Here is a 55,963-nt window from a genome sequence, read left to right as displayed (position 1 = left end):
CCCCATTTTTTTTTGTTGTGGGGCCGCGGGCCCCTTTGAGTCATTCGCGACCCTCGGAACCACGGCCGCGCCGGTTACCCGCCGCAGACAGGCAGCGGCCTTGGTAAGTGCCTGACCGGGCGAGAAACGGCACGCTTACGGCATGACCTGCGCTCCACCCAGCCCTCCCCCGCAATCCGGCTTCGGGGTGGCGGGCTTACCGAGCCGCCGGCCAAGTGTCGCGAATGACTCATTCGGGACGCCCGAGGTCCCCAATGACCCATTCGCGACCCTCGGAACCACAGCAGCCCCCTCAGCCCACCGAGCTGAAGAACGCCCGGATGTCGCCGATCAACGCGTCCGGTTCCTCCAATGCCGGGAAGTGGCCGCCGCTCGGAAACTCCGTCCAGCGGACGATTTTGTCCGTTCGCTCCGCCAATGCCCGGATCGGCAGGCCGATGTCGTCCGGGAAGACCGCCACCGCCGTCGGGACCGTGTTCGACGGTGGTGGCGCACCCCAGCCGCCCGTCAGGGCCGCGTACAAGCGGGCCGAGGAGTTCGCCGTCTCCGTGAACCAGTAGATCGACACGTCCGCCAAGAGGTCGTCGCGGTCGACGAGGTCCTCTCCCGCGTTCGAGAACGACCGGAACTTCTCCGCTATCCAGGCCAGCTGGCCTGCCGGGGAGTCGTGGAGGCCGTACGCCAGCGTTTGCGGCTTCGTCGCCTGGATCATCGCGTAGCCCGTGCCCTCTCGAGAGAACTTCGCGCCCTTCTCCAGTGAGCGCCTGCCCTTGTCGAGCTCTTCGAGGCCCTCGAGGTCGGCTTCGGTGCGGACCACCGCCGTCGCCAGCATCGTCACGTGGATGCCCAACAGCCGCTCCGGGAACTGCACCGCCAGCTCGCGCGAGATGATCGCGCCCCAGTCGCCGCCGTGGGCTCCGAAACGCCGGTAGCCCAGGCGGGTCATCAGCTCCGCGAACGCGCGCGCGATGCGGTCCGGGCCCCAGTCCGGCTCCGGCGTCGGGCCGGAGAACCCGTAACCCGGGATCGACGGGACCACCACGTGCAGCGCGTCCGCCGGGTCGCCGCCGTACGCCCTCGGGTCCGTCAGCGGGCCGATGACGTCCAGGAACTCGACGATCGATCCCGGCCAGCCGTGCGTGAGCAGCACCGGTGTCGCTTCCGGCTCAGGCGAGGTCACGTGCAGGAAGTGCACGTTCGTGCCGTCGATCGTGGTCGTGAACTGCGGGAACGCGTTGATCCGCTCCTCGTGCGCCCGCCAGTCGAAGCCCGTTCGCCAGTACTCCGCCAGTTCTCGCACGTAGTCGACGGGCGCGCCGAGCCGCCATCCCGTGCCCGTGGGCTGGTCGGGCCAGCGGGTGTTCGCCAGCCGCGTGCGGAGGTCGTCCAGTGCGGCCTGCGGGACGTCGATGCGGAACGGCGTGATTTCCGAAGTCATGTCCCCGACGGTAGAAGCCATCGCGGACAGGACCGGTCCTCGATCAGCCGAGGATTCGCCTCGACCAGCGTCGTCTCAGCGACTCCGGCCGCGGCTCGGGCGCCGCGTTGGCCGGCTGCCGGCGCTCGACGGGGGCGTAGACGGTCCTCGCCACCTCCACCTTCGCCTTCCGCAGCCGCGCGAGGACGTCCGGTGCGTAGCCGCCGGCGGTGGGGCGGTCCGGCACCTGGGTGAGGTCTTCCAGCACCGTCCAGTTGGAGCCCAGCGCGGCCAGCGACCGGTGCTTCGTCGCGTAGTAGTCGGGGTTGATGGACACCGCCACCCCGGAGGCACCGGCCGCCGCCGCCAGCATGTGCACGTGGAACCGGGTGGAGATCCACGTCTGCCGGGGATTCGCGGGCAGGCCGTGCGCCCAGACGTGGGAGAACGGGTAGAACCGGGCACCGGGCAGCTCGCGCTCCAGCAGGGCGAACACCTCGCGGTCGACGCGCGGCACGCCCTCGACGACGCCGATGCGCTCCGGCGGCACCTTCCACGCGCGCAGCATCGAGAGCACCGCGCCCGCCAGCTTGCCGATGCCGACCTCGACGAGATCCGACTGCAGGCACAGCATGACCTCGGGCTGGTCCTCGGCCGTCTCGTAGCGGTGCGGGCCGATGCCCAGGAACGCGTCGTCGATCCCGGGCTGGACGTCCACGAGCGCCGCTGAAGCCTCGTCACGGACCTCGACCACCTCGAAGTGGTCCAGCAGGCTCAGCAGCAGCGGGGTGACGTCGTCGCTGGCCGGCACGAGACCGTGCCCGGTCATCGCAGCCCGGCCGCCCGACCGTTCCACCGCCGCCGCGGCCCCGGAGAAGAGGCCGATCTGCTTGGGCCACAGCTTGTTGATGTAGCCGCCGCCGACGACGTGCACGACGTCAGCCGTCGCGAGCAGCTCGATCCCGCCGTGCAGGCGGGGCATCATGCCCGGGTTGTGCACCGCTTCGCGCACCCAGGACGCCGCCTGCCACGGGTCCTCCGACGGCGCCTCCCAGCACAACCGCCACAGCGTGTCGGTGAACTTGGCCCGGGGGTGGATCCCGTCGAGCAGGACGGCCGCCGGCCCGGGCGAATGCGTGTCCACCCAGACGTCCGCGTCCGGCGCCATCTCGGCCAGCTCGCGGAGCCAGCTCGCCGCGATGAGTTCGTCCCCGTAATTGGGATGCCCCACCGGAGCCACTACGTAGTAAAGAGCACGCTGGGCCGACTTCGTCGACGAAGTCCCACTGTGGGCGACCACCATGCGCGGAATCGTACGGCGTGACGGAATGTAATCCAGGTCACCTTGGCGTTAACCGCGGGCGCCGGGCGAACAGGCGGGGTGGCCAGGCCGGTGGCGGGCACATCGGTACCCTCGTCCACGTGCATGCCACCAGCACGGTTCAGGCCGCGGAATCACCCGTAGCGACGTCGGCGCCGCCGACGTCGGACAGCAAGACGTTCGCGCGTGCCTTCGCCGACATCAAGGCCGGATTCAAGGCCCGCGAGCTGTGGGGACACCTCGGCTGGCAGGACATCAAGCAGCGCTACCGCCGCTCGGTGATCGGGCCGTTCTGGATCACCATCAGCCAGGCCGTCATCGCGCTCGGGCTCGGGCTGCTCTACTCGCAGCTGTTCAACTCGCCGATCCAGGTGTTCCTGCCCTACCTCTCCACCGGCTTCATCCTGTGGGGCTTCATCAGCGGCTGCCTCGCCGAGGGCATGGAGACGTTCATCGCGAACGAGGGGCTGATCAAGCAGCTCCCGGCGCCGCTGAGCGTGTACATGCTGCGCACGGTGTGGCGGCAGACGCTGTTGCTGGCGCACAACATGATCGTCTACGTCGTGGTGCTGGTCATCTTCTTCAGCGCACTCGACGACAAGTACTCGCTGGGTTCGAAGGACGGGCTCTGCCACGACGGCCTGTACTGCCACCCCGGTCTGAGCTGGAACATCCTGCTGGCCATCCCCGGCTTCCTGCTGCTGGCGCTGAACGCGGGCTGGGTGACGCTGCTGCTGGGCATCATCTCGACCCGGTTCCGCGACATCCCGCAGGTGATCAACTCGCTGATCCAGCTGCTGTTCTACGGCACGCCGATCGTCTGGCCGGTCGACCAGCTGATGAACGGCGGGACGCGCGAAGGCATCTCCTGGGTGCTGCCGATCATCCAGGCGAACCCGCTGTACCACTTCATGCAGGTGGTCCGGGCGCCGCTGATCGGCCAGTCGTTCACGCCGGGCAACTGGATCGTGGTCGGCTGCATCACCATCGTCGGCTGGGCGCTCGCGCTCGTCGCGATGCGCAACTACCGTGCCCGCGTCTCCTACTGGGTGTGACAAATGGTCAGCATTGACGTCCGGAACGCCTTCGTCGACTTCCCGATCTTCGACGCGAAGACCCGGTCGATGAAGAAGAAGGTGCTCGGCAAGGTCGGCGGCAAGATCGGCACCGAGACCAAGGTCCCGATCATCGAGGCCCTGCACGACGTGACCCTGAACCTCCGCGAAGGCGACCGGGTCGGTTTGGTCGGGCACAACGGCGCAGGCAAGTCCACGCTGCTGCGGCTGCTCGCCGGGATCTACGAGCCGACCCGCGGGTCCGCCCGGATCGAGGGCAAGATCGCGCCGGTCTTCGACCTCGGCGTCGGCATGGACCCGGAGATCTCCGGCCAGGAGAACATCATCATCCGCGGCCTCTTCCTCGGCATGACGGCCAAGGAGATGGAGAAGCGGGTCGACGACATCGCCGAGTTCACCGAGCTCGGCGACTACCTGCAGATGCCGCTGCGGACGTACTCGACAGGTATGCGCGTGCGGCTCGCCCTGGGTGTCGTGACCTCGATCGACCCGGAGATCCTGATCCTCGACGAAGGCATCGGCGCGGTCGACGCGGCGTTCCTCAACAAGGCCCGCGACCGCCTCAAGGACCTGGTGAAGCGTTCCGGCATCCTGGTGTTCGCCAGCCACGCCGACGAGTTCCTGTTCGAGCTGTGCGACTCGGCCCTCTGGATGGACGAGGGCCACATCAAGCAGCGGGGATCGCTGCGGGACGTCCTCACGGGCTACAAGGGCCGCGACCCCTTCGAGCACATGAGCCAGGAAACGCTGCAGCGCCTCGGCATCGAGCCGGTGGCGACGACGAACGGCGGGGAATGATGGCCAGCGAGACCCGGCAGCTGCCCGACGGCGCGGTCGTCGGCGTGGTCGTCACGCGGCACCGGCGCGAGCTGCTCGCGGACTCGCTGAAGGTCATCGCGGCCCAGACCCGGCCGGTCGACCACCTGGTCGTGGTCGACAACGGGCCGGACGACTCGGCCCGCGAAGTCGTCGAGAACTACCCGCTGCCGTACACGTACCTGCCGTCGCACCGGAACCTCGGCGGCGCCGGCGGGTTCGCGCTGGGCATGCTGCACGCGCTGTCGCTGGGCGCGGACTGGATCTGGCTGGCCGACGACGACGGCCGCCCGGCCGACGAGAACGTGCTCGCCATCCTGCTCGAGGAAGCCGAAAAGCGGGATCTGGCGGAGATTTCGCCGGTGGTGTCGAACATCGACGCGCCGGACAAGCTGGCGTTCCCGCTGCGCCGCGGCCTGACCTGGAAGCGGTCGCAGTCCGAGCTGGGCGTGGACTTCCTGCCGGGCATCGCGTCCCTGATGAACGGCGCGCTCTTCCGCGCGTCCACTTTGGACGTCGTCGGGGTGCCGGACCTGCGCCTGTTCTTCCGCGGCGACGAGGTCGAGCTGCACCGGCGGCTGGCCCGCTCGGGACTGCCGTTCGGCACGTCGCTGAAGACGAAGTACCTGCACCCGGACGGCTCGGACGAGTTCAAGCCCATGCTGGGCGGCAAGTTCCACGCGCAGGACCCGGAGAACGAGGTCAAGCGGTACTACACCTACCGCAACCGCGGCTACCTGCTGTCCCAGCCGGGCATGCGGAAGATCGGCGCGCTGGAGATCGTCCGGTTCGGACTGTACTTCGTCGGCGTGAAGCGGGACCCGAAGGCGTTCCTGCAGTGGCTGAAGCTCGTGCGCCAAGGCCGCGCCGAAAAGTTCTACCGCTACTAGGTTTCACGAAAAAGGGCCCCCGCGGTGCGGGGGCCCTTTTTCGTCCTACTCGCCGATGACCGGCGGCGCGGTCCGCAGGTCGGTGCCGAAGACCTCGTCGGGGTCGCCCTCGACGAGGTACGTCGGGCGCGAGTGCTCGGTGTCCTCGTCGCCTTCGCCCTTCTGGCCACGGGCCAGGCCACCGCCGGGACCCATGCCACCCCGGCCGGCCGCACCGGCGCCGAGGCCACCCATGCCGCGGCTGGCGGCCCCTTCGGCCGCACCGATGCCGCCCGGCCGTGCCGCGCCCGACGCGGCACCCGCGCCCGTGGCGTTGCCCGAGCCCGAGCCGCCGGGACCGAAACCGCCGCCACCACCGCGGCCGCCACCACCGACCTTGGAGTTGTAGGCCTCGTCGCCGCCGAAGTTCATGCCGCCGCCCATGGGCATCGGGCTCATCGGCGGCATGCCGCCGAGCGACGGGTTCTGGTTCGACGATCCCCCACCCGGAACCGAGCTGGGCGTGAAGCTGGACGGCGTGGTGCCGGTGCCCGGCACGAACCCCGCCCCGGTGGTCGAGCCGGGCCCGGAGAAGTGCGCCGCGGCGCCCGAGCCGGGGCCCGTCCCCCCGGGCAGGAAGCCCTGGGCACTGGCCCCCGGCCCCGGGAGGTTCACCGAGCCGGGACCCGGGTTGGTCGCGCCGGACGGGAGGTTGATGCCGTTCTTGTCCCCGCCGCCGTTGGGGTCGCCGCTGCCGTTGCCGGTGCTGAAGCTCGGCGGCGGCGCGAAGGCGGGCTGCTTCGACGCGGCGTCGTAGAGGTTCTTGTCGTAGGTCGCCATGACGCTCGCGGCCTCGTCGTGCGCCGCCTGGCTGTCCTTCTGCTTCTGGATGGACTTGTCGACGTTGTCGGCCAGGTTGAGCGGGTTCGACGTCGCCCAGCCCTTGAACTCGTCGGTCCAGCTGAACGGGATCGGCGCCGGCATGGAGTTCTTCGCCGTGGCGGCCGCCTGGCCCTGCTCGTAGATCGTCTCCGAGGCCAGCTTCGCGTTCTGCGAGTTCGCGTCGGACCACTTGCTCAGGCTGGTGAAGTACTGCTGCGCGTTCTCGGCCGCGCTGCCTTCCCAAGAGCCCTTGGAGGAGTTGACGGCGGTGGTCATCGACTGCGCGAACCGGTCGAAGACCTGGTGGACCTGGTGGTACGCCGTCGAAACCTCGGAGACCTGGTTGACGTCGAGGTTGCTTTGGAGGAACGCCTGGAGCTGGGTGTGATCGGTGCCCTTGTAGTCCGCGTTCGGCGCCTGCAGACCCTGGACGTACTCGACGTCACGGCCTTTGGTGGCGTCCTCGACGTTCTGCTTCGCCATCTGCTGGGACTGGTTCTTCGCCTGGGCGCGAGCCATGTACTCCTGGACCCACCCGAACAGCCAGTTGTCCGGGTCGACGCCCTCTTCGGCCTTCTGCTGCAGGTAGGCGTCCCGGTCGGCGGGCGCCATGTCCTGGAGTTCCTGGGGTGTCTTGTCCGCTTGCTTCGGTGGCGTCTGTCGCGTCGACATCTGGTTCCCCTTACCCCTTGGGCAGCTTCGGCTCTACGGCCTTGGTGGCGACGGCTTCGGCGATCTGGCAAGCCTGGTCGGCCGAGGTGTCCAAGAGCACCTCCACGTCCACCCGCGAGGTGCCGCCGACCGGCAGTCCGAGCGTGCACCCGACAGCGGCTCCGTCCGGCGCTTCCTTCGCACGCCGGCCGTTGATGTCCTTGTCGACCACCCCGCCACCGGTGTCCCTGACCTGGTCGACCGAAGCGTCGTCGCGGACGTTCACCCCGATCGACATGGTGTGGTCGCTCGCCGAGGCGATCGTCTTCTGGTAGCTGCACGACCGGGCGGTGCCGATCTTCTTGCTGTCCGGCGGGTCGAACTGCCCGTAGCTGCTCAGATCGCTCATCTGGAGAAGCGAGCAGGGGTCGGTGATCGACTTCGTGCCCGCACCTCCGGCGACGGACGTCGTCTCCGGAGCGCTCGTCCCGCCGGCCGACGACGTCTGCGCGGGCGAAGCCGTTCCTTCCCGGGTGGTGGTGCACCCGGCCAGCAACACCACTCCGGCCGCGACGGGCAGGACAACACGAACGAGAAGTTTCGTCATACCTCAGGCCTGACCGGTCTGGAGGGCGGAGAACGCCTGGTTTTCGGTTTCGCTGTACAGGCCCGACGCCCGCGCCAGCGCCTCGTCAGCCTGCTGGGCGACCTGCTGGAGCTGGCGGAGCACCGCGGTCGCTGACCCTTCGGCGTCGTTCGCGCTCTTCTGGTCGTGGGTCGCGACGGTCTGCCCGTACGGGTGGCTGCCGAGCTGCGGGGCCTGATCCAGCGCGAAAGTCTGGTACCTGAGCTTGCCGAGATCCTTGACCAGCGCGGTCAGCGCGTCACGGATGGGCTTCACGCCCTCCGGGGTGATCTTGAACCCGCCGCCCTTGGCCGCGTCGACCAGCTTCTGGGTCTCCGCAGTGACGGCCTTCACCGCGGCGTTCATCCCGGCCGAAGAAAGCGGATTGACGATGTCCGACATCGATCCGCCACCGCCGTCGGCAATCAGCATCGCTGTTCCACCCCGAATCGCTTCACCCGTGCGTGTGCACCCGGGAGTCTACTAGCCGGGCACCCTCCGCCACGGCCGTCCACCGATCTTCACCTGGGACGCAGCCCCGGCCCCGGTGGTTCCCGCGGCTCAGAACCGGCCTTCGAGCTGGGCGTACAGCTGCTGGGCCAGGCGCGCGTTGTCGGCCGGGGCGTAGGTGATCCAGCGCTGGCCGTCCGCGGCCGACCGCGAGGACATCAGCCAGCGGCCGGACGGGGTGTCGAACCAGGCCAGGGGCGGGAACGCGCCGCCGCGGGTCTGGGCCGTGAACTGGCCGATGCGCTTCTTCGGCTCCTGGAAGACGCGCTCGATCATCCTCAGCTGCGGACCGCTGCTCCCGCCGCTGTGCGAGCGGGGGCCGGAGACGCCGGCGAACGGGTCGTACACGTCGTCGCGGCGCTGCTGCCGGGGCTGTTCCGCCGGGCGCGTGATGGTGACCGACTGGCCGGGCGCGGCCGGGGTGAGCGGGAGCAGGTCGACGATCGCCGGGACGATGCCGGTCGGGCGGACCTCCTCGAAGACGATCAGGTTGTCCTGCTGCCGGGCGAGCACCGCGAACTGGCCGTCGGTGGCGACGCGGGCGAACAGGTGCCGGTCGCCGAGCTCCGCGGCCGCGTTGATCGTCACGCTGCCGCGGACGAAGGTGACCAGCGCCAGCTCGGCGTCCGGGTCGAGGCGGCCGCGGCTCCACAGCCCGCGGCCGGTCAGGTCGCGGACGACGGCGTCGCGGATCATCGCGCGCTGCTCGACGGTCGTGCCGACGTGCGGGACCTCGAACGGCGTCGGCGCGCGGCCCAGCCCGAGCTGTTCGAGCAGGATGTCCACCGCCGCCAGCGACAGCGAGAACGAGTGCGGCATTCGCTTCCAACCCCCCGCGGATCAGTCCGGCCTTCGCGAAAACCGTAGCTCCGCCCTCAGCGAACCCGCTTGCCGGGGCAAGATCGCCGCTGGTCCGATGGAGGCATGGCTGACCAGAAACCCGCACTCGTGCTGCACCTGGCGACCGGCGGCGAGCCGCTGCTGTTCGCGCTGACCACCGAAGAATCCGGCAAGCTGGCGGGCAGGCTCAGCCAGCTCGTCAAGGCCGGCGCCGTCGAAACGGTGACCACCAAGGACGACTCGACGGTCGCGATCAACTTCGGCCACGTCGCCGCCGCCTACATCGACGACCTCAACCGCAAGAGCAAAGTTTTCGGCCTGCACGCCTGAACCGACGAAGGCCGCCTCACAACACGTGAGACGGCCTTCGCGAAGAGCCTCAGAGCTTGTACAGACGCTTCCAGTTCTCGCGCGAGGTGAGCTCCGGCATGGCGCGCTTGTACTGCTCCTGCACCGCCGCGCCTTCCTTGCGCAGCCGCTGGATGACCCGCGCGCCCTGCTTGGCCAGCGCGAACATCTTCACCCGGTCGTAGGACCGGACGCGGACGCCTTCCTGGCTGGCGTCGGTGACCACGGCCGTGTCGAACAGCGCGATGTGCCACCAGTTCGCCTCGTCGATGGGCACCGCGCCGAGCCCGAACCGGCTGCGGCCGAGCACCCGGTCGAGGACCCGCTTGATCAGCACCAGGCGCTGCATGCTGGGCCGCGGCGCGCTGTTGATGATGCCGATGTCGTTGGACGCGATGCCCGGGACGTCGGTGGCCTTGTGGCGCTTGGTCTCCGGGTAGTTGTCGCGGATGCGGCGGATCTCCTGCATCGCCTCGACACCGCCGTCACGCAGGACCTCGGGGCCCTTCAGGAAGTCCTCGACGGCCTTGATCAGCGTCGCCGACAGGCCGTACTGCATGCCCAGCAGGTAGCGGACCAGCTGCGCGATCAGGACCCGCGAAAGCAGGTTCAGGTTGAACGGCGAGTGCAGCGCGGCGGTGATGATCGAGTTGCGCAGGTTGAAGTACCGGTGCCACTCGTCCCAGTCCTTCATGTGGAAGTCCGCGTGCCACACGCCCGCACCCGGCAGGGTGACGGTCGGGAAGCCGTGCGCGCGGGCCCGGTAGGAGTACTCGGCGTCGTCCCACTGGAAGAAGAACGGCAGCGGGTAGCCGGTGGCCTGGACGACCTCGTAGGGGATCAGGCACGACCACCAGCCGTTGTAGCCGGCGTCGAGGCGGCGCTCCTGGCGGTTCGGCTTCAGCGTCTCCTCGTCCACGCCGAGCAGGTCGGCGGTGGACAGCGAGTGCTCGACCGGCTGGCCGGGCTCGAGCGTGTTGAGCCGGGCGTACTCGGCGCCGACGTGCAGCTGGTTCGGGTGGAACAGGTTCAGCATCTGGCCGCCGACGATGATCGGGTTGGCGGCGCGGTTCGAGAACGCCGTCATCCGGATCACCAGGTCCGGTTCGAGCAGGACGTCGTCGTCCATGAACAGGACGTTCGCGTGCTCGGTGGCGGTGTGCCCGGCGACCTCGAAGAGGCCGCGGGTGAAGCCGCCGGCACCGCCGAGGTTCGGCTGCTTGATGTAGTGGAGCTTGTCGGCGAGGTCCTTGGCGACCTGCTCGAAGCCGTCGCGGGACTCGACGAGGTCGGTGCCCTGGTCGGCGACGTAGATCGCGTCCAGGGTCTCCAGCGAGGAGACGTCCGCGGCGAGGGCCTGCAGGTTCTTCAGGCAGTCGTCGGCGCGGTTCATCGTGCAGATGGTCACCGCGGTCGGGCGGATCTTCTCCGGCGCCTCGACCGTCCAGCGGACCTGCTCGACGCGCAGCGTCTGGCCGCCTTCGGTCTCCAGGTCGAGCCAGAGCGCGCCGCCGTCGTAGAACTTGTCCAGCTTGCCGGTCAGCGCGACCTTCGCCTGCTTGGCGTCGGTGACCTGCTCGGCGGCGACGACGCGGGGCTCGCCCTCGACGTCGGAGGCGCCCATGGAGAGCAGGCCGGTGCCGGTGACGACGGCCTCGACCGAGACTTCGGTCACCGTCGTCCACCGCTGCCAGTAGCTGGCCGGGAACCGGCCGAAGTACGTGTTGCCCGACACCTTGGAGGCGGGCTCGAGGGTGATCGCCGCACGTTCCCGCACGGCCGAGCCCCACTCGAGCTCGGCGTACAGGTCCTTGCTGACGATCGGCGCCGGGCCGGCGTAGAGCCCGCGCTGCGCCGTCAGGCGACCCTGCGGAGTGTGCTCGGTGAACCGCGTCTCGGCGGCCGCGCCGGCTGTCGTGGTCGGCGCCGGGGTGGCTGTCTTACCGGGCATGAGTTCCTCAGTTCTCCTTGGTCGACGGCTCGCGGAACACGACCCACTTGAGCATCACGAAATTGATCACGGTGGCGGTGGCCTGCGACACGGCCCAACCCAGTGTGTGCTGCCACGCGGACTCCGGCAGGACGTGCAGCATGAGCTGGTTCACCCCGACCGCGACGAAGAACGTCACGGTGTAGAGCAGGACGAACGAGCCGATCTGCGCCTTCCCGTCGCGGCGCCCGCCGGCGAAGGTGAACTTCCGGTTCAGGAAGAACGCCGTGGTCGTGCCCACGATGAAAGAGATAGCGCGGGCGATGTCGACCCACGGTGAGGTGGCCATCCCCGCCACCTGCGTCAGGAGTGTGTACGTGCCCAGGTCGACCAGGGCACAGAATCCCCCGATCAGGGCGAAGCGGATGAGCTGGCCCAGCAGTCCCGGAGAGGACGGCTGCGCAGCCGCTATGTCGGCTTGCGGATCGGTCGCCACCACTGCATTACCTCGTTGCCTGAGTCATGGTCACCCGCGCGGGCGCTTGTGCCTTGATTCGCAAAGTGTAGAAGCGGGCACTTCAGGGTCACGTCTCGGGCGTCGTTCGGCGTGGCTACCCTGGTCGGGTGACCCACCTACCCGAGACACAGCGTCGCACGCTCACCGGCTGGGGACGCACCGCACCGACCGTCGCCGACGTCCTGTCCACCCCGGACGTCGAGGTCATCGCGCGGGCCGTCGCCCAGGCGGGTGAACGCGGCGTCATCGCGCGTGGCCTGGGCCGCTCCTACGGCGACCCGGCGCAGAACGCGGGCGGCCTGGTCGTCGACATGACCGCGCTGGACCGGATCCACTCGATCGACCCGGACTCGGGCGTCGTCGACCTGGACGCCGGGGTCAGCCTGGACAAGCTGATGCGCGAGGCGCTGCCGTACGGCCTGTGGGTCCCGGTGCTGCCCGGCACGCGCCAGGTGACGATCGGCGGCGCGATCGCGAACGACATCCACGGCAAGAACCACCACAGCGCGGGCAGCTTCGGCAACCACGTCGTGTCGATGGACCTGCTGACCGCCGACGGCCAGGTGCGCACGCTCACGCCGGAGGGCCAGGACGCGGAGCTGTTCTGGGCGACCGTGGCCGGCATCGGGCTGACCGGGATCGTCGTCCGGGCGAAGGTCCGGATGAAGAAGACCGAGACCGCGTACTTCATCGTGGACGCGGACCGCACGGCGAACCTGGACGAGACGCTCGGCCTGTTCACCGACGGCTCGGACCTGACTTACGACTACTCGATGTCGGTGCCGGACCTGATCTCCTCGGACCACCGGCTCGGCCGGGCGACGTTCTCCCGCGGCTCGCTCGCGAAGCTGGACGAGCTGCCGCCGAAGCTGCGGTCCGCGCCGCTGAAGTTCGACGCGCCGCAGCTGGCGACGCTGCCGGACATCTTCCCGAACGGCCTGGGCAACAAGCTCACGTTCGGGCTGATCAACGAGCTGTGGCAGAAGACGGTGCCGAAGAAGGGCGCCCGGGGCAAGATCCAGAACCTGACGCAGTTCTACCACCCGCTGGACATGCTGAGCGAGTGGAACCGCGCCTACGGCTCCAAGGGTTTCCTGCAGTACCAGTTCTCCGTCCCGTTCGGCGCGGAGGACCAGCTCAAGGCGATCTGCCGGCGGATCGCGACGTCGGGTCACTACTCGTTCCTGAACGTGCTGAAGCGCATGGGCGAGGCCAACCCGGCGCCCATGTCGTGGCCGTCGCCGGGCTGGATGCTCAGCGTGGACTTCCCGGTCAAGCAGGGCTTGAGCCGGTTCTGCCTGGAGCTCGACGAGGCCGTGCTGGCCGCGGGCGGGCGGCTGTACACCGCGAAGGACTCGCGCACGTCGCCCGAGACGTTCGCGAAGATGTACCCGCGGCTCGAAGAATGGCGCAAGGTCCGCGCTTCTGTTGACCCCGAAGGCGTTTTCGCCTCTGACATGAGCCGGAGGCTCGAACTGTGATCGACGCGGTGGGCAACCCCCAGTCCCTGCTCCTGCTCGGCGGCACGTCCGACATCGCCCTGGCGATCGCCGAGAAGTACCTGGCCGAGAAGCCGCTGCGGGTCGTGCTGGCGGCCCGGCCCTCGCCGCGGCTCGACGCGGCCGCGCAGCGCCTGAAGGACAAGGGCGCCGAAGTGTCCACTGTGGACTTCGACGCGAAGGACACGGCGTCGCACCCGGGCGTGCTGGACAAGGCGTTCGAAGGCGGCGACATCGACGTCGCGGTCGTGGCGTTCGGCCTGCTCGGCGACCCGGAGGAGGTCTGGCAGGACCACGCGAAGGCCGTCGAGCTGGCGACCGTGAACTACACGGCCGCGGTGTCGGTGGGCGTGGCGCTGTCGGAGAAGCTCAAGGCGCAGGGCCACGGCACGGTGATCGCGCTGTCGTCGGTGGCGGGCGAGCGAGTCCGCCGGTCCAACTTCGTCTACGGCTCGACCAAGGCCGGCTTCGACGGCTTCTACCTGGGCCTCGGCGAGGCACTGGCGCCGTTCGGGGTGAAGGTGACGGTCGTCCGCCCGGGGCACGTCAAGACGAAGATGACGGCGGGCCTGAAGGACGCTCCGCTGGCGCAGACGGCCGAGCAGGTCGCGGAGATCGCGGTCGGCGCGGCCCGCGCGGGCAAGGACCTCGTGTGGGCGCCGGCGCAGTTCCGGCTGGTGATGTCGGCGCTGCGGCACGTCCCGCGGCCGATCTTCCGCAAGCTCCCGATCTGACGCGCCGGCGCTTCCCTGCCTGGGACCAGACATCCCCCGCCGCTCCCAGGCAGGGCTCCGGCAAAGTCGCGCCCGCCCTCCTTGACCGCTGCGACGCTGGTCGCCGAGACCTGCCACGCTGCCGAAGGTCGCGAATGAGTCATTGGGGACCTCCCACGCCCCGAATGAGTCATTCGCGACACCCGGCCGGCAGCGCACAGCGCCACTTCCACCACGGAGCACCGCGGCAGCGATCGACTTTGCCGGACATCCCCCGCCGCTCCCAGGGGGGCGTCCCCGAGTCCAGTCTACCGGCGGCGGCCGACGGAACTCGCCGGAAAGCCGTTGGCCGAGTGAGCTGTCCACATCGGCCGTTGCCTGTGGACAACTCGGCGCGCGGTGGCTCAGCCGCCGGTGGCGTGGGCGGGCAGCAGGTACAGGTTCTGGCTACCCATCCACGGCGAGTCGATGTGCCAGCTCGCCAACGCCGTCGCCGGTGGTGCGCGGCGGGTCGTCGCCAGGACCAGGTCCGGGCTGAGGGGCGTCACGCTGTGGTCGAAGTTGTGGAAGTTGGCTTCCAGCAGCGCGCGGCCGACTTCGCCGCTGCGGCGCTTCGTCTCCGTGATCGCCGGGTCGACCGCGCCGCGGTCGGAGAACTCGTCGACCAGCTCGCAGTCGCATGCGTAAGCCAGCGCGCCTACCTCGCCCGCCGTCTCCACCTTGCGGCCGTGGGCGATCGCCGCCAGCTCACGGCCGATTTCGCGGTACTCCGTCGTCGACGCGTGGTTGCTCGTGATCGGGGCGAACTGGCGGGGGATGCCCGGCTGCGCGTACACCGCGACACTCGCCGCCAGCGTCATTCCCGCCAGCGTCCACGTTCCGCGCCGCACTCCTTCCGGGACCGCTGACGCGCACGCGGCCAGGAAGATCGTCGCGCCGATGATGCTCGGGGCGTAGTACCAGTGGTAGGGCGGCACGCCGAGCTGACTGTACGCCAGGTAGTGCAACGCACCCGCGATGGCGAGCGCCGCGAACGGTGTCAGGCGGCGGGCGGTCTGCGAGCCACGGCGGTACTGGACGATCCACACCACTCCCGCCAGGCCGGCGAGCAGCAGCGGCAGGAACGACAGCGCCGCCGCGGCCGGGAAGTTGCGCCAGTACAGCAGCGGGCCGTTGGTGAAGCCGAACGGTCCCCACGACTGCTGGCTGATCTTGATGACCAGCGTGTCCGGCACCGCCGAGCCGAGCACCACCCAGCTGAACCCGAACCACGGCAGCGTCACCGCGAGCGCCGCGAACGCCGTCCGCCAGATGCCGTCCCAGAACTCGCGGCGGGCCGCGAACAACACCGCCGCGATCAGCAGCAGGTCGATCCGGACGAGCGCGAGCAGCCCGATCACGACGCCGAGCCGCCCCGGCCGGCGCTCCCCCGCGTAGACCAGCGTCCAGACGACGCCGGTCGCGCCGAGCGCCACCTCCAGCCCGATCGAGGACAGGAGCAGCGGGTTGACCAGCAGCAATGCGAACGTCAGCGGTGCGAACGCCGCCGGCAGGCCGGTGCGCTCGCCCAGGCGGCGCAGGCCCAGCACGAGCAGCACCTGCGCGGCGACGAAGACGATCCCCGCGGCCAGCACGGCGTCGCGGACGACGAACGTGACCGCGGCGAGGGCCAGGACGTTCAGCGGGGACGTCGCCGTGTTCGCCGTCCCCTGCTCGATCAGGCCCCAGTGGGCGTGGAAGGCGAGGTTCTTCGCGTAGGACAGCGTGATGTACGTGTCATCGATGAGATGGCGGCTGACCAGGGCGAACACCACGGCGGAGGCCGCCGCTGCCACCGAGGGGAGGACCCACGAGCGGGCGACGGGCACGGCCGCCGGCAGCGCACCGGCGGCCTCGGGGAGTTCTGCGGAGGCGCTTCGCATCCGAGCCACCGTACCTCGCTCGTGATGCTTCTGTGATCTGAGCGGGGTACGGGTGGCTCAGGACACAGTCCCGGTCAGATGCCGTCGCCGGAACCGGAGTTGCCCGAGTTACCCGGATTGCCCGGATTGCCGTGGTTGCCGCCGCGGAAGCCCGGGCCGTGGCCGTTGAAGCCCTGGTCGCCGTTCGGGCCGTTGTACTGGCGGTGGATGCCCGGCCGGCCGCCGTGGTGGTCGGTCGCCGCCGCGATCCCGCCGACGATGCCGCCGCCGATCAGGACGCCGAGCACGCCGACGCCGACGAGCTGGGTGGCGCGGTGGCCGACGAACCGCCGGAACCCGCCGGGCTGCCGCTGGGCGGCCGGAGGCGGTCCCCAGGCGCCGTAGGCCTGGCCGGGGCCGGGCTGGGACAGCTGCGGAGTGGGTGGCGGCTGCTGGCCGTGGACGGCCGTCTGGTCGGCCGCAGGGGGCACGTCGCCCGGCCCCGCAGGCCCGGCGGTGCCCGGGGCAGGGGGAGCTTGGTCGGCCGACGCGGCAGACCCGGCCGGCGCGTGCGGTGCGGCCTGGCCGACAGATCCGGCTGTGCCCGGCGCGGGTGTGGCAGCCGGGGCCCGGTCGGAGGCGGGAGGCTCGCCCTGCGCCGCGGCGGGCGGGCCATGCACCGCCGTCGGCTGGTCGGCCGACGCGGCCGTCTCCGGCGTGGGCGCAGCCGCCTCGGCCGTGGGCTGCGCAGTCGTGGGCTGCTCGACGGTCGGTTGGTCGGCCCCCTCCGGGGCCTTCTCCTCGCGCGGCTGGTCGTTCATGGTCGCTCCTGTGGTCACGGGGACGGGCGCACTGCCCGCCCCCACCACCTCAGGGTGCGCCGCTCAGCTGTGGACGACCTGAAGCGAACCTGTCGATCCGCCATGAATCGTCACAGGTAGAACGCCAGGAACAGCGTGACGACCCAGGTCGCGCCCAGGACCTGCAGGATGCGGTCCTTGAGCGCGATCTCCTCCGGCTCGCCCGCGATGCCGCCGTCGACGTCCACCGCGTACCGCAGCACCGCCACCAGGAACGGCACCATCGAGATCAGCGCCCACACCGAGTTGTGCTCGGTCTGCCGGATCTCGAACGCCCACAGGCAGTACGACATGATCAGGATCGCCGCCGACGTCGCCCAGACGAACCGCAGATAACTCGCCGAATACTTCTTCAGCGACGAGCGGATCTTCGCGCCGGTGCGCTCGAACAGCATGATCTCCGCGTAGCGCTTGCCGGCGACCATGAACAGCGAGCCGAACGCCGTGACCAGCAGGAACCACTGGGACAGCGCGATGCCGCCCGCGACACCGCCGGCGATGGAGCGCATCAGGAAGCCCGAGCCGACGATGGCCAGGTCGACCACCGGCTGGTGCTTCAGGCCAAAGCAGTAGCCGAGCTGGACGGCCTCGTAGACGCCCAGCACCACGGCGAGCTGCCAGCTCGCCGCGAACGACACGCCGAGGCCGGCCAGGAAGAACACGACCGCGGCCCCGTACGCGACGGGGACCGGCACGATCCCGGCCGCGATCGGCCGGTTCCGCTTGGTCGGGTGGGCCCGGTCGGCCTCGACGTCGATGGCGTCGTTGATGAGGTAGACCGAGCTCGCCACCAGCGAGAAAGCCACGAAGGCGATGATCGCGTCGATCAGGAGACCGGTGCGGTCGGTCGACTTCGAGAACGCGAAGAACGGGGCCGCGAAGACCAGGACGTTCTTCACCCACTGCCGCGGCCGCGCCGTCTTGATGACGCCGGCGACCAGGCCGATGGGGCCACGTGACGGCGCCTCCGGTGTCTCCGGAGCCTCAGGAGTCACGGCCGTCTCTTCGCTGCTGCGCTGCTCGGTCGTTTCGCTCATGGGTTTCTCTTCAGCTTCCGTCGTATCAGACCACCGACGAGCCCCCCGAGAGCTGCACCGGCCAAAACGTCTGTCGGATAGTGAACGCCGAGCACGAGCCTCGAGGCCAGCATCGGCGGTACCAGGGCGGGCACCAGGTTACGCCCGGTCAATCCGGAGTAGAGCACCGCCGCCGCCGTCGTGGACGTCGCGTGCGACGACGGGAAGCTCAGCTTGCTCGGCGTGCCGACCAGTACCTCTACGCTCGGGTGGTCCGGTCGGGGGCGCCTGACCACGCGTTTCACCGCGATCGACGCGGCGTGCGCGCCCACGACACCGGCCGACGCGACCAGCCAGTCCTTGCGCCGCTTCTTGTCGACGACCGCGCCGAGGAGGCCCAGGCCGAACCAGCCGATGGCGTGCTCACCGAAGTGGGACATGCCACGAGCAGCCTTCACCGAAGCTTCACTCTTCAGAAACCCCTGGGCCTTCGCCAGGACCGCGACTTCGCCCGTCGGGCTGCCCTTCTCAAGCATCGAGGGACCCGTCGATCGGCGCGCCGTCCGTCAGGTGCGGGGCGATCTTGTTGTCGAACGCCGACAGCGCCGAGCCGATGGCCATGTGCATGTCGAGGTACTTGTACGTGCCCAACCGGCCGCCGAACAGGACGTTCTTCTCGCGCGCCTCGGTCTTGGCCAGCTCGCGGTAGGCCTCGAGCTTCTCGCGGTTCTCCGGCGTGTTGATCGGGTAGTACGGCTCGTCGTTCTCGCCCGCGAAGCGGGAGTACTCGCGGAAGATGACCGTCTTGTCCTTGGGGTAGTCCCGCTCCGGGTGGAAGTGGCGGAACTCGATGATGCGGGTGTACGGGACCTCTTCGTCGTTGTAGTTGACGACCGAGGTGCCCTGGAAGTCGCCGGTCTGGGCGACCTCGGACTCGAAGTCGACGGTGCGCCAGGTGAACTTGCCCGCCGAGTAGCCGAAGTAGCGGTCCAGCGGCCCGGTGTAGACGGTCGGGGTGCCGGCCGGGATGTGCTCGCGTACGTCGAAGTAGTCGACGTTCAGCCGGATCTCGATGTTCTCGTGCTCGGCCATCTTCTCGAGCCACGCGGTGTACCCGTTGACGGGCAGGCCCTCGTAGGTGTCGTTGAAGTACCGGTTGTCGAAGTTGTAGCGGACCGGCAGGCGCGTGATGATGTTCTCGCCCAGGTTCTTGGGGTCGTTCTCCCACTGCTTCGCGGTGTAACCGCGGATGAACGCTTCGTAGAGGGGACGGCCGACCAGCGAGATGGCCTTCTCCTCGAGGTTCTGCGCGGCGGAGGTCTCGAACTCGGACGCCTGCTTCGCGATGAGCTCGCGCGCTTCGTCCGGGGTGTGCGACTTGCCGAAGAACTGGTTGATCAGGGCCAGGTTCATCGGGAACGAGTAGACCTGGTCCTTGACCCGCGCGAACACCCGGTGTTGGTAGTTCGTGAACTCGGTGAAGCGGTTCACGTACTCCCACACGCGCTTGTTCGACGTGTGGAACAGGTGCGCCCCGTACTTGTGCACCTCGATGCCGGTCTCGGGGTCGGGCTCGGAGTACGCGTTGCCGCCGAGGTGGCTGCGCCGCTCGAGGATGAGGACCTTCTTGCCCAGCTCGGCCGCGGCCCGTTCGGCGACGGTCAGGCCGAAGAAGCCGGACCCGACGACGACGAGGTCGTAACCTGCGAAATCGTCTTCAGTAATCTGTGCGGGGTTCGTGTGCGCGCTCACGGGCGTCGAGGGTACGCAGGTCGGTCGCGCGGCCTGCACCCGACTATCACATTTCGGCCTACGACACACCTGGAAAGCAGTGCCTGCACCCGAGGACTTCTGGAGCTACTTCGCCGCGGTGGCCACCTACCTGGCCGTGCTGGCGGTCCCCGGCGGGCTCGTCGGGTGGGCCACCGGCCTGCGCGGCTGGGCGCTCGCCGGGCTCGCGCCGCTGCTCAGCTACGCCGTGACCGGCCTGGCCGGGCCTTGGCTGGCGATCGCGCACGTGCCGTACGGCTCCCTGAGCGTCGCCGCGTGCACCCTCCTGCTCGCCGGCGTGCTGTTCGGGCTGCGCCGGCTCGCGACCATGCGGGGCCGGCTCACACCGGGTGCGGAGGAGCCGACGCTGCCGTGGACGCGGCGGGCGCACCTGGCCGTCGGCGCCTGCGTCGCGATCGCCGTCGCGGTGTCGATCGTCGTGGTGGTCTCCGGCCGCGGCGGGACGACCGCGGTGTTCCAGCGCTGGGACACCGTCTTCCACGCGAACGGCATCCGCTACATCGCCGAAACCGGCGACGGCTCCCTGACCGGCATGGGCACCATCAACTGGTACCCGGCCGGCTCCTTCTACCCGAACGGCTACCACCTGATCGGCGCCCTGGTCTACGAGCTGTCCGGGACGTCGATCCCGGTGACGCTGAACGCCGTCACGATGCCGATCGCCGGGCTGTTCGCGCTGGCCATGGCCGCGGTCGTGCGCCAGCTCGGCGGCCGCGCGGTGTTCGCGGGCAGCGCCGCCCTGGTCGCGGGCGGCGCGACGACCGGGGCGTACGAGTCGGTGTCGAGCGGGCTGCTGCCCTTCGCGCTCGGCATCGTGCTGACGCCGCTGGCGGTGGTCGCGCTGCAGCGGTTCGTCGTGCGCCCTGGTGTCGACACCGGCGCGGTGCTGGCGCTGAGCGCGACGGGCCTGCTCGCCGCGCACTCGAGTGCCCTGTTCGGGGCGATCCTGTTCGCGTTCCCGCTGGTGGTGCAGCGCTGGTACCGGGCGCTGCGGGGCAAGCGCGTCGACGGCGTCCCCGAGGGCAAGCGGGCCTGGCGGGTCGTCGGCGGTGACGTCCTGCGGATGGTGCCGGTGATGGTCGTCGCCGGGGTGCTGGCCGCGCCGATGATCCTCGGCGCCATCGGCTTCACGTCGGGGTCGTACCCGTACTACGCGTGGGGCTCGCACATGCCCGTGGAGAAGGCGCTGCTCATGCTGGCGACCTTCAAGCAGGTGCTGCCGGTGCCGCAGGTCTGGCTGACGGTGTTCCTCGCGATCGGCGTGCTCACCGTCCTCGCGCTGCGGCGGATGCGCTGGCTGCTCCTCTCGGCACTCGGGCTGTCCGCGCTGTTCGTGCTCGTCGCGTGCTTCGGCGGCGAACACTGGGTGATCAGCCTGTCGCGGCCCTGGTGGAACGACCGGTTCCGGCTGATGGCGCTGGCGGCCATCCCGATGTGCCTGCTCGCCGCGCACGGGATGAGCGAGACCCAGCGCTGGCTGGCGAAGGCCGCGAGCGGACGCGCGTGGGTGCGGGCGCGGCCGTGGCTGACCGGCCGGGTCGGCCTGGCGACGGCGGTGCTGCTCGTCGTGGCGATGGGCGTGCTGACCGGCGGGTTCTACCGCGCGGCCAACGCCAAGACCGTGTCGCTGCTGTACTACAACGGCCTGCCGGGCGAGGTGGTCCCGCCGGTGAGCGCCGACGAGATCGAAGCGATGGAGAAGCTCGGCACGCTCGGCATCCCGGCCGACCAGAAGGTGCTCAACGACCGGCTCGACGGCACGGCCTGGATGTACGCGCTGACCGGCGTGCACCCGGTGGCCGGCCACTACGACGCGGGCGTCGCGCCGCCCGACGCGACCTACCTGGCCCAGCACTTCGGCGACTACGACAGCGACCCCCAGGTCCGCGCGGCGGTCCGGCGACTGAACATCCACTACGTACTGGTCGGCAGCGGCACCATCCGCCGCGACACCCCGATCGCGCCGGGCCTGCGGCACCTGGACGGCCACGACTTCGTCCAGGAGGTCTACCGGAACCCGGGTGCGGTGATCTACCGGATCGTGAAGTGAAACAGCCCTCGTGGCCGCGGCCCCCAGCCGCGGCCACGAGGGCTTCCGTACCCCCGGGGCCGATCTCTCGTCCCTCCCATGAACCCTGACGCCCACGGGACGTGAATCGGTTTCCCGATCACCCGGATGTCACTCGTTCGGCCTAACGCAGCTCCGGCAGGACGTCGCTCGCGACCTGCTCCAGGACGGCCTCGCGCCCCTCGTACGGCGACGACGACCGCGGCCAGTGCGAGACCACGTCGGTGAAGCCCAGCTCCGCCGCCCGCCCGACCGCGTCGCGGAACGCCTCCACGCTGCTCAGGGAGAACACCGGCGACGCGTCCAGGCTGACGTACCGCTGGATGCTCGCCCGGTCCCGGCCCGCGGCGTCGAGCCGCCGGTCGAAGACCTCGGTCAGCTCCTTGATCCCGCGCCACCATTCGTCGGCGGTCTCGCCGCCCTTGCCGGTCGTGACCCAGCCCGCGCCGAAGCGCGCGGCGAGGGTCATCGTGCGCGGGCCGTTCGCCGCGACGACGAACGGCGGCCGCGGCCGCTGGACCGGGCCGGGCAGGTTGCGGGCCTCGCGAGCGCGGTAGTACTCGCCGTCGAAGTCGAACTTGTCGGTCATCAGCAGCCCGTCGAGGGCCTCGACGAACTCGGTGAAGCGGTCGACGCGCTGCTTGGCCGTCAGCTCGGGGGCGCCGAGCACCGCGCCGTCGTAGTGCAGGTGGTCGACGCCCGCGCCGACGCCGAGGACGAGCCGGCCGTCCGAGACGTCGTCGAGGGTGTTCAGCTCGCGCATGAACGACACCGGGTGCCGGGCGACCGGGGAGGCCACGAAGGTGCCGAGCCGGATGCGCGATGTCACCATCGCCGCCGCGGTCAGAGTCGGGATCGCGGAGAACCACGGACCGTCGACCAGGTTTCTCCAGCCCAGGTGGTCGTAGGTCCAGGCGTGGTCGAAGCCGTACTCCTCGGCGGCGCGCCACTTCGGCTCGGCGGCCCACCAACGATCTTCCGGAAGAATGACGATGCCTACTCGCACAATGCCGCAAAGTAGCAGTGAAGCGAAGCTTCTCCGATGAGGGTGGTGGTGGGGAGGAAGGCGGAGGGGAACCACCGACAATCGCGCGGACGGGGCGGACCTCACCCGAACGTGTCAGGGACAATGGCCAGGTGGAGAGACCTCAGTTGATCGCGTCCGACGTCGACGGCACCCTGCTCGGCCCCTCCGAATCCCTGTCCGGCCGCACGATCGCCACCGTCCGCCGGGCGATCGAGGCGGGCGTGCCGTTCGTGCTGGCCACCGGCCGTCCGCCGCGCTGGATCGCGCCCGTGGCCGGCCCTCTCGAGCTGACCGGGTACGCGGTGTGCGCGAACGGCGCCGTCCTGTACGACTGCGGCCGCGAGGAGGTCGTCGCGGTGCACGGCCTGCTCCCGCCGACGCTGCTCCACGACATCGCGCACGCGCTGGACAAGGCCCTGCCCGGCTGCCGGCTGGCCACCGAGCGCGTCAGCGTCGGAAGGGACGGCGCCGACCACGACATGCGCAACTTCGTGATCGAGCCGGACTACCACAACCCGTGGGGCGACGGCGAAGGCCGGACCGCACCGCGCGCCGAGGTGCTCGGGCACCCGGCGATCAAGCTGCTGGTCAGCCACCGCGGGATGTCGTCGGAAGAGATGGCGGACGCGGTGAACGCGCTGTTCGACCGGGAGGTCGACGTCACCTACTCGTCGTCGGGCGGCCTGGTCGAGCTGTCCGCGCACGGGATCACCAAGGCGACCGGGCTCGCCGACATCGCCGAGCGGCTCGGCGTCGAGCGCGAACAGGTCATCGCCTTCGGTGACATGCCCAACGACGTCGAGATGCTCCGCTGGGCCGGCCACGGCGTCGCGATGGAGAACGGGCACCCGCAGGCGCAGTCCGCGGCCGACGAGATCACCGGACCGGCGGCCGAAGACGGCGTCGCACAGGTTCTCGAGCGCTGGTTCTAACGGCACGCGGCGCCGGTTGCGGACAAGCGCCGCTGCCACGGACCCCGGACGTGCGAGTTCTAGCGCCGGTCCAGCTCGGCCGCTTCCTCCGGGGTCGGCGCGGTTCCGCCCAGGTGGGCGGGCAGCCACCAGCGTTCCTCGTCGGACGCGGGCTGCTCCGGGTACTCGGCCTGGGCACGGTCGAGCAGCGCGCTCATCCGGGTGCGCAGCTCCTTCGTGACGACGTCCCAGTCGTCACCCTTCGCCGGGTGCATCGGCTCGCCGATGAGGATCGAGATCGGGACGTGCCGGCGGGTCAGGTCCTTCGGGCGGCCCTTCGTCCAGAGCCGCTGGGTGCCCCACAGCGCCATCGGCACCACCGGGACCCCGGCGGCCGCGGCCATCCGGACCGCGCCCGACTTGATCTCCTTGACGGTGAACGACCGGCTGATCGTCGCTTCGGGGAAGACGCCCACGACCTCACCGGCCTGCAGCTTTGCCAGGGCCTCGCGGTAGGAGGCCAGGCCGGCGGAGCGGTCGACGGAGATGTGGTGCATGCCGCGCATCAGCGGGCCGGCGATCCGGTTGTCGAAGATCTCCTTCTTCGCCATGAACCGCGTCAGCCGCTTGGCCGGGCGCGCGCCGAGGCCGCAGAAGATGAAGTCGAGGTAGCTGATGTGGTTGCACGCGATGACCGCGCCACCGCGGCGCGGGATGTGCTCCGCGCCCTCGACCCGGATGCGGTTGTCGAGTACCCGGAACATGGTCCGGGCCGCCGCGATCACGGGCGGGTAGACGAGATCGGCCATCCGGCAAGGTTACGGGACCGTAGGTTCGGAACGCCTGTTCAGCGGGGAAGAACACAGTACGAGGGCGATCAGGATCGAGAACAGCGCGACGGACTGGTGCTTGATGCCCTCGATGCCGTCGCCGAGGGCCGCGGTGCCGAACTGCGTCACCGAGACGGCGAACAGGAGCGCCAGCACGACCCCCAGCGCGGTCCGCCGGTGAAACCAGGCTCTGACCGCCACGATCAGCCAGATCGGCACCAGCGCGAACAGGCCGAGCGGGGCGATCAGGCCGGTCAGCCACGACACCACCGGCACGCGGTATTCCTGCGCGTGCGGCGGGAACCCGGCGTCCTGCTCGAAGCTGCCGAGGTAGTCCGGTCGCGCGGTGAGCTGGTCGGTCGCGGCCCGGTTCAGCACCTCGAGGGTGCGGGCGGGGTGGCTCGCGAAGAACGCGATGACGTTCCCGCGGGTCATCTGCGTGCGGTACTGCGGATAGCGGGGATCGACGCGCGCCGGGTGCGGGTGCCACCAGCCGTTGCCCGCGTACTGGGCGAACGACGGTGGCAGCCCGAGCGCGGCCAGGTCGGCCTGGGTGTCGTGCTTCCCGTCGACGATGTTCAAGAAGATCGAGTTGAAGACGTTGATCTCGCGCGAGTCGTCGCCCGGGAACGCCGTGTACGTGCCGTCGGGCGCTCGCGCGGGCTCGACGCTCTGCTGCGCGTAGAGCGTGACAGCGCCGATCGCGCCGATGACGAGCACCGCCGACGCCCATCGCCGGACGCCGCGCAGCCCGCCGGGCCGGACCAGCAGGATCGCCGGCGCGAGGATCGGCAGGATGGTCAGCGTCTGGACCTTGGCGTTGACCGCCAGGACGCCACCCGCGAACGTCACGGCCAGGCCCGCGTAGCTCCACCGGCCTTCACGCGCGGTCAGCAGCAGACCGCCGGCGACGAGCAGCAGGCCGAGGAAGGCCGTGCCTTCGCCGAGGATCGCGGCGAAGTACCCGAAGAACGCCGAGTCGGCGACGACCAGCAGGAGCCCGGCCGCCACGAAGAGCCGGGTGCGGCGCCGGTACGGCAGGCCGAGCACGATCGCGCTGATCGCCGCCGCGGCGATGACGCTGCTGAGCAGGCCCAGCACGACCAGGCTCAGCGTCCGGGGGAAGCCGGCGGCCCCGGCGATCCGGACGGCCAGGTCCGCGAGCCAGCTCTGCGTCAGCAGGTACGTCGGCCGGCACGGCGGCGCGTCGGGCGCGGCCGTGTAGGCGAGGTGGACGAACGGTTCCGGCAGGCCCTTCCAGGTGATCCCGGCGCCGCACAGCACGCGGCCGCCGTCGCCGTTGTTCGACATCGCGATCGGGCGCGGCACCAGGAACCGCACGACGAACAGGGCGAACGCCGTCCCGAACACCCCGATCCCGAGCCGGGCTTCGGCGCCCAGGCGGTTCGGGACGTCGAGCTTCACGTCGGACAGGGTACGTAGCGGAAGTCCGGGCCCTTGTCGAGGTCGGCGACCAGCGACTTCGCCTGTTCCGCTCGCGGGTACACCGACACCCAGTACGGCGTGCCGACGCGGCGGAACGTCGCGACCTCGTACTTGCCCGCGTACACCGGATCGATCGCGCAGTGCTGGCGGTCGGCGTAGCCGTCTTCGGCGGGGACCGCGACGGTCGGGCGGCGGCCGTTGACGACGTAGTCGTAGTCGGTCGAGGTGCCGCCTTCGTGCCGTCCTTCCCGGGCGATGTGGTCGTCGGTGCGGCCGAGGACGTCGATGATGAGCAGCTGCCCGCCGTGGGTGGCGAGCGCGCCGGGCGCGGCCCCGCTGACCACCGACCCGGGCGGCAGGTACTCGCCGAGCCAACCGCCGATTTCGGCGAGCTCGGTGCCGTGCGCGCGCCAGTCGCGCACGCGGTCGAGCATCTCCGGGCTGAACACCGAGACGAGCACCGCGATCCCGGCCAGCCCGCAGGCGGCCACCGGGACCAGCCGCGTCGCGGCCGGCGACGACCTCGGCCGGGGCGACGGCTTCCCCTCGACGTCCACGGTCAGCACGCCGAACACCGCCGCGGACGCGACCGCGAGCAGCGGGGGCACCGGGGCCAGCAGCCGCCACGACGGGCCCGGGTCGCCGCCGATGAGCACCGCCGCCGCGGCCAGCGCGAGAGCCGTCACGAACAGCAGCCAGATCAGTGCGCGGGCTTCGACAGCGGGGGTTTGACGCAGCACCAACGCGACGGCGGCGACCAGCCCGAGCAGCAGGAAACCCTGGTGCGCCAAAGCGAATCCCGACACGTACGGCCAGCCCGCGGCGAGCTGCGAACCGAGCGGGCCGCCGAGCTTCGCGGCCAGCGGCGCGGGGAGGAAGTGCTGGTAGAACGTCGCGCGCCAGGCCAGCCGGGGAATCAGGAAGACCAGCGCGCCCAGCACGTACCCCACCGGCGCCCACCAGCTGTGCTTCTCCCGGAACGCGGCGCCGACGAGCCACAGGCCGGCCAGCACGCCGACCACCAGCCCTTCCGGGCTGGTCATGACGGCGAAGGCGACCAGCACCCCGGCGACGACCGGGCGGCGCGCCGCGAGCGCGTAGCCGAGCGACAGGACGAGGAGCACGAACAGCGGGACCTCGGAGCCGGACGGCCCGTAGACGGCGAGGCCGCCGGCGCTCGCCGTGAGCACCGCGGCGGCGACGCCGAGGGCGGGACGCGGCTCGGCGCCGGGCGGCGCGGCCGCGCCGACGATCCGGTTCACGAGGAAACAGGAAACGAGCACGCAGCCGAGCGTGGCGAGGACGCCGAACAAGATCGCGGCGGCTTCCACGTCGGCGCCGAACGCGGCGCGCGGAAGCGCGATCAGCACCAGCCAGAGGAAGTTCGTGTACCCCTCGACGCGTTCGCCGGGGTTGAAGACCGGGCCGTTGCCGTCGGCGATGTTCTGCGCGTAGCGGAACGTGATGAACGCGTCTTCGGTGACGGTCGCGAACAGCAGCTGGTGGAGCAGGGAAAGCCCGAGGGTGAGGGCGAGGACGAGCCCGCGCCAGCCGCGGTCGGTGTCGAGGCGGCCCCAGGTCAGCACCACGATCGCGGCGAGGACCAGCCACGCCAGCACGACCGCGTAGACCACCCGGCCCCCTCCCGTCCTCAGCGCACCTGCTCCTCAGGCGGGCCTCTCGCCAGGCTATCGATCATCGGCGGTGAGGCGTTTCCCGTCGGCCGATCACTTGCCCGAATGGGCGAAGATCAGCCCGCCGGCGCCCGCAAGGCAGGAGAATTCCTTCGTCAATATAACCCGATCGGGTGGTGCGGCTGACGGCCGAAGTGACGTCCCGAAAGGTACCGGTCGCCGGATCACCCCAGCGCATTCGGCCGATCATGGGCGGCTTAGTCTCGACCGTGCTTTCCGTCACCGTCGCGATTGTCGTCATCGCCGTGCCCGGGCTCGTGACCGGTTTCGCCGCGGGTTTGCGCGGCTGGGTCCTGGCCGGGATGGCGCCCCTGCTGAGCTACGCCATCGGCGGGCTCACCGGGCCGTGGACCGCGGCGATGGGCGTGCCGTTCAACGCCCTCACGTACGCCGTCTCGACCGTCGTGTTCGCCGGGGTCGCTTCCGGCGTCCGCAGACTGACGGTGCGTCGCTGGGCACCGGAGCCGGAACCGGGGCTGTGGGCGCGGCGCGGCCACCTGGCGGTGCTGGCGTGCCTGCTGTTCGCGTCGGCCGTCGGCGTTTACGCGGCGCTGCTCGGCATGGGCCGGATCGGCGTGCTGTCGCAGGGCTTCGACGCCGTCTACCACGGGAACGCGGTCCGCTACATCGCCGGCACCGGCGACGGCAGCCTGTTCGGCACAGGCCACGTGAACTGGTACGGCGACGCGGCCCCGGTGTTCTACCCCAACGCCTACCACCTGCTGGCGGCGGTGACGTACCGGATCAGCGGGGCGTCGATCCCGGAGACGCTCGACGCGAACACCGTGCTGCTGCCGGGCCTGCTGGCGTTGTCCCTGGTGACGCTGGTGCGGGAGTTCCGCGGCCGGGCGGTGCTGGCGGGCGCGGTGGCGCTGACGGCGGTGGCGCCGGTGATGGGCGTCTACGAGTCGATGGACCGGGGGCCGCTGCTGCCGTTCGCGCTGGGCGTGACGCTGACGCCGCTGGCCGCGGTCGCGCTGCGGCGGTACCTGGAACGGGTCGCGCCGGACACCGGCCTGGTGCTGGTGCTGGCCGCGGTGGGCCTGCTGTGCGTCCACTCGTCGACGTTGTTCGGCGGGATCCTGTTCGCCGGGCCGGTGCTGGTGCAGCGCTGGCTGGAGTCGTGGCGGCGGATCGGCCGCGACCTGCTCGCGCTGGCGCCGATCGCCGTCGTGTCGCTGCTGGTGGCCTGGCTGCAGCTGTTCGGGGCGCTGGGGCTGGCCGAGAGCTCGTTGCCGTACTACGGCTGGCCCAGCGAGTACCGCGCGACGACGGCGCTGGGCGCCCTGCTGGGGTTCCAGCACTTCGAGCCGCACCCGCAGGTGTGGCTGTCGGTGGCGTTGTTCCTGGGGATCGTGTTCTTCGCACGGGCCGGCGCCTTGCGCTGGATCGGCCTGACGGCGGCCGTGACGGGCCTGGCGTACATGGCGGTGGCGTCGTCGAACGCGCCGATCGTGATGGCCCTGTCCCGGCCGTGGTGGGACGACCCGTTCCGGTTCTTCTCGATGGCGGCGATCCCGCTGACCGTCCTGGCGGCGCACGGCCTGGCATCGACGCAGGCGTGGCTGCGCGACCGGCTGCGCGTTCCCGCCGTGGCCGTCGCCGGTGTGGTGCTCGTGGGGTTCGTGGTGCTTTCGAACGGGCTGTACGTCCGCTCCAACGGGGACCGGGTGTACACGGGCTACCAGGCGGCCGACCCGTCGACGCTGCGCGTGACGCCGGGCGAGCAATCGGCGATGGCGGAACTCGGAAAACTGGCGAAACCGGGCGAGTGGGCGATGAACGACCGCTTCGACGGAACCGCGTGGACTTACGCTTTGACAGGAATTCGAACGGTGGCCGCGCATTTCGACGAAACTTCACCACCGTCGGACGCGGTATTGCTGGCGAACCGCTTTCGCGACTATTCGACGGACGCGGATGTGCGGGCCGCCGTCCGGCGGTTGAACATCCACTGGGTCATTCTGGGAAAGCCGTCGACGGAACCGGGCAAGCCTTATCAGCCGGGCTTGATCGGGCTGGCCGGGGCGCCGTTCCTGCGGGAGGTCTACCGCAACCCGGACGCGGTGATCTACCGGCTGACGTCCTGAGTTGTCCCCAGGTGCGGACACCCTGTGGACATCCTGTGGACAACTCGCCTCAGGCGGGAGCGGTCACCGGCCGGGCCGAGCGGGCGGCCACCGCGGCCAGGCCAGCCGTCAGGAGGTCGGCCACCGTGAACATCACGCGCGAGGCCACCGCGAACGCCGTGGCCTGGCCGACCGTCAGGCCGCTGGCCGTCAGGACCGCCACCTGGGCCACCTCGCGGACGCCGACGCCGCTCGGGAGGATGAACGCGAACGTGCCCACCGTCATCGCCACGGCCATCGCGCCCACGCACAGCACGAAGCCGCTGATACCCGGGGTGCCGACCGAGTTGGCCAGGAGCCACAGGTGGACGCCCTGCAGGCACCACGCCGCCGTCGAGGCGCCGAAGACCTTGCCGATCACCGCCCAGCCCAGCGGGTGGGCCAGCGGCGGGCGGCGGAGGATCCGCAGCACCAGCGACGTGCCCCAGGTCAGGATCTTCGGGTGCAGCATCGCCAGGCCGAGCGGGATGAGCACGAACAGCCACAGCGCACGCGGGCTGTTGCTGAACACCGCCGGCGCGGCCAGCAGCGACACCAGCAGCGCCGACACCACGCCGACGCCGAGCTGGATCAGGGAGCCCGTGAAGATCCGGGCGCGGGCCAGGCCCGCCTTGCGGCCCAGCTCCATCTGCAGCAGGTACGCCCAGACCGAGCCCGGCACGTACTTGCCGAGCGAGCCGACCAGGCAGATCTGCGCGCCGCGGGCGTAGCCGATCGGCTTGCCGAGGTCGTCGACCATCATCTGCCAGCCCCAGGTCGACACCAGGATGGCCGCGACCAGGGCGGTCAGGCTGAGCAGCGACGACTCCCAGGCGACGTCCCGCAGGGTGTGCCAGAACTCGCCCCAGTTGGCCGCCAGCTGCTTCGCCGCGAAGCCGATGACCAGCAGGATCGCGACCCAGCGGACGACGTCGAGGATCTTCGCCTTGGTGGACTTCGGCGGTTTGCCGGCAGCCGGCAGGTCCTCAACTGTCGTCATCGACGGCTCTCCTCAGGCCTGCACCGTGACCAGGCGGCTGAACTCGGAGAGCAGATCGTAACCGTCCCACACGGCCGAGAACGTCAGCGCGTTGCCGAAGGGCACGATCCGGTCGACGCCGCGGCCGGCCAGTTCGTGCGCGAACGCCGTCAGCTCCTCGGCGGTGAAGCCGAACTGGCTGACCGTCTGGTCCTTGCGGAGAACGATCGGCACCAAGTCGGACAAAGAGGACACTCGCGCGTTGGCGAAGGTACCCGCGCCGAGCCACTCGCGGGGCAGCACGGCCGGGTCGGCCAGCTCGAGGGTGGCCAGGCCGTTGCCCTGGAACTCGATCTCCTTGACCAAGCCGTCGACCGCCGCGCCGTACGCCGAGACGCGCTTCTGGACGGCCATGGCCGGTTCCGTGACGTGCTGCTTCGCCGCCAGCACCTCGGCCAGCAAGGTGCGGAACTCGCTCCCCGCGACCTGGGCGCCGGCCTCGTCGCCAACCCAGAACACCGCGCGCGGCGACGAGCAGGCGGCCTGGTCGAACCAGTACGAGTCGTTGTAGAAGCCCTCGGCGGCCGCGCGACGCTCTTCGGCGGCCGCGCGCTGCCAGCCCGCCACCGAGGCGACGGCGAAGGACGAGCGGTCCGGGAACGTCAGGTCACGCGCGTGCGGCGCGAGGGGGTACTTGCGCAGGGCCGCGACCGAGGCGTCGCCGCCCCAGATGACGCGCAGGTCGGCGGCCAGCGACAGGGCGCCGCTCACCTCGTCGCTGCGGTCGTAGGTCACCATCCGCTGGGTGGCCGTGATGGCCGCCGCCGTGTCGGCGTCCACTTCGGACAGTGCGGCGTTCAGCGCCTCCAGCACCGCCTCGGCGGCCCCGGCCGAGCGGGACGACACCCGCACGACGTTGTGGTTGCCCGCCAGCGCGGACAGCGCCCAGGAGTAGACGAAGATCGTGTCGACGTTCGCCGGCGGCACGTGGAAGACCAGCCCGCGCGGGAACCGCAGCGCGTTCCCCGAAGTGTCCAGAGTGGACAGCGCCTTGGCGATCTCGCCCTTGCGCAGGAAGAAACCGAGCGACGCCAGTTCCGGGAACCGCCGCGCGGTGGCCGGGGCCAATAGCTTGCGCGCGAACTTCGTCACGAACTCGACGATCCGTGGGTCGCCGACGCGCAACCGGCCGCCGGGCGGCTCGGCGCGCAGCTGGTCCACCAGGTCGCTCACGGAAACCGGCTGCGCGGCGGGGAAACGCTGAGTCAGAGATGTCATGCCGCCGCTCCCGAGAACGTGTCCGAGCACCCGCGGGCCTCGGCCTTCGGCAGCCGGCCCAGGACCGAGAAGTGCTTGCCCGGCCAGTCGCCGTCGTCGATGCCGTTGTAGACGCCGAGGTCTTCGGTCAGCAGCACGTGCCCCGGGTAGGACCGCGGCAGCGTCGAGACGACCTCGATCACGCCCGGCTCCCCGACCGGCTGCTCCTCCCACGTCTCCGGGTTCCGGATGACGACGTCGGCGAAGTCCGGGCAGTACAGCGAGTTCCCGGACGGGCCTTCGAGGAACACCGTGCCGATCTGCTCGATCATCCCGTAGTAGTTGTGGATCCGGGTGAGCCCGGTGTCCTCCTTGAACCGCCGCCGGAACTCGGTGTTGTCGACCGCGCGGTCGATCAGCTTCTTCCAGCCACCACTGTGGATCAGGATCCCGTTCGAGAGGTCGAGGCCGTTGTCCCGCGCGACCTCGTAGAGGTACAGCCACACCATGAACGTGAAGCCGAAGATCAGGAAGGGCTTGTCGCCGTACTCGGCCAGGAACTTCTTGACCGCTTCGACGTCCGGCTTGTCGTTCTCGTCGAGCACGTACGTGTGCTTGCGGCCGAAGTTCGCCATGCCGAGCACCCCCGCGCCGCGCGCGGAGAACGACCGGCGGTTCTTGATGATGCCGATCGTGTCGACCATCAGCATCGGCAGCCGCTCGCCGCCGAGGACCTCCTGCAGCGTCGCGCCCAGCTGCTTGGTCTGCGCGCCCGCCGCCTCCTTGTCCAGGTAGATCCGGGACGCGCCGGCGCCGGTGGTGCCCGACGACGTCAGCGTCTTGAAGACCTCGCTGTCCGGCACGGACTTGAGGTCGTGCGTCTTGAACATCCGCACCGGCAGCCACGGCAGGTCCGCGATCGAGCCGAAGGCCGCGTCCGGCGCGATGCCGAGCGACGACAGGATCCGGTCGTAGCCCTCGGAATTCGCCCGGTGGTGGACTGTCAGGTCGCCGAGTTCGGGCAGCAGCAAGGCTTCCCGGTCGGCCTGCGACCGCGTGAACACACTCATACCTGCCCCTCCAAGGTCCGGTAGTCGATCTTGCCGCTGGCCAGCAGCGGCACGGTGTCGATCGGGCGGACGTCGAACCCGCTGGCGTGCAGGTGCAGCCGCTCGGACAACGCCCGCGACGCGTCCTTGCAGATGTCCTTGTCGGCACCCTCGGCGAACAGCACGACCTTGTCGCCGGCGGCCACGGCCGCCACCACGTCGATCCCCACCGCCGCTGCGCGAACGGCGTGCTCGAGGTCGTCGAGGCTGACGCGGTTGCCGAACACCTTGCCGATGCGCTTGAGCCGCCCGGTGATGAACAGGTAGCCCTCTTCGTCGAGGTACCCGAGGTCACCGGTGGCCAGCACGCCGCCGTATTCGTCACCCTTGGCCAGGCCGGACTCGTCGTCCGCGTAGCCCATCATCACGTTGGGTCCACGGTAGACGACCTCACCGACGATTTTCGGGTGCGTGGTCTCGGAGCCGTCGTCGCGACGGACCGCGAACTTGCCGCCGGGCAGCGCCGGCCCGGCGGAACCGAGCTTTTCGGCCAGCCGCTCGGCGGGCACCGTCGTCATCCGCGGCGACGCCTCTGTCTGGCCGTACATGACGTACATCCGGCCGCCGACGGCGAGCATCTTGTCGTTGAACTCGGCGATCAGGTCGTCGCGCAGCTTCCCGCCGGCCTGCGTCAGCGTCCGCAGCGTCGGGTACTTCGCGGGGTCGAACTTGAGCCGCCGCAGCATTTCGTAGTGGTACGGAACACCCGAAAGGGACGTGACGCCGTAGGTGTTCACCGCGTCCCAGAAGCCGCGGCCGAGCACGCCGGACGGCTCGATCACGACGGTCGCGTCCCGCACCAGGTGCGAGTTCAGCACCGAAAGGCCGTAGCTGTAGTGCAGCGGAAGGCAGGTGGGCGCGACCTCGTCGGCGTCGATGTGCAGCACCTGCGCGATGGCGTCGGCGTTCGAGAGGATCGCCTGCCGCGAGAGCCGGACGAGCTTCGGGTTGCCCGTCGATCCGCTGGTCGGCAGCAGGACGGCGAGGTCGGGGTGCGGGTGCACGCCCTCGGCGGAGTCACGGACCCAGTCGGAGCCCCGCACCGAGTACCCCTCGGGCGCGTCCCCCGAGGCCGACAGCACGGCCGCCGGCCGGAACCGCGAGACCAGCCCGGCCAGCACGTCGGCGTCCAACGCCGGGTCGATCAGTGCGATCGCCCGCCCGGACTCGAACGCGCCCAGGTAGGTCAGCACGCTCGGCAGGTCGACCGACATCCGCGCGAAGACGACGCCGACCGGCAGCGCGGCCAGCTCCTCCATCCGCTTGCCGACCTCGGCCGACAGTTCCGCGCCCGCCAGCGTGCGGCCCCCGGCCACATCCACCAGCCGAGCCCCCGCACCCAGCAACGTCACAGCACCAAGCCTCCGTCGATCCCCAGCACCTGGCCGGTGATGAACGACGCTTCGTCGCTCACCAGGAACCGGATCGCGTTCGCCACTTCTTCGGGCCGGCCCAGGCGCCCCAACGGCGTCTTGCCGGCGTTCTCGGCCTTCGCGTCCTCGCTCAGGCCCGCCGTGAGATCGGTCTCGATCACGCCCGGCGCGACCGCGTTGACGCGGATGCCGGACCGGCCGAGCTCCTTCGCCGCCGACTTCGCGATGTTCGCCACCGCGGCTTTCGACGCCGCGTACACCGTCTGACCGGCGCTTCCGTACTCGCCGACGATCGAGGCGAGCACGACCATCGCGCCGGACTTCTTCCGCATCATCGCCCGGGCCGCGGCCTGGACGGTGTGCAGCGTGCCGGCGACGTTCGTGCTCAGCGTCGTGTCGACGAGGTCTTCCTTGATCATGCCGAGGAGCGCGTCCTCCATGATCCCGGCGTTCGCGACGACGATGTCCAGCTTGCCGTGCTCCTTGGCGACACCCCTGACCAGCGAAGACACCGCTTTCGCGTCGGTGACGTCGAGGGCGAGCCCGGAAGCGCCGACCGAAGCCGCCGCCTCTTTGGCGTGAGCTTCGTCTCGGCCGGTGAGCACGACCGTCGCGCCCGCCTCGACGAGCACGCGGGCGGTGGCCAAGCCGATCCCCCGAGTCCCGCCCGTGACAAGCGCGACGCGACCGGACAGATCAGTCATTCTTCGACTGGAGCTCGGTGACCATGTCCACGGCGACCTTGAAGCTCGACATGTCGATGACCTGGTCGGTGTCGAACTCGACGTCGAACTCGTCCTCGATGGCCGCGACCAGCGCCATGTGGCCGACCGAGTCCCACGCCTCGATGTCGCGGTACTTCAGGTTCTCGACGTCCACACCGCCGTCGAGGTCCAGCGCCTCGACGAAGACCTCGCGCAGCTTGGGGGCGACTTCGGACATGCGTTGACTCCTAGTGCTCTTCGCGCGGGCGAGCGTCCCACGCCTTTACCAAGGTAGAGAGTTCGCCGGGCAGCGTGACGTCCGGGAGACCTTCCTTGCCCTTCAGCCACGGCCCGAGGGCTTCGATCGTCTCCTCGTCGAGACCGCGGCGGGACAGGCCCACCACGTTGACGCCGGTGACGCGGGCCGGGTTGCCGACGGCGATGGTGAACGCGCCGATCTCCCGCCGCACCGCCGAGCCCATGCCGATCATCGCGCCGGGGCCGATCACGACCTTCTGGTGCAGGATCGCGCCCATGCCGAGGTTCGCCCCGTCCCAGATGTGGCAGTGGCCACCCGTGACGGCGTTCGAGGCGATCGTCACGCCGTCGCCGACCAGGCAGTCGTGCGCGATGTGGGAGTTGCGGAGGTAGTAGCCGTCGCTGCCGACCGTCGTTGTCCGCCAGGTTCCTTGGTGAACGCTCACGTACTCCCGGATCCGGTTGCGGCTGCCGATGACGACGCCGTGGCCATCGTGATCCGGGTCACCGGTCGGCGCGTCTTCCCAGGAGGCGGGATGGGGACGGTTGCGGTCTTCGCCGGGCGTGCCGATCGTCACGTGCGGGCCGATCCAGTTGCCGTCGCCGATCCGGGCCGGCCCGGCGATCACCGTGAACGGGCCGATGACGTTGTCCTCGCCGAGTTCGACGCCTTCGCCGATGACGGCGGTCGGGTGGATGCGGTTGGCCACGGGCGGGTATCCGTTCGTCGGCGGCTGGGTACTGGGCGTGCTACCGCGCCCGGTAACGTGTGGCCCGCGTTGCTGCAGGGCGGCCGGGCGCAGAACCGGCGGCTCACTGTACCGGACGCGCCGAAATCGCCTGCCGAGAGAGACTGCCCATGATCCCCATCACTGTGGTCGACGTCCGCGACGCGGAGGACCTCGTCGTCGAGGTGCTGCGCTCCGGCGCCATCGCACAGGGACCGATGGTCAAGCGCTTCGAAGACGCCTTCGCGGCGGTCTCCGGGACGAAGCACGCGATCGCGGTCAACAACGGGACGACCGCGCTGGTCGCCGCCCTCCAGGTGCTCGACCTGAAGCCGGGTGACGAGGTCATCACCTCGCCGTTCACCTTCGTCGCGACGCTCAACGCGATCCTCGAGGCGGGCGCGACCGTCCGGTTCGCCGACATCCGGCGCGACGACTTCGCGATCGACCCCGACGCCGTCGCCAAGGCCGTGACGGACCGCACGAAGGTCCTCATGCCGGTGCACCTCTACGGCCAGACCGCGGACATGGGCAAGCTCGCTCCCCTGGCCGCCGAGCACGGCCTCCAGGTCATCGAGGACTCGGCGCAGGCCGTCGGCGCGTCGTTCGAGGGCAAGCCGGCCGGTTCGTTCGGCATCGGCTGCTTCTCGCTGTACGCGACGAAGAACATCACCACGGCCGAAGGCGGCGTCATCACCACGGACGACGACGCGCTGGCCGACAAGCTGCGCGTGCTGCGCAACCAGGGCATGCGCGCCCGCTACCAGTACGAGGTCGCCGGGCACAACTACCGGATGACCGACCTGCACGCGGCCGTCGGCATCCCGCAGCTGGCGAAGCTCGACCAGCTGACCGCCGCCCGCCAGGCGAACGCGAAGCGCCTCTCGGAGGGCCTCGCGGGGACGCCTGGTCTGGACGTCCCGCAGGTGCTGCCGGGCCGCGAGCACGTGTGGCACCAGTACACCGTGCTGGTCGGGCCGCACGCGTTCCTCTCGCGTGACGAGCTGGCCGCGGCGCTCACCGAGCGCGGCATCGGCAACGGCATCTACTACCCCAAGATCGTCTTCGACTACGACTGCTACGCGGGTCACGACCTGATCCCGGGCGCGCGCGTCGAGGACTTCCCGGTCGCGAAGTCCGTCGCCGAGCAGGCGCTTTCGCTGCCGGTGCACCCGCACCTGACCGAGTCCGACCTGGACACCATCATCGAAACCGTTCGCGAGGTACTGGGCGCATGACGCATCGGATCGCTCTTGTCGGGACCGGGAACATGGGGTCGCTGCACGCCCGCGTGCTCGCCGGCAACGAACGTGTCGACCTGGTCCGCGTGATCGATCCGCGCGAGGAGGCGGGCAAGGCCGTCGCCGACCGGTACGAAACCCAGTGGACGCCGGAGATCGGCTCACTGTCCGATGTGGACGCCGTCGTGCTGGCGTCGGCCACCGAGGCGCACTACGACCTGGCGCAGGAGATCCTCGGCCAGGGCAAGCCGATGCTGGTGGAAAAGCCGGTCTGCAACAGCTTCGAGAAGTCGCAGGAGATCGTCTCGCTGTCGGCGTCCAAGGGCGTCCCGCTGATGTGCGGGCTGCTGGAGCGCTACAACCCGGCGGTCATGACCGCGCGGGCGCTGGTGAACGAACCCGTGCACCTGATGGCGCGCCGCCACGGCCCGTACGCGCCGCGCATCAAGACCGGCGTCGCATGGGACCTGCTGGTGCACGACGTCGACCTGGCGATCCAGTTCTTCGGCGGGGCGACGCCGTCGCGCGTGACGTCCGGCGCGGGGTACTTCCACCCGCAGTCGGTCGAGGGCGCCGAGGACACCATCGAGACGGTGCTGTCGTTCCCGACCGGCCTGGCCACGGTGTCGGCGTCGCGGCTGGGCCAGAAGAAGGTCCGGTCGCTCGTGGTTTCGGAGCTGGACCGGCTGATCGAGATCGACCTGCTGCGCCGCGACGTCACGATCTACCGGCACGTCTCGCACGACTCCGTCACCCCGGACGGCCTCGGCTACCGGCAGCAGACGGTCATCGAGATCCCGGAGCTCGTCACGGCCCGGGAGCCCCTGGCCACCCAGCTGGACCGGTTCTGCGACCTCCTCGAGGGCAAGATCGACGCCGACACCGAGCGCGACCTGATCCTGCCGTCGCACCACGTCGTCGAGCAGGTCCTGACGCAGGCCGCGGCCTAGCTCACCGGCACCGGGAACGCGGCCGGGCTCCGGCGTCCGCCGGAGCCCACCGCGCGGACGCCGAAGAAGACGTTGTCCTTCGACAGGTCGACCTTCGCCGTCAGCGCCGGGCCGACGTCGATGGCGTGCTCCCAGTCCGGGGCCGTCGTCTCACGCCAGAGGACCTCGTAGCTCGTCGCACCGGGCGTGGCGGTCCAGAGCAGCTCGGAGTCGTTCGTCAGCGCCGCCGTGCGGATCTTGACGCCCTTCGGCGTGCCCGGCGCCGTCGCGAGTGACCACAGCGCGGCGCCGTTCACCCGCGCCACCCGCGCGATGAACGGGAAGTCGCAGAACTCCGCGAGATCGCCGTACTGGACGCCGTTTTCGACGCGGACGTCCTGGTGCTGGTGCGCGAAGTCCTCGTTCGGCTCGGTGAACCGCGCCGCCGGGTAACCCTGCTCCAGGAATCCGATGTGGTCGCCGCCGCGCAGGTAGCGGTCGCGCCGGTAGATCACCCGGACGGTCATGCCGGTCGCGTCGTTCTCCGCCACCGACCTGACGAACCGGGCCAGCTGCCGCGGCGGGGAGTCGTTCTCGCCGCCGATGCTGCGCCGCAGGTTCGCCTCGGCCGGCGTCTCCGCCGTCGGGACGCCTTCGGCGAAGAGACGGATCGTCAACGGGTCGCGCGTGCCGTCGTCGGCGCGGCTCGAGCCGACGATGTCGTCGGTGAACATCGCCTGGACGTCGGTGCCGGCCGCCTTGAACTGCTGCGCCAGGTACCGCGAGCCGTAGAGACCCTGTTCCTCGCCCGCGACGGCGGCGAAGACGATCGTCGCGGCCGGCTGCCGCGTCGAGAGCACGCGGGCCAGCTCCAGCGAGACCGCGACGCCCGAAGCGTCGTCGTCCGCGCCCGGCGCGTCGCCGGTGAAGTCCATGACGTCGGAGCGGCGGGAATCGTAGTGGCCCGAAACGACGTACACGCGGCCGGGATCGGTGGACCCGTGCAGCGTCGCGACGACGTTCGTGATGGTCGTCGGCGTCGGGATCCGGTCGGCGGGCGGCTGGACGTACGACTGCAGTGCGACGCTCAGCCGTCCCCCGGAAGCCGCCGCGACCTGCTGGAACTGCGCGAAGAGCCAGTCGCGGGCGGCGCCGATGCCGCGAACCGGGTCGTTCTGGGCGGACAGCGTGTGCCGGGTGCCGAACGCGGCCAGCCGCCGGACGGTCGCTTCGATCCGCCGTTCGTCGACCTGGCGGAGCAAGGCCCGCAACTCGGCGTCGGGACGCTGCGGGCGGACCGGGACACCGGGCCCGCGGTCGCCGAGTTCGGCGGCGCCGGCCGGGACGGCGGCCAGCATTCCGGCGGCGGCCGATGCGGTGAGGAACGCTCGTCGAGAGGTCACGGTGGGGTTCTTACGCCCGCATCGGGTGGGCGGGTACCGCCTACTTGGTGAGGCGCTTGCCGTTGCCGTCGTACGCGATGAGCGGGGTCAGCGACGTGGAGTCCGGGACCTGGGCGGGGTCGAACCAGAAGAAGACCACGTTCTGGTCGGCGGTCCACTTCGCCAGCTTGGCTTCGACCGTGGCGCCGTGGACGGTGGTGGTGATCCTCGCCGCGGGGCCGGCGAAGTAGCCGAAGACCGGGATGACCTGGTTGCCGATGATCTCGCCGCCGTCCGTGGCGTGGAAGCCGAACGAGCGATCGGAGCCGCGGAGCTCGTTCGTCACCATCAGGGCCTGCAGCGAGGTCCCGGACCGGACGCCGGCCACCAGACCGAAGCGGACGTCCGGCAGCTCGGGCAGATCGAAGGCCCGCGCGTAGAGGACGAGTTCCCCGGAAGCGGTCCGGATCCCGGTGCTGACGACGTCCCCGATCGCCTGCTCGGTGGGCGTCGGCGCCGAGGCCGCCGTCGACAAGGCCGGCCGGGGCGGCTGCGCGACCGGCGCGGGTGCCGGCTGCCGCAGCTGGACGGCGAACACCACGACGAGCACGACGGCGGCCGCGGCGGCGATCCCGGCGGCGCCGGTCAGCACACGGCGTCGGCGCCGGAGCCGCGTGCCGTCGGCCATGATCTTGGCCAGGTCGGGCTCGGCGAAGGGCTCGTCGGGCGGCTGCCGGAGGGCGGCGCGGAAGTCGTCGAGATCGTTCATCGCCCGCTCCCTCCGATCAGCGTGTCCTCCGGGCCGACCTCGACCCGCAGCTTGGCCAGCGCCCGCGAATTCGTGCTCTTCACGGTACCCAGCGAAACGCCCAGCTCACGGGCGACGTCGGCCTCGGGCAGGTCGAAGAAGTGGCGCAGCACGACGACGGCGCGTTCGCGGTCGGTCAGCTTCTTGAGCACGGCGGTGAGCCACGCGCGCTGGGTGACGGCCTTGTCGACGTCGAGGCGGTCATGCTGCTCGGGCATGGCTTCGGTGGCGTACTCGCGGATGGGGCGCCGCCAGCCGTCGATGACGTGGTTGACCAGGACGGTGCGGGCGTAGCCGTAGGCGTCCTTGTGCCGGACCCGCGACCAGGCCGCGTAGGTGCGGGTGAAGGCGGTCTGGGCGGCGTCCTCCGCCTGGTGGCGGTCACCGGTGAGCAGGTACGCGGCGTGGGTGAGCCGGGCCGACGAAACGCGGACGAACTCCGCGAACTCCTCGTCGCCGCGCGCCATGCGTCACCTCTTTCGTCCCTTTTCCCTGACGGGCGGGCGGCGGGAAGGTTGCCTCTTCAACGTTCCCAGCGTACGCGGGAGGCGATTGAAACGTTGCGTAACCGCAACCCCACGACGGGTTACCGGGAGCTAAATTGTCCTCCGGACGCAACTCGGGGGCCCTCTTCGCCGCCGCATGCCTGCCGACCTGAGGTCACAGCGTGTCGGGGCGGCTCCGCGACGGCGGCGTCGGCGACGAAGCCGGCGCCGCCGTCATCCACTTCGGCGAGCGGCGAGCCACCGCCAGCGCTGCCGTTCGGTGACCACCGTGGCGGCCGCCAGCACGGTCACCGCGGTCGCCGCCCATGTCGGCCAGGCGAGCCACGAACTGGCCACCGCGGCGATCAGCTGCAGCAGCACCAGCAGGATCGTCACCCGGCCCGGCACCGCGACGATCACCTTCGCCTTGTCACCCGGCGTCGAGAAGCACGTCGGGAGGCCGATCAGGACCACCACGGACAGCACCGCGAGCAGCCACGAATACCCGGCCAGCGCCCACGGCGTGGCCACCCAGGCGACCAGTTCGGTCGTGAAGCGCAGAACGGACGGCAAGCGGTCGTCAGGACGTCCCGCAGCGGATTCCCCAGTCACCCGCGAAACTTACTCCGAAAAGTCGCCCGAAGGTGCGCCCCAGCCAGGAGCCTGACCGCGTTCCTCCGCGATCGCCCGGCGGCGGGCGTTCTCCGCCCGCACTCGCTCCACTTCGGACTGGATGTACTCCTCGTCGTAGCGCTGGAACACCCGGGCCGGGTTGCCCGCCACCAGCGTTCGCGGGGGGACGTCCTTGGCCACCACCGAGTTCGGCTGCACCGTCGCGAAGTCGCCGATCGTCACGCCCGCCATGATCACCACCAGACCGCCGATGAAACAGCCCTTGCCGATCTTCACCGGCTTGCGCTCGATCAAGTCGCTGCCCGAGTGGTTCTGCAGCGTCATGTTGGCGAGCCAGCTCGAATGCGTGAAGATCAGCGTGTTCAGGCCGATGCTCGTGTGCTCGCCGATCTCCAGGCCGCCGCTCGCGTCGAGCGCCGCGCCTTCGCCGATCCAGCAGTGCTCGCCCATCTTCAGGTTCTCGGGGCTGATGATCTTCACGCGCTCGCGCACCCGGCACGTCGACGGCAGCCCGTAGAACGCCGCCCGCTCGGCGTCGTTCATGTACTGCGAGACCAGCTCGGTCAGGATCTGCGGGCGCAGCCGGTGGCTGCGCTCGTCATCGAAGAACATCGGCTTCCGACACCAGCTTCTCGAAGGTCCGCAAATGTTCCTCGGTGACGACGTCGAGGCCGAAGTTCGACCGCACCATCTCGCTCTCGCGCTGCGCGATCAACGCCCGCCGCTCGGGGTCGTCCAGCAGCTCGATCACCGTGCGGGCCACGGCTTCCGAATCGTCCGGGCGCACGAGCAGCACGTTCTCGCCGTTGCGCAGCTCGATGCCCGGGTAGTTGTCCTCGGTGACCGACGCGATCGTCGCCGTGCCGGACAGCATCGCCTCCAGCGACGCCGTGCCGCAGCCGCCGTTGAGGTCGTGCGTCACGATGTCCGCCGCCGCGAAGTACGCCGGAACGTCCTCCTTCGGCACCGGGCCTGTGACGACCAGCGCGTCCGAGACGCCCAGCTCGGCGGCGCGCTTCAGGAACGCGTCGTGGTAGACGCGGCCGACCACGACCACCCGGACGCCGGGGTGTTTGTCCAAAATGGACGGCAGGGCCTCGATCAGCGGCAGCCGGTTGCGCAGCGGGATCACGTGCCCGAGCGAGACGATCAGCGGCCCGTCGCCGAGCCCGTGCTCCGCGCGGACGTCCTTCGTCACCGGCTTCGCGAAATGACCGGTGTCGACGGCGATCGGGAAGTACTCCGAGTTCGCGTCGCTGGTGCCGTAGCGCTCGACGCAGTAGTCGACGCCCAGCTTGTCGAGGATGACGTAACGCGGCTTCAGGTAATTCAAGATCGGCCGCACGAGCACCGCGTCGAGCAGCCGGAACACCCCGCCGTACAGCTTGTTGTCGCTGATCAGCAAGGTGTGGATGGTCAGCAGCGTCGGAACGCCGTGGCGCCGCGCCCAGATCCCGGCCAGCCAGGACAGGTCGAAGAACTGGCCGTGCAGGTGGATCGCGTCCGGCTTGAACTCGTCCAGCAACTTCCATAGCCGCCGCCAGTTGCCCGGCCGCAGCGACGCGAAGCTCATGTCGAAGTCGATCGACAGGCCGATCTGCGGCATCTTCACCGCCGGGAGGCGCACGACGCGGTAGCCGTCGCGCTCCTCCTCCGCCGGGGCCTCGCCGTACGCGGCGGTGATCGCCAGCACCTCGTGCCCGGCCTGGACGAACTGCGCCGCCAGCGACGCCGCCATGTGCGCGCTGCCGCCCACCCGCGGCGGGAAGAAGTTGTTCACCACCGCGATGCGCATCGCACGTCCTCGGGCAGGGCCCGCGGTGGCTGCATTCATGACGCCTCCGCGGGAAAGAGCACGTCGGCGTTCACTCGGTTTCCTTGACCAGGTCCCGCATCCCGTCCTCGACGGTGATCAGCGGCTGCCAGCCGAGCACGTCACGGGCGCGGCTGATGTCGGCGGCGCGCCGCGAGACCAGCACGTCACGCTCGTTGAACAGCGGCTCGACGTCGACGCCGACGGCCTCGATGAGGATCTTGGCCAGCGCCGCGATCGACGTGTCGATGCCGGTGCCGATGTTGATCGGCACGTTCGCCTTCTCCGACTCCAGGGCCGCGACGACGGCCCGCGCGAGGTCGGAGACGTGCACGAAGTCCATCGACTGGTCGCCGCGGCCGTCGATGATCGGCGGCCGGCCGTTGCGCAGCCGCTGGATGAAGTGGTTGATCACCGACGTGTAGTAGGCCTCGATCTTCTGGCCGGGGCCGTACACGTTGAAGAACCGCAGCGCGTTCCAGGACAGGCCCTTGGTGCGCTCGTAGAAGCCGAGCAGGTCCTCGCCCGCGCGCTTCGAGATGCAGTACGGCGTGAGCGGGCGCAGCTCGTCGTCCTCGTGCATCGGCAGCCGCTTCGGGTCGCCGTAGACCGACGCCGTCGAAGCGAACACCAGCCGCTCGACGCCCTCGTCGGCCGCCGCGGCGAACACGTTGTGGTTGCCGATCATGTTGATGTCGATCGACTCGTGCGGGTCGGCGATCGACTTGTTGATCGACACCGTCGCGAAGTGGATGACGTGCGTGCAGCCGCGCATCGCCTCGCGCACCGCGCCGCCGTACCGCACGTCCTTCTCGACGAGCTCGACCTTGCCGGTCGCCACGAACTCGTTCACGCGGTCGCGGTCGCCGCGGGTCATGTTGTCGAAGATCCGGACCGTGTAGCCACCCTCGAGCAGGAGCGGGATGACGTGCGCGGCGATGAAGCCACCGCCCCCGGTGAAGAGCACCTTCTTGTCGGACACCAAATTCTCCTCGGTCGGTGGCTTCAGGACAGGGACTGCACGGCTTCGCGCACGACCTCGGCGACGCGGGTGACCTGGGCGTCGGTGAGGTTGGCGTGCATCGGGACGGCGAGCTGACGCGCGAACGCGTCCGCCGAAACGGGCAGCGGGGCCTGAGGCCCGTAGATCGGCTGCAGGTGCGAGGCGTAGGTGCCGAAGTTGCACTGGACGCCCTGTTCGCGGATGCGCAGCGCGAGGGTGTCGCGGCTGATCTCCGGAGCGACCGTCAGGAGGTAGGCCTGCCAGGGGTGCTCGCGGTCGGGCAGTTCGACCGGGACGGTCAGCGCCTCGACGTCGGCGAAGGCCTCGTGATAGCGCTTCGCGACCGAGCGGCGGGCCGCGAGGAGGTCCGGGAGCCGGTCGAGCTGGACGTTCATGATCGCGGCCTGGACGTCCGAGAGCCGGAAGTTGTACCCCAGCTCGTGGAACTCCGGGATGGGCAGGGTGTCCGAGCCTTCGCGGCTGATCGCCGGCTCGATGCCGTAGGTGTGCAGCTTGCGGGCGCGGGCGATGAGGTCTTCGCGGTCGGAGACGAGCGCGCCGCCCTCGCCGGCGGTGATGCCCTTGCGGCCGTGGAAGGAGAACGCGGCGAGGTCGGCGAGGCTGCCCGCCGGGCGCGTCTTGTAGGTCGCTCCCGCGGCGCACGCGGCGTCCTCGAAGAGCCAGAGGCCGTGCTTGTCGGCGATCGCGCGGTACTCGTCGAAGTCGCCGGGCTGGCCCGCGACGTCGACGGCGAGGATCCCGACGGTCTTCGGGGTGATCAGCGACTCGACGTGCGCCGGGTCGGCGCTGAAGACGTCCGGGCGGATGTCGGCGAACACCGGCGTCGCGCCGGCCTGCACGACGGCGTGGCCGGTCGCCGGAAAGGTGTAGTCGCCGACGATCACCTCGTCGCCCGGCCGCACGCCGAGGACCTTGAGCCCGAGGAAGAGCGCGGAGCCGCAGTTCGCGGTCGTCAACGCGTGCGCCGTGCCGGTGACCTGGGCGAACCGCTCCTCGAAGCGGCGGCACGCCGGTCCGGCGCCGGCCAGCCACCCGGACCGGAAGACCTCGGCGACGGCGGCGAGCTCCTCTTCGCCCACGGTGGGTTGACCTAGGGCAATGCTCTCGGACGACATACCTCTCCCATTGCGTGGGGACCCGGCGAAGTGTATAGACGCACGCTCAGGTGATTCACAGGACCACGCCGAAGTCGACTTTCGCATGACGCCCACCGCACGCCGAAGGACGTCCTACGCTGGGCGCATGCGATTCGGGGTGCTGGGGGCCGTCGCCGCGTGGCGCGCGGACGGCGCACAGGTCGCGATCGGCGGCCCGCGGTCGCGGATGCTGCTGGCCTTGCTCGCTCTGGAGGCCGGGCGGTTCGTGCCCGCCGAGCGGCTGATCGACGGCATGTACGGCGAGCACCCGCCGGACGGCGCGGCGAACGCGCTGCAGTCCCAGGTCTCGCGCCTGCGGACGGCGTTGAAGGAGCTGGCGCCGGTCGAGTTCACCGCGGCCGGGTACCGGCTCGCCGTCGAACCGGACGAAGTGGACGTTCTCGCCTTCGAACGTCTTGCCCGCGAAGGCCGGGCGCTGCTGAAGAACGGCGAGCACGCGCGAGCCGCGGACGTGCTCGGCGAGGCGCTGGCGTTGTGGCGCGGGACGGCTTTCAGCGACCTGGCGGACGCGCCGTTCGCCGCCGCCCAGGCCGCGCGGCTCGAGGAGCTGCGGGCGGACGCGGCGGACGACCACGTCGAGGCCCGGCTCGCACTGGGGCAGGCCGAAGACGTCCTCATCGGACTGCGGGAGACCGTCGCCGCGCAGCCGCTGCGGGAACGGCCGCGGGCTCAGCTCGTCCGCGCGCTGGCCGCCGCGGGCCGGCCGGCCGACGCGCTTGCCGCGTTCGAAGACGCCCGCCGCACCCTGGCCGACGAACTGGGCGCCGACCCCGGCCCGGAACTCGCCGAAGCCCACCTCGCGGTGCTCCGCGGCGAAACCGAACAGCCGGTGATCCCGGCGCTGCCCGCGCAGCTGACCAGCTTCGTCGGCCGCGCCGACGAGCTGCGGCTGGGCGCAGAACTGCTGGCGCGCAACCGGCTCGTCACGCTGACCGGGCCGGGCGGCACCGGCAAGACCCGGCTGGCCGTCGAGATCGCCGCGGCCGAAGCGGGGGCAGTGGCGTTCGTCGAGCTCGCGCCGCACGGGAGCGCCGACGTCGTCGGCGCGGTGGTGACCGCGCTCGGTCTGCGCGAGAACGCACGCGGTGGCCCGCAGGAGCCCGTCGAGCGGCTGGCGTCCGCGTTGCGCGACCGTTCGGTGCTGCTGGTGCTCGACAACTGCGAGCACGTCGTCGACGTCGCGGCCCGGCTGACCGCGCGGCTGCTCGCCGCGTGCCCGGGTCTTCGGGTGCTCGCGACCAGCCGCGAGCCGCTCGGCATCACCGGCGAGCAGCTGGCGCCGGTGCCGCGGCTGGCCGTCCCGCCGCCCGGGACGCCCGCCGCGCGGGCTCTCGCGTTCCCGGCGATCCGGCTCTTCGCCGATCGCGCGGCCGCGAGCGACCCCGCGTTCGCGGTCGACGACTCGACGATCGGCGACGTCCAGCACATCTGCGCGGCCCTCGACGGCCTGCCGCTGGCCCTGGAGCTGGCCGCGGCGCGCGTCCGGACCCTGCCGCTCGGCGAGATCGCCGTCCGGCTCGACGACCGCTTCCGGCTCCTCGCCCGCGGCAGCCGGACGGCGGAGGCGCGGCACCGCTCGTTGCGCGGCGTCGTCGAGTGGAGCTGGGACCTCCTCGGCGCCGAGGAGCGCGAGCTGGCCAGGAGACTGACGGTGTTTTCCGGCGGCGCGACCACCGCGGCCGCCGCCGAAGTGTGCGGCGCAGACGACGGCCTGCTGTTCGAACTGGCCGACAAGTCGCTGGTGGAGGCCGTCGGCGGGCGGTTCCGGATGCTGGAGACGATCCGCGCGTTCGGCGCGGAAAAGCTCGCCGAAGCGGGCGAAACGACGACGTTCCACCGCGCGCACGCCGAGTACTTCCTGCGCTTCGCCGAAGAAGCGGACCCGATGCTGCGGACGGCGGCCCAGCTGGACTGGTTGGCGCGGATCGACGCCGAGTACGACAACCTCCTGGCCGCCCTGCGCTGGGCGACCGAAAACGACGTCACGCTCGCCCTGCGGCTCGTGCCGCCGCTGGCGATGTACTGGTGGATGCGCGGGCGGCGGTTCGAGGGCGCCGGGCTGTCGCAGGCGGTCGTCTCGCGGTGCTCGCCGGACCTGCGCGAGGAGTACGTCGAAGAGTTCCTGGTGTGCGTCCTCGGGGCGCTGTCCGGGCAGCCGGACGAGTCCCTGGAGCAGTACCTGCCGATGGTCCACCGGTACGCGGTGGACGTGGACTGGGCACCCCGGAACCCGATCCTGGTGATGCTGCTGGGCGTGGTCGCCGGCCCGCCGGATGACGACGAGCAGCTGCTCGGCCGCGGCGAAGCGCTGCTGGCCCACGGCGACCCGTGGATTTGGGCACTGCTGCCGATGGGGATGGGCCTGCGGGGGATGACGACGGGCGACCTGGCCGCGGCCGAGGAAGGGCTGCGCGAAGGGGCGGCGCAGTTCCGGGCGCTGGGCGAGCGGTGGGGCCTGTCGATGGCGCTCGACCACCTGTCGCAGCTGCTGACCTGGCGCGGCGAGTACGACGCCGCCCTGCCGATGATGGACGAGGCACTGGGCCTGATGCACGAGATCGGCGCGATGGACGACGTCGCGGATCTCATCGTCCGCCGCGCCGGGACGCGGCTGCTGTCCGGTGACTTCGCCGGTGCCCGCCGGGACTACGAACTGGCGGCGGCGACGGCCCGTCGCACGGGAATGCCGGAGTCGCGCGCGGCGGCGTACGTCGGGCTGGCGAACCTGGCCCGTCACGAAGGCGATCCGGCGACGGCGCGGGAGTGGTGCGAGCGCGCGTTGGCGGAGTGCCGGGCCGGCTCGTTCTCGGCGGAGACGGTCCGGGCGATGGCGTTGGTCTCCCTGGGCTGGCTCGCGCTGGCGGAAGGCCGGGCCGCCGAAGCGGCCGCGTGGCACCGCGACGCGTTGGTGCTGGGCCGTCAGCGGCACGCGAGTGACGTGGTGGCGTCCGCGTTGGAGGGCTTGGCGGGAGCCGCGGCCGAGCCGGCGCGGGCGGCGGTGCTGCTGGGCGCGGCGGCGGGGATGCGCGGGACGCCGATCGCCGGCGACCTCGACACCTCGGCGGTGCGGGCCCGCGTGCGCGAGTCGCTGGGGGCGGCGGGATTCGAGCACGCCTACGGCGCCGGCTTGGGGATGAGTGCCCAGAAAGCGCTGACCACGGCCGGGCTGGCGGAGGTGACCGGCTCAGCCGCTGATCCTTCCCCTTCCCCGCTCGCGTAGCCTGGTCGATCGTGCGCAACGTCGTAGTCGTCGGGGGCGGGATCGTCGGTCTGGCCGTGGCCTGGGAGCTGACCAGGCGCGGACTGGACGTCACCGTGCTGGAGAAGGAGTCCCACTGGGCGGCGCACCAGACCGGGCACAACTCGAACGTCGTCCACGCCGGGCTCTACTACAAGCCGGGCTCCTTCAAGGCGCGGATGTCGGTCGCCGGGAACCGGTCCATCGTCGACTTCGCGCGCCAGTACGGCGTGCCCGTCGAGGTGTGCGGGAAGCTCGTCGTCGCCACCGACGAGAAGGAGATCCCCGCCCTCGAGACCCTCGCCGAACGGGCCGAGGCGAACGGCGTCCCGGCGAAGAAGATCTCCCCCGCCGAAGCCCGTGAGTACGAGCCCGAGGTGGCCTGCGTCGCCGCGCTGCGGGTCGAGTCGACCGGGATCATCGACTTCCCCGGCGTCTGCGCGGCGCTCGTCCGGCTGCTCGACGAGGCCGGCGTCGACCTGCGGCTGAACAGTCCCGCGGTGGCGATCCGCGCTCGCGCCAACGGCGGCGTCGAGGTCGCCACGGGCAGCGACGTCGTCGTCGCCGACGGGCTCGTCAACTGCGCGGGCCTGCACTCCGACCGCGTCGCGCGGCTGGCCGGGCTGACGCCGTCCGCGCGGATCGTGCCCTTCCGCGGCGAGTACTACGAGCTCAAGCCGGACCGGCGGCACCTGGTCAAGGGCCTGATCTACCCGGTGCCGGACCCGACGCTGCCGTTCCTCGGCGTGCACCTCACCCGCATGCTCGACGGCAGTGTCCACGCCGGCCCGAACGCCGTGCTCGCGTTGCGCCGCGAGGGCTACCGCTGGGCCGACTTCTCCGCGAAGGACGTCGCCGAGGTCGCGGCCTTCCCGGGAATCTGGCGGCTCGCGCGCAAGTACGCGTTCCCGACCGGGCTCGACGAGGTCCGGCGGTCGTTCTCGAAGAAGCGGTTCGCCGCGAGCCTCGCCCGGCTCGTCCCGGCCGTCACCGAAGCCGACATCGTCCGCCACGGCTCCGGCGTGCGCGCCCAGGCGATGCGCCGCGACGGCTCGCTCGTCGACGACTTCCTCATCGAGACCGCCCGCGACCAGGTGCACGTCCTGAACGCGCCGTCGCCGGCCGCGACGAGCGCGCTCGAGATCGCGCGCCACATCGCGGACCAGGTGTCTTCGGACAGCTAACCCGGCAGGTTCGCGGTCACCAGCGGCAAGCCCTGCTTCACGAGGTCGCACGTCTTGGTGTCGTCGCCGATGAACCCGCTGACCACCTGCACCGACGACGTCTCGGTGACGGCCAGGGTCGCGCCGCAGGTGACCCGCAGGCCGCCCTTGTTCGGGAACACGCCCCACTTCTTGCCGCCGACGTCGACGGTTTCGGTCGGCTGGATGCCTTTCACGCCCGGCCAGTCCCCGGCCGGCGTGCTCGGGCCGAGCCAGACCTCGAACGCCTTCTGGCCGTCGTCGCCGTCGGTGTCGTCCCACAGGCAGTAGGTCGCGTTCGGGACCGTGGACGAGGTGTCCTTCTTGCCGTCGGGTGCGATGTCCTTCAGCTGCGCCACCTGGCCGGGCTTCAGCAGCGAGCACGGGTCCACCGACAGCAGCGGCCCGCCCGGCTCCGGCTTCGACGAGCTCGACGGCGTGATCGACGGCGCGGGCCTGCCGCCCGGCAGGTGCTCGGCGACCTGCGGAATGGCCGCTTTCGTCAGCTCGCACGCCTTCTCGATCGGCGGCCCGGACACGCTGACGTACGCGAAGGACTTCGTGCCGAGCACCGTGTACATGACGCAGTCGTCGCCGATGACGGACGCGTACTGCGTCCAGCTGAGACCGCCGAGCTGCTGGGGCGACGACTTCGGAAGCGCGCCCGACAGGTAGTCGTCCAGGTTGATGTCCGTCGTCATGCCGACGTTGAGCACGGACGAGGGGTCGGCGTCGTCCTTGCTGTTCCACAGGCACATCGGCGGCTGCTCGGTCTCCTTCTTCGCCTTCACCGAGTGGCCCGGGTTCCGGTAGCCGAGGGCTTCGACCTGGTCCGGGCTCAGCAGCGAGCAGGCGTCGGCGGCCTCGGCCACCGGCCCCTGACCGGGCACCGGCGACGCCGAGCCGCCGACGGTGACCGCGCAGCCGGTCACCACGGTCACGGCCGCCAAGACCGCCCCGACCTGCCACTTCATCCGCATGAGTCCTCCCGTTCGGCCCGGACTGTACTGGGACGAACGGAGCAGCACCGCGGATCCGCCCGATTCAGCGGGGGGTGAGGACTTCCTTGCCGCCGACGAACGGGCGCAGCGCCTCGGGCACGCGGACCGAGCCGTCTTCCTGCTGGTGGTTCTCGACGATCGCGACGATCCAGCGGGTGGTGGCCAGGGTGCCGTTGAGCGTCGCGGCGATCTGCGGCTTGCCGTTCTCGTCGCGGTAGCGGACCGAGAGGCGGCGGGCCTGGAACGTCGTGCAGTTCGACGTCGAGGTCAGCTCTCGGTAGGTCTCCTGCGTCGGGATCCACGCCTCGCAGTCGAACTTGCGGTGCGCGGAGGTGCCGAGGTCGCCGGTCGCGGTGTCGATCACCCGGTAGGGCACCTCGATCTTCGCCAGCATCTCCTCTTCCCAGCCGAGCAGCCGCGCGTGCTCCGCCTCGGCGTCCTCCGGCTTGGCGTAGACGAACATCTCCACCTTGTCGAACTGGTGGACGCGGATGATGCCGCGGGTGTCCTTGCCGTACGAGCCGGCCTCGCGGCGGTAGCAGGACGACCAGCCCGCGTACCGCTTGGCGTCGGTCAGGTCGAGGATCTCGTCGGAGTGGAAGCCGGCCAGCGGCACCTCCGACGTGCCGACGAGGTAGAGGTCGTCGTCCTCGAGGTGGTAGATCTCGCTCGAGTGCTGCCCGAGGAAGCCGGTGCCGGCCATGATCTCCGGGCGCACCAGCGACGGCGTGATCATCGGCGTGAAGCCGTTTTCGAGCGCCTGCGCGATGGCCATGTTGAGCAGGCCGAGCTGCAGCTGCGCGCCGACGCCGGTGAGGAAGTAGAACCGCGAGCCCGAGACCTTCGCGCCGCGTTCCATGTCGACGCCGCCGAGGCCTTCGAGCAGCTCGAGGTGGTCCTTCGGGGTGAAGCCGAGCTTCGTCGGCTCGCCGACGTGCTTGACGACGGCGTAGTCGTCCTCGCCGCCGACCGGCGCGTCCGGGTGGACGAGGTTCGCCACGGTGCGGAAGAGCTGGTCGAACTCCTCCGACGCGGTGTTCTGCTCGGCTTCGGCGGCCTTGACCTGCGCGGCGAGCTCCTTGGCCGTGGCCAGCAGCCGCTGCTTCTCCTCCGGCGGCGCCTTCGGGATCTGCTTGCCCAGGAGCTTCTGCTCGTTGCGCAGCTTGTCGGCGGCCGCGATCGAGGACCGGCGCCGGGAGTCGAGGGAGAGCAGCTTGTCGACCACTCCTTCGTCCTCGCCACGGGCGCGCTGCGACGCGCGCACGGCTTCCGGGTCTTCGCGCAGAGTCCTGGGGTCAATCACGAGGACAGAGGGTAGTCCGTACAGACTGTGCGGCCCTACCGGGTTATCCCGACAGTCTGATCGTTGAAGCGCTGTTCACGGCCTCCCCATACTCCTTGGAGACTCGCAGAGGAGGCGTCCGAATGACCGACGAGCTGCTGGCCCGCCACCGCGCAGTGATGCCGAGCTGGATGTCCCTGCTCTACGAGGAGCCGATCGAGATCGTGCACGCGCACGACCGGCGGATGACGGACTCGCAGGGCCGCACCTACCTGGACTTCTTCGCGGGGGTGCTGACCAACTCGATGGGCTACGACGTCGCCGAGATCGGCGACGCGGTCCGCAAGCAGCTCGACACGGGCATCCTGCACACGTCGACGCTGTATTTGATCCGCTCCCAGGTCGAGCTGGCCGAGCGGATCGCCGCGTTGTCCGGCATCCCGGACGCCAAGGTGTTCTTCACGAACTCGGGCAGCGAAGCCAACGACACGGCGCTGATGCTGGCGACGCAGTACCGCCGCAGCAACCAGGTGCTGGCGATGCGGAACTCCTACCACGGCCGGTCGTTCGGGACGGTCGCGATCACCGGCAACCGCGGCTGGTCGGCGTCGGCGCTGAGCCCGGTCAAGGTCAACTACGTGCACGGCGGGTACCGCTATCGAAGCCCGTTCCGGGACATGTCGGACGCGGACTACATCGACGCGTGTGTCGCGGACCTGGTGGACGTGCTGGACACGGCGACGGCGGGCGACGTGGCGTGCCTGATCGCCGAGCCGATCCAGGGCGTGGGCGGGTTCAGCCTCCCGCCGGACGGCCTGTTCCGGGCGATGAAGGAGGTGCTGGATTCGTACGGGGTGCTGTTCATCTCGGACGAGGTCCAGACCGGCTGGGGCCGCACGGGCGAACACTTCTGGGGCATCGAGGCCCACGGCGTGACGCCGGACATGATGACGTTCGCGAAGGGCCTGGGTAACGGCCTCGCGGTGGGTGGCGTGGTGGCGCGCCCGGATGTGCTGGACTGTTTCCAGGCCCAGTCGTTCTCGACGTTCGGCGGCAACCCGGTGTCGATGGCGGGCGCGACGGCGGTGCTGGACTACATCAAGGACCACGACCTCCAGGCGAACTGCGCGGCCCGCGGCGCGCAGCTGCTCTCGGGCCTGCGTGCTTGTGATTGCCCGCTGGTGGCCGAGGTCCGTGGCAAGGGGCTGATGATCGGCGTGGAGCTGATCAAGCCGGGGACCACTGAGCCGTTCGTGGCGGCGGCGGCCCGGATGCTGGAGGAGACGAAGAAGCGCGGGCTGCTGATCGGCAAGGGCGGGTTGCACGGCAACGTGCTGCGCCTGGGCCCGCCGATGACCCTCACTGCCGATGAAGCCCAGGAAGGGCTGGACATCCTGGTGGACTCCCTGGCGGCAACGCACGCGGCGCTCGCCTGAGGACTTGGCACACTGGCCGCATGCGCATGGACTCGCGGGCGTGGCCGCACCGCTTCGACGTGGTTCCCTGGGACGAGATCGCCGCCAGGTTCCACGCGCTGGCGGCGGAACACCCGGAGCTGGCGCCGGTGGCGGAGATCGCGGCCAGTGTGCGGGCGTGCGGGGCGAAGCACCGCCTGGCCGGGCTGACGTCGATGCACGACCTGGTGGTGACGGCGCACCCGGTGCCGGAGCCGCCGATCGAGGTGGTCGTGGTCCGGTCACCGTCGTCGGGGCACGTGGGCCCGGGCGGCGCGTTCATCGAGCACCGATCCGCCACGGGCCACGACGACCGGATCTTCCGTCCGGCGGCGGAGGCGGTCCCGCTCTTCTGGCGGTTCATGATCGAGAAGTTCGGCGTCGAGCCACCTGAGCAGCCCCCGGTTCCAGCCTAGCGAGGGACACCGACAGTTCCGGGGCCACGGACATCACCGCAGCCCGCGACTGTGGACAACTCCGTCCGCCGACGGTGGCTGTGGACAACGCCGGCGGAGGGCACCGATTCCGTCGGTGCCCTCCGCCAGCGTGGAAAACGGGGGCTGCTTCGGCAGGGTTCCTCACCGGCGTGAACGGCACGCTGACGGCATGACCAGCACCCCACCCAGCCCTTTCCGCAACCCCGATACGCCGCCGTCCGTAGTCACAATCCGGCGAACCCGGGGCTCCGTGGTTACCGAACCCGCCGTCCGGCGGCTTCGATGAACGCGGACAGGGTCGCTTGGCTCAGTTCTTCGTGCTTCCGCAGCGTGGTCAGATCCGAAGCGTCGTGCAGCCCGTCGATAGGCTCGAAGGCGGCATCGGCGAGACGAAGAAGCTCGGCGTCGTCGGTGAGCATCTGCACCCTGAGCCGGGCATGGTCGGCGGCCGCTCCACGCTTGTCCGATTCCGTGTACGCGGCGCGCTTCTTCTCCTCGTCGTCCCGCTGTTTGAGGAACCACTTCGCGATCACGGCTTGCCGGAGCTCGGTCATCGCTCCCGCGAACGCCACGTAGGCGTTGATCCGCTCCTGCCGAAGCCGCTCGTCACGGGCGACTCGTTCGGTTCGCCGGCTGCTCAGCAGCCCGAACAGGTAGGTGAGGCTCGAGCCGGCCAAGGTTCCGGATATCGCGATCACGCTGGTCAGCACGCCGTCCATGGGGGCGAGTCTGGCAGAGGGCGCCGATTTTCGTCGGTGCCCTCCGCCAGCGTGGAAAACGGGGGCTGCTCACCCCCGCACGAACCGCGCCACGTGCTCGGCCAGCTCCTCGCCGGCGTCCTCCTGCAGGAAGTGCCCAGCCCCCGCGATCACCGGGTGCTCCAGCCCCTGCGCGCCACGCATCGCCCGGCGGAGCACCGGCGCCATGCCGCCCGTGATCGGGTCGCCGTCGGAAAACGCCACCAGGAACGGCAAGTCCAGCTCCGTCAGCGTCTTCCACGCGTCGCGGTTGGCCGCGGACGCCGGGTCGTCCGGGCGGTACGGCACCAGCGAAGGCATCGCCCGCGGGCCGGCCTTGTACATCTCGTTCGGGAACGGCGCGTCGTACGCCGCCCGCACCGAAGGCGGCAGCGGAGCGGCACAGCCCGACTGGACGAACCGTCCGATGTCCAGCACCGGCGCCTTCCCCACCGCCTCCCGGAACGAATGCCACACCGCCGGCATGTCGACGTCGCCGGTCGGCAGGCCCGTGTTCGCCGCGACCACGCGCGAGAACCGGGACGGCTCCGCGGCGACCAGGCGCAGGCCGATCAGGCCGCCCCAGTCCTGGCCGACCAGCGTCACGTCCCGCAGGTCCAGGGCGTCGAACGCGAAGCCGCGCATCCATTCGACGTGCCGGGCGTAGGTGTGGTCCGCCTGATCGCCCGGCTTGTCCGAACGGCCGAAGCCGACCAGGTCCGGTGCGATCGCGCGCAGCCCCGCCGCGGCCAGTACCGGCAGCATCTTCCGGTACAGGAACGACCAGCTGGGCTCGCCGTGCAGCAGGAGCACCGGCGGCCCGTCGGACGGCCCGGCCTCCACGTACCCCACTCTGATCACGCCGCCGTAGGGGTCGGCGAGTTCGGCGTAGCGAGGCTCGAAGGCGAAGTCGGGCAGGTCCGTGAACCGGTCGTCCGGTGTCCTCAGCAGGCGCACGGAACCCACGCTAGTGCCGCATCAAGCAACGTTGGGTAGGTAATCCGGTCGGCGGATCTTGGAGTTGACGGCGAAGTGACGCTTCGGGTGGCAGTGGCGGTTGCGCCAG

General features: G+C 70.5%; 51 protein-coding genes. 15 read left to right on the top strand and 36 right to left on the bottom strand.

Features of this window, described 5'->3' with window-relative positions:
- Positions 1 to 292 precede the first annotated feature (292 nt).
- Positions 293 to 1,438 (bottom strand): epoxide hydrolase family protein, encoded by a 1,146-nt coding sequence (locus tag AB0G28_RS39005; protein WP_361101553.1) that lies wholly within the window; start codon positions 1,436 to 1,438, stop codon positions 293 to 295.
- 43 nt (positions 1,439 to 1,481) lie between these two features.
- Complete coding sequence (locus AB0G28_RS39000; protein ID WP_361101550.1) at positions 1,482 to 2,720, bottom strand: polysaccharide pyruvyl transferase family protein; 1,239 nt, start codon at positions 2,718 to 2,720, stop codon at positions 1,482 to 1,484.
- A 119-nt stretch (positions 2,721 to 2,839) separates the two neighbouring features.
- Here AB0G28_RS39000 and AB0G28_RS38995 point away from each other — a divergent pair, with 119 nt between their 5' ends.
- From AB0G28_RS38995 to AB0G28_RS38985, 3 genes are read left to right on the top strand one after another with little or no spacing between them, the layout of a single operon-like run.
- Entirely contained in the window at positions 2,840 to 3,793 is a 954-nt protein-coding gene (locus tag AB0G28_RS38995; RefSeq protein WP_361101547.1) for an ABC transporter permease, read from the top strand.
- Between the two features lie 3 nt (positions 3,794 to 3,796).
- Complete coding sequence (locus tag AB0G28_RS38990) at positions 3,797 to 4,612, top strand: ABC transporter ATP-binding protein (RefSeq protein ID WP_361101544.1); 816 nt, start codon at positions 3,797 to 3,799, stop codon at positions 4,610 to 4,612.
- Positions 4,612 to 5,520 carry a glycosyltransferase family 2 protein gene (locus AB0G28_RS38985; RefSeq protein WP_361101541.1) on the top strand — a complete coding sequence of 303 codons (909 nt, stop codon included), beginning with the start codon at positions 4,612 to 4,614 and terminating at the stop codon, positions 5,518 to 5,520. Before AB0G28_RS38990 ends, AB0G28_RS38985 begins: the two co-directional genes overlap by 1 nt.
- A gap of 45 nt (positions 5,521 to 5,565) precedes the next feature.
- Here AB0G28_RS38985 and AB0G28_RS38980 read toward each other — a convergent pair whose 3' ends face one another.
- The 4 genes from AB0G28_RS38980 to AB0G28_RS38965 form a co-directional block, all read right to left on the bottom strand.
- The gene (locus AB0G28_RS38980; protein WP_361101538.1) at positions 5,566 to 7,053 is read right to left on the bottom strand and encodes a hypothetical protein; all 1,488 of its coding nucleotides are present in this window, start codon (positions 7,051 to 7,053) and stop codon (positions 5,566 to 5,568) included.
- 10 nt (positions 7,054 to 7,063) lie between these two features.
- Complete coding sequence (locus AB0G28_RS38975) at positions 7,064 to 7,639, bottom strand: DUF3558 domain-containing protein (protein ID WP_361101535.1); 576 nt, start codon at positions 7,637 to 7,639, stop codon at positions 7,064 to 7,066.
- A 3-nt stretch (positions 7,640 to 7,642) separates the two neighbouring features.
- A complete protein-coding gene (locus AB0G28_RS38970; RefSeq protein WP_361101534.1) occupies positions 7,643 to 8,089 on the bottom strand; it encodes a hypothetical protein in 447 nt (148 codons plus the stop codon).
- A gap of 129 nt (positions 8,090 to 8,218) precedes the next feature.
- Positions 8,219 to 8,986 (bottom strand): ESX secretion-associated protein EspG, encoded by a 768-nt coding sequence (locus AB0G28_RS38965; protein WP_361101531.1) that lies wholly within the window; start codon positions 8,984 to 8,986, stop codon positions 8,219 to 8,221.
- Positions 8,987 to 9,091: 105 nt separating this feature from the next.
- On the opposite strand from AB0G28_RS38965, the gene AB0G28_RS38960 reads away from it, so the two are divergent.
- Complete coding sequence (locus tag AB0G28_RS38960) at positions 9,092 to 9,337, top strand: hypothetical protein (protein WP_361101528.1); 246 nt, start codon at positions 9,092 to 9,094, stop codon at positions 9,335 to 9,337.
- A 49-nt stretch (positions 9,338 to 9,386) separates the two neighbouring features.
- On the opposite strand, the gene AB0G28_RS38955 is transcribed toward AB0G28_RS38960, so the two are convergent.
- Both AB0G28_RS38955 and AB0G28_RS38950 read right to left on the bottom strand, forming a co-directional pair.
- On the bottom strand, positions 9,387 to 11,306 hold the full coding sequence (locus AB0G28_RS38955) for a glycosyltransferase (RefSeq protein ID WP_361101525.1): 1,920 nt from the start codon (positions 11,304 to 11,306) through the stop codon (positions 9,387 to 9,389).
- Between the two features lie 7 nt (positions 11,307 to 11,313).
- Positions 11,314 to 11,784 (bottom strand): GtrA family protein, encoded by a 471-nt coding sequence (locus tag AB0G28_RS38950; protein WP_361101522.1) that lies wholly within the window; start codon positions 11,782 to 11,784, stop codon positions 11,314 to 11,316.
- A 125-nt stretch (positions 11,785 to 11,909) separates the two neighbouring features.
- On the opposite strand from AB0G28_RS38950, the gene AB0G28_RS38945 reads away from it, so the two are divergent.
- Together AB0G28_RS38945 and AB0G28_RS38940 are read left to right on the top strand one after the other, a co-directional pair.
- Positions 11,910 to 13,283 (top strand): FAD-binding oxidoreductase, encoded by a 1,374-nt coding sequence (locus AB0G28_RS38945; RefSeq protein WP_361101519.1) that lies wholly within the window; start codon positions 11,910 to 11,912, stop codon positions 13,281 to 13,283.
- Complete coding sequence (locus AB0G28_RS38940; RefSeq protein WP_361101516.1) at positions 13,280 to 14,035, top strand: decaprenylphospho-beta-D-erythro-pentofuranosid-2-ulose 2-reductase; 756 nt, start codon at positions 13,280 to 13,282, stop codon at positions 14,033 to 14,035. Before AB0G28_RS38945 ends, AB0G28_RS38940 begins: the two co-directional genes overlap by 4 nt.
- A 383-nt stretch (positions 14,036 to 14,418) precedes the next feature.
- On the opposite strand, the gene AB0G28_RS38935 is transcribed toward AB0G28_RS38940, so the two are convergent.
- The 5 genes from AB0G28_RS38935 to glf form a co-directional block, all read right to left on the bottom strand.
- Positions 14,419 to 15,936: a hypothetical protein gene (locus AB0G28_RS38935; protein WP_361101513.1), complete on the bottom strand. Its 1,518-nt coding sequence runs from the start codon at positions 15,934 to 15,936 to the stop codon at positions 14,419 to 14,421.
- A gap of 74 nt (positions 15,937 to 16,010) precedes the next feature.
- Positions 16,011 to 16,736, bottom strand: a complete 726-nt coding sequence (locus tag AB0G28_RS38930; protein WP_361101510.1) for a hypothetical protein — start codon at positions 16,734 to 16,736, stop codon at positions 16,011 to 16,013.
- Between the two features lie 110 nt (positions 16,737 to 16,846).
- Positions 16,847 to 17,812, bottom strand: coding sequence for a decaprenyl-phosphate phosphoribosyltransferase (locus AB0G28_RS38925; RefSeq protein ID WP_361101508.1), 966 nt, complete (start codon positions 17,810 to 17,812; stop codon positions 16,847 to 16,849).
- Positions 17,809 to 18,327, bottom strand: coding sequence for a phosphatase PAP2 family protein (locus AB0G28_RS38920; RefSeq protein WP_020642798.1), 519 nt, complete (start codon positions 18,325 to 18,327; stop codon positions 17,809 to 17,811). The genes AB0G28_RS38925 and AB0G28_RS38920 overlap by 4 nt, the downstream gene beginning before the upstream one ends.
- Positions 18,320 to 19,543 carry a UDP-galactopyranose mutase gene (glf, locus tag AB0G28_RS38915; RefSeq protein ID WP_361101504.1) on the bottom strand — a complete coding sequence of 408 codons (1,224 nt, stop codon included), beginning with the start codon at positions 19,541 to 19,543 and terminating at the stop codon, positions 18,320 to 18,322. Before glf ends, AB0G28_RS38920 begins: the two co-directional genes overlap by 8 nt.
- A 79-nt stretch (positions 19,544 to 19,622) precedes the next feature.
- Between glf and AB0G28_RS38910 the strand changes: the two genes are divergently transcribed.
- Positions 19,623 to 21,632, top strand: coding sequence for a DUF6541 family protein (locus tag AB0G28_RS38910; RefSeq protein ID WP_361101501.1), 2,010 nt, complete (start codon positions 19,623 to 19,625; stop codon positions 21,630 to 21,632).
- A 142-nt stretch (positions 21,633 to 21,774) separates the two neighbouring features.
- Here the strand turns inward: AB0G28_RS38910 and AB0G28_RS38905 are convergent, their stop codons facing one another.
- Positions 21,775 to 22,656 carry an LLM class flavin-dependent oxidoreductase gene (locus AB0G28_RS38905; RefSeq protein WP_361101498.1) on the bottom strand — a complete coding sequence of 294 codons (882 nt, stop codon included), beginning with the start codon at positions 22,654 to 22,656 and terminating at the stop codon, positions 21,775 to 21,777.
- Positions 22,657 to 22,802: 146 nt separating this feature from the next.
- On the opposite strand from AB0G28_RS38905, the gene AB0G28_RS38900 reads away from it, so the two are divergent.
- Positions 22,803 to 23,609, top strand: coding sequence for an HAD family hydrolase (locus tag AB0G28_RS38900; protein ID WP_361101558.1), 807 nt, complete (start codon positions 22,803 to 22,805; stop codon positions 23,607 to 23,609).
- A gap of 59 nt (positions 23,610 to 23,668) precedes the next feature.
- Here AB0G28_RS38900 and AB0G28_RS38895 read toward each other — a convergent pair whose 3' ends face one another.
- The 3 genes from AB0G28_RS38895 to AB0G28_RS38885 are packed head-to-tail and all read right to left on the bottom strand — an operon-like array spanning position 23,669 to position 27,498.
- On the bottom strand, positions 23,669 to 24,397 hold the full coding sequence (locus tag AB0G28_RS38895) for a lysophospholipid acyltransferase family protein (protein ID WP_361101495.1): 729 nt from the start codon (positions 24,395 to 24,397) through the stop codon (positions 23,669 to 23,671).
- Between the two features lie 9 nt (positions 24,398 to 24,406).
- Entirely contained in the window at positions 24,407 to 25,843 is a 1,437-nt protein-coding gene (locus AB0G28_RS38890; RefSeq protein ID WP_361101492.1) for a hypothetical protein, read from the bottom strand.
- Entirely contained in the window at positions 25,840 to 27,498 is a 1,659-nt protein-coding gene (locus AB0G28_RS38885; RefSeq protein WP_361101489.1) for a hypothetical protein, read from the bottom strand. Before AB0G28_RS38885 ends, AB0G28_RS38890 begins: the two co-directional genes overlap by 4 nt.
- Before the next feature lie 248 nt (positions 27,499 to 27,746).
- Between AB0G28_RS38885 and AB0G28_RS38880 the strand changes: the two genes are divergently transcribed.
- Positions 27,747 to 29,648, top strand: a complete 1,902-nt coding sequence (locus AB0G28_RS38880) for a DUF6541 family protein (RefSeq protein WP_361101487.1) — start codon at positions 27,747 to 27,749, stop codon at positions 29,646 to 29,648.
- Between the two features lie 49 nt (positions 29,649 to 29,697).
- Here the strand turns inward: AB0G28_RS38880 and AB0G28_RS38875 are convergent, their stop codons facing one another.
- Genes AB0G28_RS38875 through AB0G28_RS38845 form a run of 7 tightly spaced genes read right to left on the bottom strand, consistent with a single transcriptional unit; the run spans position 29,698 to position 36,056 of the window.
- A complete protein-coding gene (locus AB0G28_RS38875) occupies positions 29,698 to 30,666 on the bottom strand; it encodes a lysylphosphatidylglycerol synthase transmembrane domain-containing protein (RefSeq protein ID WP_361101485.1) in 969 nt (322 codons plus the stop codon).
- Between the two features lie 12 nt (positions 30,667 to 30,678).
- Positions 30,679 to 31,923 (bottom strand): acyl-CoA reductase, encoded by a 1,245-nt coding sequence (locus tag AB0G28_RS38870; protein WP_361101482.1) that lies wholly within the window; start codon positions 31,921 to 31,923, stop codon positions 30,679 to 30,681.
- The gene (locus tag AB0G28_RS38865) at positions 31,920 to 32,972 is read right to left on the bottom strand and encodes an acyl-protein synthetase (protein ID WP_361101480.1); all 1,053 of its coding nucleotides are present in this window, start codon (positions 32,970 to 32,972) and stop codon (positions 31,920 to 31,922) included. Before AB0G28_RS38865 ends, AB0G28_RS38870 begins: the two co-directional genes overlap by 4 nt.
- Entirely contained in the window at positions 32,969 to 34,363 is a 1,395-nt protein-coding gene (locus tag AB0G28_RS38860) for an AMP-binding protein (RefSeq protein ID WP_361101477.1), read from the bottom strand. The genes AB0G28_RS38865 and AB0G28_RS38860 overlap by 4 nt, the downstream gene beginning before the upstream one ends.
- Positions 34,360 to 35,088, bottom strand: a complete 729-nt coding sequence (locus AB0G28_RS38855) for an SDR family NAD(P)-dependent oxidoreductase (RefSeq protein WP_361101474.1) — start codon at positions 35,086 to 35,088, stop codon at positions 34,360 to 34,362. The genes AB0G28_RS38860 and AB0G28_RS38855 overlap by 4 nt, the downstream gene beginning before the upstream one ends.
- Entirely contained in the window at positions 35,081 to 35,326 is a 246-nt protein-coding gene (locus AB0G28_RS38850) for an acyl carrier protein (protein WP_003096467.1), read from the bottom strand. Before AB0G28_RS38850 ends, AB0G28_RS38855 begins: the two co-directional genes overlap by 8 nt.
- Positions 35,327 to 35,336: 10 nt before the next feature.
- Positions 35,337 to 36,056: a UDP-N-acetylglucosamine acyltransferase gene (locus AB0G28_RS38845; protein WP_361101470.1), complete on the bottom strand. Its 720-nt coding sequence runs from the start codon at positions 36,054 to 36,056 to the stop codon at positions 35,337 to 35,339.
- 149 nt (positions 36,057 to 36,205) lie between these two features.
- On the opposite strand from AB0G28_RS38845, the gene AB0G28_RS38840 reads away from it, so the two are divergent.
- Positions 36,206 to 37,312 (top strand): DegT/DnrJ/EryC1/StrS family aminotransferase, encoded by a 1,107-nt coding sequence (locus AB0G28_RS38840; protein WP_361101467.1) that lies wholly within the window; start codon positions 36,206 to 36,208, stop codon positions 37,310 to 37,312.
- Entirely contained in the window at positions 37,309 to 38,265 is a 957-nt protein-coding gene (locus tag AB0G28_RS38835; protein WP_361101464.1) for a Gfo/Idh/MocA family oxidoreductase, read from the top strand. The genes AB0G28_RS38840 and AB0G28_RS38835 overlap by 4 nt, the downstream gene beginning before the upstream one ends.
- Here the strand turns inward: AB0G28_RS38835 and AB0G28_RS38830 are convergent.
- From AB0G28_RS38830 to AB0G28_RS38795, 8 genes are all read right to left on the bottom strand, one after another.
- Positions 38,262 to 39,602, bottom strand: a complete 1,341-nt coding sequence (locus tag AB0G28_RS38830) for a M20/M25/M40 family metallo-hydrolase (protein WP_361101555.1) — start codon at positions 39,600 to 39,602, stop codon at positions 38,262 to 38,264. The two genes, AB0G28_RS38835 and AB0G28_RS38830, sit on opposite strands and share 4 nt — an antisense overlap.
- 85 nt (positions 39,603 to 39,687) lie before the next feature.
- Positions 39,688 to 40,395 (bottom strand): hypothetical protein, encoded by a 708-nt coding sequence (locus tag AB0G28_RS38825; RefSeq protein WP_361101461.1) that lies wholly within the window; start codon positions 40,393 to 40,395, stop codon positions 39,688 to 39,690.
- Positions 40,392 to 40,901 carry a SigE family RNA polymerase sigma factor gene (locus AB0G28_RS38820; protein ID WP_361101458.1) on the bottom strand — a complete coding sequence of 170 codons (510 nt, stop codon included), beginning with the start codon at positions 40,899 to 40,901 and terminating at the stop codon, positions 40,392 to 40,394. Before AB0G28_RS38820 ends, AB0G28_RS38825 begins: the two co-directional genes overlap by 4 nt.
- Before the next feature lie 252 nt (positions 40,902 to 41,153).
- Positions 41,154 to 41,531 carry a hypothetical protein gene (locus tag AB0G28_RS38815; protein ID WP_361101456.1) on the bottom strand — a complete coding sequence of 126 codons (378 nt, stop codon included), beginning with the start codon at positions 41,529 to 41,531 and terminating at the stop codon, positions 41,154 to 41,156.
- A 9-nt stretch (positions 41,532 to 41,540) separates the two neighbouring features.
- The gene (locus tag AB0G28_RS38810; RefSeq protein WP_361101453.1) at positions 41,541 to 42,164 is read right to left on the bottom strand and encodes an acyltransferase; all 624 of its coding nucleotides are present in this window, start codon (positions 42,162 to 42,164) and stop codon (positions 41,541 to 41,543) included.
- Entirely contained in the window at positions 42,151 to 43,347 is a 1,197-nt protein-coding gene (locus tag AB0G28_RS38805; protein WP_361101451.1) for a glycosyltransferase family 4 protein, read from the bottom strand. Before AB0G28_RS38805 ends, AB0G28_RS38810 begins: the two co-directional genes overlap by 14 nt.
- A 70-nt stretch (positions 43,348 to 43,417) precedes the next feature.
- Entirely contained in the window at positions 43,418 to 44,347 is a 930-nt protein-coding gene (locus tag AB0G28_RS38800; RefSeq protein ID WP_361101448.1) for an NAD-dependent epimerase/dehydratase family protein, read from the bottom strand.
- A gap of 23 nt (positions 44,348 to 44,370) precedes the next feature.
- Positions 44,371 to 45,504 (bottom strand): DegT/DnrJ/EryC1/StrS family aminotransferase, encoded by a 1,134-nt coding sequence (locus AB0G28_RS38795; RefSeq protein WP_361101445.1) that lies wholly within the window; start codon positions 45,502 to 45,504, stop codon positions 44,371 to 44,373.
- A 127-nt stretch (positions 45,505 to 45,631) separates the two neighbouring features.
- Between AB0G28_RS38795 and AB0G28_RS38790 the strand changes: the two genes are divergently transcribed.
- Together AB0G28_RS38790 and lhgO are read left to right on the top strand one after the other, a co-directional pair.
- The gene (locus AB0G28_RS38790; protein ID WP_361101442.1) at positions 45,632 to 48,766 is read left to right on the top strand and encodes a BTAD domain-containing putative transcriptional regulator; all 3,135 of its coding nucleotides are present in this window, start codon (positions 45,632 to 45,634) and stop codon (positions 48,764 to 48,766) included.
- 11 nt (positions 48,767 to 48,777) lie between these two features.
- Positions 48,778 to 49,968: an L-2-hydroxyglutarate oxidase gene (lhgO, locus tag AB0G28_RS38785; protein WP_361101439.1), complete on the top strand. Its 1,191-nt coding sequence runs from the start codon at positions 48,778 to 48,780 to the stop codon at positions 49,966 to 49,968.
- Here the strand turns inward: lhgO and AB0G28_RS38780 are convergent.
- Positions 49,965 to 50,966: a DUF3558 family protein gene (locus AB0G28_RS38780; protein WP_361101436.1), complete on the bottom strand. Its 1,002-nt coding sequence runs from the start codon at positions 50,964 to 50,966 to the stop codon at positions 49,965 to 49,967. The genes lhgO and AB0G28_RS38780 overlap by 4 nt on opposite strands.
- 64 nt (positions 50,967 to 51,030) lie before the next feature.
- Positions 51,031 to 52,290 carry a serine--tRNA ligase gene (gene serS, locus AB0G28_RS38775; protein ID WP_361101433.1) on the bottom strand — a complete coding sequence of 420 codons (1,260 nt, stop codon included), beginning with the start codon at positions 52,288 to 52,290 and terminating at the stop codon, positions 51,031 to 51,033.
- 122 nt (positions 52,291 to 52,412) lie between these two features.
- On the opposite strand from serS, the gene AB0G28_RS38770 reads away from it, so the two are divergent.
- Together AB0G28_RS38770 and AB0G28_RS38765 are read left to right on the top strand one after the other, a co-directional pair.
- Entirely contained in the window at positions 52,413 to 53,705 is a 1,293-nt protein-coding gene (locus tag AB0G28_RS38770; RefSeq protein ID WP_361101430.1) for an aspartate aminotransferase family protein, read from the top strand.
- Between the two features lie 20 nt (positions 53,706 to 53,725).
- Complete coding sequence (locus AB0G28_RS38765; RefSeq protein WP_361101427.1) at positions 53,726 to 54,139, top strand: hypothetical protein; 414 nt, start codon at positions 53,726 to 53,728, stop codon at positions 54,137 to 54,139.
- Between the two features lie 275 nt (positions 54,140 to 54,414).
- Here AB0G28_RS38765 and AB0G28_RS38760 read toward each other — a convergent pair whose 3' ends face one another.
- Both AB0G28_RS38760 and AB0G28_RS38755 read right to left on the bottom strand, forming a co-directional pair.
- A complete protein-coding gene (locus AB0G28_RS38760; RefSeq protein ID WP_361101424.1) occupies positions 54,415 to 54,879 on the bottom strand; it encodes a hypothetical protein in 465 nt (154 codons plus the stop codon).
- 69 nt (positions 54,880 to 54,948) lie between these two features.
- Positions 54,949 to 55,854: a haloalkane dehalogenase gene (locus tag AB0G28_RS38755; RefSeq protein WP_361101421.1), complete on the bottom strand. Its 906-nt coding sequence runs from the start codon at positions 55,852 to 55,854 to the stop codon at positions 54,949 to 54,951.
- Positions 55,855 to 55,963: the final 109 nt, after the last annotated feature.

The sequence above is a fragment of the Amycolatopsis sp. NPDC021455 genome, assembly GCF_040640995.1.
In the GTDB taxonomy this organism is placed as follows: domain Bacteria; phylum Actinomycetota; class Actinomycetes; order Mycobacteriales; family Pseudonocardiaceae; genus Amycolatopsis.
This window is presented reverse-complemented; position numbering and strand designations above follow the sequence as displayed.

Coding starts and splice junctions, on each gene's coding strand:
- AB0G28_RS38855 (WP_361101474.1), bottom strand. CDS start 35,088: ATGACTGATCTGTCCGGTCGCGTCGCGCTTGTCACGGGCGGGACTCGG.
- AB0G28_RS38930 (WP_361101510.1), bottom strand. CDS start 16,736: ATGAACGACCAGCCGCGCGAGGAGAAGGCCCCGGAGGGGGCCGACCAA.
- AB0G28_RS38820 (WP_361101458.1), bottom strand. CDS start 40,901: ATGGCGCGCGGCGACGAGGAGTTCGCGGAGTTCGTCCGCGTTTCGTCG.
- AB0G28_RS38875 (WP_361101485.1), bottom strand. CDS start 30,666: ATGACGACAGTTGAGGACCTGCCGGCTGCCGGCAAACCGCCGAAGTCC.
- AB0G28_RS38925 (WP_361101508.1), bottom strand. CDS start 17,812: ATGAGCGAAACGACCGAGCAGCGCAGCAGCGAAGAGACGGCCGTGACT.
- AB0G28_RS39005 (WP_361101553.1), bottom strand. CDS start 1,438: ATGACTTCGGAAATCACGCCGTTCCGCATCGACGTCCCGCAGGCCGCA.
- AB0G28_RS38840 (WP_361101467.1), top strand. CDS start 36,206: ATGATCCCCATCACTGTGGTCGACGTCCGCGACGCGGAGGACCTCGTC.
- AB0G28_RS38990 (WP_361101544.1), top strand. CDS start 3,797: ATGGTCAGCATTGACGTCCGGAACGCCTTCGTCGACTTCCCGATCTTC.
- AB0G28_RS38810 (WP_361101453.1), bottom strand. CDS start 42,164: ATGTTCTTCGATGACGAGCGCAGCCACCGGCTGCGCCCGCAGATCCTG.
- AB0G28_RS38975 (WP_361101535.1), bottom strand. CDS start 7,639: ATGACGAAACTTCTCGTTCGTGTTGTCCTGCCCGTCGCGGCCGGAGTG.
- AB0G28_RS38895 (WP_361101495.1), bottom strand. CDS start 24,397: ATGGCCGATCTCGTCTACCCGCCCGTGATCGCGGCGGCCCGGACCATG.
- AB0G28_RS38805 (WP_361101451.1), bottom strand. CDS start 43,347: ATGCGCATCGCGGTGGTGAACAACTTCTTCCCGCCGCGGGTGGGCGGC.
- AB0G28_RS38980 (WP_361101538.1), bottom strand. CDS start 7,053: ATGTCGACGCGACAGACGCCACCGAAGCAAGCGGACAAGACACCCCAG.
- AB0G28_RS38825 (WP_361101461.1), bottom strand. CDS start 40,395: ATGAACGATCTCGACGACTTCCGCGCCGCCCTCCGGCAGCCGCCCGAC.
- AB0G28_RS38760 (WP_361101424.1), bottom strand. CDS start 54,879: ATGGACGGCGTGCTGACCAGCGTGATCGCGATATCCGGAACCTTGGCC.
- AB0G28_RS38780 (WP_361101436.1), bottom strand. CDS start 50,966: ATGCGGATGAAGTGGCAGGTCGGGGCGGTCTTGGCGGCCGTGACCGTG.
- AB0G28_RS38985 (WP_361101541.1), top strand. CDS start 4,612: ATGGCCAGCGAGACCCGGCAGCTGCCCGACGGCGCGGTCGTCGGCGTG.
- AB0G28_RS38835 (WP_361101464.1), top strand. CDS start 37,309: ATGACGCATCGGATCGCTCTTGTCGGGACCGGGAACATGGGGTCGCTG.
- AB0G28_RS38955 (WP_361101525.1), bottom strand. CDS start 11,306: ATGCCCGGTAAGACAGCCACCCCGGCGCCGACCACGACAGCCGGCGCG.
- AB0G28_RS38970 (WP_361101534.1), bottom strand. CDS start 8,089: ATGCTGATTGCCGACGGCGGTGGCGGATCGATGTCGGACATCGTCAAT.
- AB0G28_RS38830 (WP_361101555.1), bottom strand. CDS start 39,602: ATGCTGGCCGCCGTCCCGGCCGGCGCCGCCGAACTCGGCGACCGCGGG.
- AB0G28_RS39000 (WP_361101550.1), bottom strand. CDS start 2,720: ATGGTGGTCGCCCACAGTGGGACTTCGTCGACGAAGTCGGCCCAGCGT.
- AB0G28_RS38765 (WP_361101427.1), top strand. CDS start 53,726: ATGCGCATGGACTCGCGGGCGTGGCCGCACCGCTTCGACGTGGTTCCC.
- AB0G28_RS38850 (WP_003096467.1), bottom strand. CDS start 35,326: ATGTCCGAAGTCGCCCCCAAGCTGCGCGAGGTCTTCGTCGAGGCGCTG.
- AB0G28_RS38880 (WP_361101487.1), top strand. CDS start 27,747: ATGGGCGGCTTAGTCTCGACCGTGCTTTCCGTCACCGTCGCGATTGTC.
- AB0G28_RS38870 (WP_361101482.1), bottom strand. CDS start 31,923: ATGACATCTCTGACTCAGCGTTTCCCCGCCGCGCAGCCGGTTTCCGTG.
- AB0G28_RS38920 (WP_020642798.1), bottom strand. CDS start 18,327: ATGCTTGAGAAGGGCAGCCCGACGGGCGAAGTCGCGGTCCTGGCGAAG.
- AB0G28_RS38935 (WP_361101513.1), bottom strand. CDS start 15,936: ATGCGAAGCGCCTCCGCAGAACTCCCCGAGGCCGCCGGTGCGCTGCCG.
- AB0G28_RS38865 (WP_361101480.1), bottom strand. CDS start 32,972: ATGAGTGTGTTCACGCGGTCGCAGGCCGACCGGGAAGCCTTGCTGCTG.
- AB0G28_RS38960 (WP_361101528.1), top strand. CDS start 9,092: ATGGCTGACCAGAAACCCGCACTCGTGCTGCACCTGGCGACCGGCGGC.
- AB0G28_RS38965 (WP_361101531.1), bottom strand. CDS start 8,986: ATGCCGCACTCGTTCTCGCTGTCGCTGGCGGCGGTGGACATCCTGCTC.
- AB0G28_RS38790 (WP_361101442.1), top strand. CDS start 45,632: ATGCGATTCGGGGTGCTGGGGGCCGTCGCCGCGTGGCGCGCGGACGGC.
- AB0G28_RS38795 (WP_361101445.1), bottom strand. CDS start 45,504: ATGTCGTCCGAGAGCATTGCCCTAGGTCAACCCACCGTGGGCGAAGAG.
- AB0G28_RS38770 (WP_361101430.1), top strand. CDS start 52,413: ATGACCGACGAGCTGCTGGCCCGCCACCGCGCAGTGATGCCGAGCTGG.